Raw genomic sequence first — 49,619 nt, 5'->3', positions numbered from 1 at the left:
TTTGATTCCAGTCAAAATTCGCTTGGCTAATTTTAACCGTTATTACTGTTGTTTTGGTTTTGTTCTGAATGTTCTCTTGAACTTCAAGGCTTAACCAAAAGCCTTTGTTCTTAGAATTTTCAGGGTTTTACATACTGTTCAGTTTTCAAGGTTCTTTGTTGTTGTCTCATTGACAGCTCATTTATATTACCACAAGCAGTTATCTTTGTCAACAACTTTTTTTATTTTATTTTTCGCAACTGAGCTTTCGCTCAACAGCTTGGATATCATATCATAGGCAGTTGTCGTTGTCAACTATTTTTTCTTAATTTTCAAAACATTTTCGCAAATAAGAAAACCTGTGATATTCGATTTTCCCTGCATATGCAGACCAACGTCAAAACACGTTAGAGTTAGAGTTTACCATTTCAGCATTAACTTGTCAAGCGATTTTCACTTGTTTTTTCGCTGACATATTCCATACAGAATCATTGCGCATCCTCGCGGAGCGTTTATCTCAGCCGAAGACCCAACTCCCACTGAGACAAATTTGCTATTACTCGCCACCTAAAGAGGTGGGAGTCTTCTCGACTGAAATAAAAAATTTGGCACACCTAACTCATCACTAAGCAGCGAGAATGCGGTGTGCCGTTTTTCAATATCACAGTTTTTCTCTATACGCTTTTAAATAATCCGTTTCACAACACCCATCAGGATGCTTCCAAGCATATTGTGGTCATACAGCCAGGTCAGCCAGATATTGCTTTCTATCTGGTTCAGGAAAAGTTCACCAATCGCCGTTGCCGAGAACAGTGTAATAAGCAGTGCTGCAATCCAGACGAAAAAGATCCCTTCCGCGCCCCCCAACACGGCACCTGCCAGACGGTTCAGCCCCGATATGATCGGCAGCCGGGAGACCACATTGAGCGATACGGACAGAACACGCAGTCCGCCGAACACGGCTGCAAACAGCAGAAAAAAACTTATAATATTGATCAGGCTGTTTGCCAGATAACGGCTGACGTAGTGGGTAAAGCTGCTTACACCCAGCGCCTCGTAAACTTCGCTGTTATTATTCTCCAGAAGCGCATCCTTTAACTGTTCCGGAAGCTCCATTTCTTCAATAATACTGCGCTGTACGGATGGCGGCGCCGCGTCAGCTGCCTCATTTTCCGCCTCATCGTCCTTTTGGATAAATTTCGTCACGCTGTCCTCCACCGCCTGATAGACCACCTCATTGCTGCGAAGCAGATTCGCGACAGACGGCGCACCAAAATGAACCACCCCCAGCGACAGCACCAGGGAAACGGCCGAGACTGCCAGGCGGACAAATCCGCGGTAATGCCCGTACAGTACCATGGAAACCAGATAGACTGCCACCACCACAAACAGCCAGTTTTCTTTTATATAAGCACCCATTGTCTGATCGCCTCCGCTACGCCCTCTTCCCGGTTCGAAGCGGCAATCCGGTCTGCGCGTTCCTTTAAAAATGGGGCGCCATTTTCCATCGCTACGCCGATTCCTGCTGCCTCCAGCATGGGCCAGTCGTTTTCGCCGTCTCCAAATGCCATCGTCTCCTCCGCTTCAATTCCCAGATACTGACAGAGATTCCGCAGCCCGCTCCCCTTTGTGATGCCCGCCGCGTTGAGTTCCAGATTCCACGGAAGCGAGGAGGTCACCAGAACCTCCGGCATCGCTTCCAGCTTTGCCCGGACTGCCTGCTTGCTCTCCCGGTCCTTAAAATTTAAATTCATCTTCTGCACCGGGCATTTTTTCTCCCGCAGATACTCCACCATGTCAGTAACTGCCCGGCGCGTCGCCCGGATATAGGCGCATTCACGTTCCGATATCCCGTATTCTTCCAGCTGTGCCAGCAATCGCGTCTCGCTGACGCCGCCCTCCGATACATACATATCGTAAATAACCGGATGCCGGCGCAGCACCTCAATCACCCGGATCGTCTTTTCCCAGCTCAGGCAGCTTTCCGACACCCAGGTATTTTTTCCGAAATCCCGGACGACCGCCCCATTTGTAAATATGCCATAGTGGACGCCCGGCAGGCTCAAAACCTCCTCTGGCACTGCCGGGAGCGCGCGCCCGGTCGCCGGAACAATCTCAATCCCCCGCTGCGCGCACAGTTCCATCACCTGTCTTGTTTTTTCCGACACGTGCATTTTTTCATTTAACAGTGTCCCATCTAAATCGAGGGCTATTAACCGTGTTCCCATCTTTCTCTCCCGTATCTCTTTTTACTGTCCACTACCAGAAAACGCTGCCGGGAAGCATTCCCCCGCAGCGCTCTCTTTTATTAATTGGTTTTAATTTTAAAATTTCTCGAATTGTTTTAATTAATCAAAGAAATGCTTCTCTTTCAGAATCAGAAGTCCATCCTTATCATATTTCGATGAGAACAGTCCGCTGAAGGATTTCTTCTCCGCCTTATCTGCAGCTTCCTCGATCAAATCTTCGGCACTTGTCTTGGTAAGCGGTTCTCCGTCCTCCTCCATCATCTCAGCGCGCTCGTACAGAGCCAGCATGCTCTTTCCTGAAATACTGCAGTCGATCTCCGATGCATATTTGCAGGCATACTGAACAAACTCCTCAACATCCATATCGCCGGACTTTTTGGACGGTTTCTCTTCCGGCTCATCCTCTGGATAATTGGAATACTCGTCGTCCTCGCGTTCGTCTTTATAGCTGTCTTTGTAATCGTCCTTATAATCATCACGATAGCCGCCACGCGCATAATCATCCTCCGGCTCATACTCGTCCTTCTCGTAGTGATCTTCTTCGTCTTCATACTCTGGCTCGCCATCGCGTCTTGCCTCTTCCTGACGGCGCAGTTCTTCTCTCTGCTGCTCTGCCAGACGGCGATCTTCCTCCGCTTTACGCGCTTCTTCTGCCTCTTTGGCTGCCAGTGCCTGTGCTTCTGCCTTGGCGCGCTCTTCTTCCTCACGGCGGGCTGCTGCTTCCTGCTGTCTGCGTTTTTCCTCTGCCTCTTTTTCTGCCTGACGGCGGATCTCCGCTTCACGCTCTGCCTGGCGTTTTCTGGCTGCTTCTGCTTCCTGCTGCGCCTGCTGGCGTTTCAGCTCTTCCTCGCGCGCCTGTGCCAGCTTCGCTGCATCGTCTTTCTGGTTTTCACAGCCGATATACTGGAAACGCTCTGCTAATGCCGGATATGCGCGGTGCATCTGCTCTAAACGTGCCTGCGTATCAATCAGAACAACGACCATGCCGGTTTCATCCTGTGTCATCAGTTCTTCCAGCTCTTCCACCGTCAAATCGTCCAGATCAGCTGCATGCTCGACCACCAGATCCTTGCCTGCCAGGCGCTCCGTCACCGATGCGATGCCGCGATGGGAAAGGTTTGCACCGCTGATCTTGGCAACCGGATGCTTGGTTCCCAGCTCGCGGTGAATCTTTTTCAGAGAATCAAGTGCCATCGCAAGACCGGCTGCCGGATCTTCCGCCTCGATCATCAGATGATTTGATTCCTTGATCTCCTCTTCTTCCTCTTCCGGTTCGAAATCCCAGTCTTCCACTATGGTTTCCTCTTCCTCTTCAAATTCATGAATCGGAGCTTCCTCGCTCTTTTCCTCTGCCTCTGCCGGCTCTAGGTCGCGGAGATTCCTGAAAACACGTGTCTCCCCTTCGGATGCGCCCTCTTCCTCATCGTAAGGCTTGATCTTGGACACTTCTTTTGCCAGCGCTTCTTCCGCCTGTGCTTCATGAAGGCTTGCTACTACATCCTCGTCCAGCGCAGCCTTTTCTACTTTCTCGTCCGCCGGTTTTGTCTCAGCTTTCGGTTTTCCAGCCTTCTCTTCTGGCTCTGCCTGCTCCGGCTGTCCCTCCGGCTCGTTCTCCGGTTCGTCGTCCAGCTCTGCCTCCGGCTCATCCGTATCCAGATACTCTCCTTCCGGCTCTGGCTTGCGGTATGTACCGTTCTTGTACTCTTCTTCCACCGCACGCAGCTTCTCTTCGTACTTCTCGCGGTTTTCCACCAGATCCATCTGATATTTCGTCAGCGGCGCATACTGAAGTTTCAGTTCCATTGCCTTGTCCACATATTTGCCAAGACCGAACATCAGCATGATCTTGTCGCAGATCCGCACACAGTCGTCCGCCTGGTTCGCCTGATGATAAAGCTCTGCCAGGTGGTACAGCCATTTCTCATCCAGCTCTTCCTGACAATATCTCTCCAGAGAATTGATCTGCTGCTCTAACGGCGCATCCTTCGCCTCCAGAATCAGGAAACGAAGCAGGTACTGGCGCGGGTCATCGCCGGACAGCTCACAGAACTCCCGGTAATATGCCTCTGCCTCCTGAATATTATTTTCACGCAGTGCAAGGTCGGTCAGCTTATATAAAAGCCCCTTTCCAAGCGGCGCTCTCTCATATGCCAGCAATAAAATATCCTTGGCATCCTGATACTCTGCATTTTTCTCATAAATCTGGGAAATCATCGTAAGCAGGCTGGTGCTGCGTACACGACGCCAGTCGATGGTATCGGCGATCTTCATCGCCGTCTCGAAATCTCCCTTGTTAACCAGTTTCTTAATCTGCTCTACCTTGATGTTAAACTCGTATTTATCCATCTTATGCATCTCCTAACTTCCTGCCGCGGCAGAAGTTTTATTGTTACTGTTCACGCATACGTGCCCAGTAACGTTTTATTTGCTCACCGGCTACAGCTCTGTACGCCCATCCAGCGCGCGCAGAAGCGTTACCTCATCAATATATTCCAAGTCGCCCCCGACCGGAACGCCGCTGGCGATTCGCGTCACCCGGATCCCTGTCGGCTTAATCAGCTTGCTCAAATACATCGCGGTCGTCTCGCCCTCCAGGCTTGAGTTGGTTGCGATAATGACCTCACGAACCTCCTCTTTCTGCAGGCGAGTCATCAGCTCCTTGAGCCGGATGTCGCCCGGTCCGATCCCCAGCATCGGGGAGATCGCCCCATGCAGCACATGATAGACCCCGTTGTATTTTCCTGTCTTCTCATATGCCGCCAGATCGCGCGTATTTTCCACCACCATGATCGTCTCATGATCACGCCGGTCGCTGCTGCAGATCGGGCACAGTTCCTTATCAGTCAATGTGCAGCACTCCTTGCAGTAACGCACATTCTGCTTGGCTTCCAGAATCGCGCCGGACAAGTGCCTGACCTGTTCTTCCGGCATATTGATGATATGAAATGCAAGACGCTGCGCCGATTTACTTCCGATTCCGGGAAGTTTTGACAATTCTTCGATTAGCTTGCTAATCTGGCTACTGTAATAATCCATCGCTTAAAACGGGAATCCGCCTCCCAGACCGCCAAGACCACCGGTCAACTGGGACATCATCTGGCTGCTGTCCTCTTCCGCCTGACGGAATGCCTCGTTGGTCGCCGCCACGATCAGATCCTCTAACATCTCGATATCATCCGGATCCACTACTTCCTCAGACAGTTTCACGGAAAGAACCTCTTTTTTACCAGATACGGTCACGGTTACAGCGCCGCCGCCTGCGGATGCGCTGTACTGCTTCTCCTCCAGCTCTTTCTGCTTCTCTTCCATCTGGCGCTGCATTCTCTGCGCCTGCTTCATTAAATTGTTCATATTGCCCGGCATACCGCCTGGGAAACCGCCACGTTTTGCCATGGTGTCATTCCTCTCTTTCACTTCTTTTTATTTATATTCAGACTGGCTGCCGATTGCAGCCGGTTCTATATATCATATAAACCCACTAATATCATTTATCTGCATTTAATCACAGCTTCTTGCATTACAAAACAAGGCTCATCTTTGGCAAGCTCCACTACACGGAATCATCCTCTTCGACAATCACATCGGTATGGATTGCGTTCTTTAAATCCTCATCACTGACATAAACCGTTCTTTGCGGCACAGCAGATGATTCTAAACGGACTTTAAATTGCAGAGTCTTTTTGTATTTTTCTTGCACTACTTCCTGCAAATTCTTAATCTCAGGCTCCCGATTGATAATTCCAAACGTATTTTCATCTGTACACACAATGCAAAGGCAGCCTTCGCCCGCCGGTTCTACACTTGTCTTGGGAAGACTGAGTCTAATCGAACCCACAAGCTGGCTCAGGGACGCAATCCGTCCCCATTCTTTCCGCATCAGCATCAGATCTTCGTACTGTGCCGGCGGAAGGGATACCGTCTTCGGCTCAGGCGGCGTTTCCACCACAGCCGTTTTGGAGGATGCCGCCTGCCCCGCTGCCGGTGCAAGGGACGCCAGTTTCTGTAGATTGTCCGGCATTTCCTGCATTTTCTGCTCTAATAGCGTAATCCGCTGTAAAATGGAATCAAGATTCTGTTCCATCGACGGCGTCGTCAGCTTGATAAAGGCAATCTCCACCAGAATCCGCTTCTGTGACGCGTAGCGCAGCTGCCCGGAAAGTTCCGAGAAAATACGGATGTAACGCATAAGCGTTTCCGTATCAACGCCTGCCGCCTCTTCCTTTAAAACTGCCAGATTTTCCTCCGACATATCGAGCATATCGCCCGGTTCGTCGGTCGTCTTGGCAATCAGGAGATTTCGCATATACCAGACGAAATCGTTGACGAGCTGCGAAAGATCGCGCCCCTGGATGATCATTTCCTCAATCTCACGGATGCACGCCTTCGTATCACTTGCAAGCACCGCCTGAAACAGCTTGCTGAACACGCGGTTATCGACCGCGCCCAACACCTCGAGCACATTGTCATACGTCAGCTTTTCCCCGAAATGGAACGCCACGCACTGATCGAGAAGGCTTAACGCATCTCGCATCGAGCCATCCGCCGCACGTGCCACATACCTAAGTGCCCGGTCGTCTACATCGATCTGCTCCGCCTGCGTCAGCTCCGCCAGCCGTCCCGCGATGGTATCGATCGAGATCCGCTTGAAATCATATCTCTGGCACCGGGACAGGATCGTGATCGGGATCTTGTGGACCTCCGTCGTCGCCAAGATAAATATAACGTAGGACGGCGGTTCTTCCAGCGTCTTTAAGAGCGCATTGAACGCGCCGATCGAAAGCATATGAACCTCGTCAATGATGTAGACGCGGTAGCGCCCATCCGTCGGCGGGTACTGCACCTGCTCCCGGATATCGCGGATATTTTCCACACCATTGTTGGATGCCGCATCGATCTCCACCACATTGAGGGAAGCTCCTTCCGCAATCTGGCGGCACATACTGCACTCGCCGCAGGGGCTGCCGTCCACCGGATGTTCACAGTTGACTGCCCGTGCAAAGATCTTGGCAATACTCGTCTTACCGGTTCCGCGCGTCCCGCAGAAGAGGTACGCGTGCCCGATCCGCCCGGAGTTGATCTGATTTTTCAGGGTCTTTACGATATGGTCCTGACCCCGGACCTCTTCAAAGGACGTCGGACGCCATTTTCTGTACAGTGCTGTATATGACATAAACTACTACTTCCTTACTATTCGTCGCCGAAGCTGATGCCTACATCCTTAGCTTCCCGGATAATATCGCTCTTCGGATCGACCATCTTTAATTTACCGGCAATGTCCGCGAGCGGAATTTTTTCAATCTTATTGTTGTTTAAAGCGACCATATAGCCGTATTCTTTGCGGCGGATCATCTCTGCTGCCTCCGCGCCGAGGCGCGTCGCAATCACGCGATCATACGGGCATGGCTCGCCTCCGCGCTGCATATGCCCCGGAACCGTCACACGGATCTCCTGCCCCGTCCGCTCGGAAATCTGGGCGCCCAGCTCGTAAGCGACCGACGGATAAACCGGTCCATTTTTCTTCTTTTCTTTTAATTCTTTCTTGGTCAGGGCTGCATTTTCCTTGGAAATCGCGCCCTCTGCGACCGCCAGAATCGTGAAATTCTTGCCATTTTTAGTACGGCTGCGGATCGCATTTACCACCACATCAATATCATACGGGATCTCCGGCAGGAGAATGATGTCAGCTCCGCCCGCGATGCCTGCATAGAGCGCCAGCCATCCCACCTTGTGGCCCATGATCTCCACGATGAAGACTCTGCCATGAGACGCCGCCGTCGTATGAATACAGTCGATGGCATTGGTCGCTACATCAACCGCACTATGGAATCCAAACGTAAGATCGCTGCCCCAGAGATCGTTGTCTATGGTCTTCGGAAGAGAAACGATATTGAGTCCTTCCTCCCGCAGCAGATTTGCCGTCTTCTGGCTGCCGTTGCCACCTAAAATGACGAGGCATTCCAGTTTCAGCTTGTAATAGGTGTGTTTCATCGCTTCCACTTTATCCAGACCGTTCTCGTCCGGCATCCGCATCAGCTTGAAAGGCTGTCTGGAAGTTCCCAGAATCGTACCTCCGCGTGTCAGAATCCCGGAAAAATCCGACTGTTTCATAATCCGGTAGTCTGCATACATAAGACCTTTATAGCCGTCTTCAAATCCAACTATCTCTATGTCATCAAACATTTTGTACAGCGATTTTGCCACGCCTCGCATCGTCGCATTTAAGCTCTGGCAGTCGCCGCCGCTGGTTAACATACCGATTCTTCTCATGAGCGCTTTCCCTTTCTTCATAACCGTCCAGTACCTTCACAGTTACCCTTATTCTAAGTTTCCAACAACCCCCATATCAGGATAAACTACACCCATTTTGTAATTATAATACAATCATATCCCGCGGGCAAGAAAAAATTCCTTACAAATATCATAGACATAAAAATACCGGGATACGCGCTTTTAATCTGCCCCGGCACGGTATTCCTACCCCCTGGCAAATCAAATTCCACATATCCCGGCTATATTCACACACCTGCAAAAATGCTTGTTTCTGTATCTATTATTTTCTATTTTTTATTTCATAGGAAGCAATTTCCTATGAAATAAAAAAATCCGCACGCCCGGCTTCGAACGTATGCCATGGACGTTACCCTGACAGTTAACTCGGTCCAGGCTGCCTTGCGGCACACAGAAGGTTCTGCTTAGTGCTGCTGCATTCCTGCCCTGACACGGTTCACAGATTTCTGTTGCGCAAGACCCAGACTTCAACGCCACTTTTCAGGGGCAGCCCCACAGTAAAAACGCCCTCGGTCGGACAACACCCCTGCTATAGCGGATTGCAGGTACAGGGCACCGCTAACTCCCCGGCTGTGCGGAAACTTTATGACTTGATCTTATATGACGGAATGACCTGCAGACCGTCAGCCTGTTTAGTATACATGGCAGCCGCCGTTTTGTCAAGCCGGAGCTTGACTAACAAGCATTGTATAAAAATACACAAGAATACATTTTATTGTTTTTTTATCATTTTTTATCCCAGAATCTTGCAACAGAAGAAAGAAATTATTATAATAGGTATAAATCTAGCGACTGCAAAAAGTCAAACAGTTACTAAATCATAAAATTCTGTAAGATTGGAGCAACGATTATGGAGAAGAAAAATATCGACTGGAGCAACATCGGTTTCGGCTATATGCCAACGGATTACCGCTATGTTTCCATGTACCAGAATGGTTCCTGGGACGAAGGCGTCCTTACCTCCGACCCGAATATTACCTTGAATGAATGTGCCTGTGTTCTGCAGTATGCACAGACTTGCTTCGAGGGTCTGAAAGCGTATACGACCGAAGACGGCCATATCGTTACGTTCCGTCCTGACTTAAACGGCGAGCGTATGGAGAATTCCGCAAAAGGTCTTGAAATGCCGCCATTCCCGAAGGAGCGCTTCGTAGACGCCATCACAAAAGTAGTAGAAGCCAACGCAGCATTCGTACCGCCGTATGGTTCCGGTGCAACCCTGTACATCCGCCCGTATATGTTCGGTTATGATTCCATCATCGGCGTTAAACCGGCAAACATCTATCAGTTCCGCGTATTCTGTACACCGGTTGGCCCGTACTTCAAGGGCGGCGCTAAACCGATCACCATCCGCGTCAGCGATTTCGACCGTGCAGCACCTCACGGAACCGGTCACATCAAAGCCGGATTAAACTACGCGATGAGCCTGCATGCGATCGTCGATGCTCATAAGAACGGTTTCGATGAGAACATCTACCTGGATCCGCAGACACGTACCAAGATCGAGGAGACCGGCGGCGCAAACGTTATCTTTATCACCAAAGACGGCAAGCTGGTAACTCCGAAGTCCAACAGCATCCTTCCGTCTATCACACGCCGTTCTATCCTGCAGGTTGCAAGAGATTACCTTGGCATGGAGACCGAAGAGCGTGAAGTATACTTAGACGAAGTAAAAGATTTCGCAGAGTGCGGTCTGTGCGGTACCGCAGCTGTTATCTCCCCGGTTGGCAAGATCGTTGACCACGGCAAGGAAATCTGTTTCCCGGCAGGTATGGAGAAGATGGGTCCGGTTACCCAGAAACTCTACGAGACACTGACCGGCATCCAGATGGGTCACATCAAAGCTCCGGAGGGCTGGATCCACGTAATCAAATAAGGACTGTATTTTTCGGTTTGAATGGGAAATATGGAATGCAAAAAGCTGGTGGAAATCATTCACCAGCTTTTTCTTCTTTCTTCTTTTTTCTCTTTTCACGCAATTCTTTGAAAAATTCTTTCAACATCATCGAACATTCCTCGCCCAAAAGTCCTTCTTCTGTCTCCACCTGATGATTGAATCTTTTTTCATCCAGAAGATTCAGTACCGAACCGGCGCAGCCGGCTTTCGGGTTCATGGAACCGATGTAAACTTTTGGAATCCGCGCCTGCACGATCGCCCCTGCGCACATCGGGCATGGTTCCAACGTCACGTACAGCTCACATTCTTCCAGGCGCCAGTCGCCCATGCGCTTGCACGCTTTTTTGATTGCCGCGATCTCCGCATGTGCCAGCGCGCTATGATCGACCATCCGACGGTTGTAACCCCTGCCGATGATTTTGTCCTCATACACGATCACGCAGCCGATCGGCACTTCTCCGAGCGCCCAGGCTTTCTTCGCCTCGCGGATCGCCGCTTTCATATATTTCTCTTCCTGTGTCAATTTTGCTGCCACTGTTTTTTCCTCTTTCTTGTTTTATATATTTCTATCTTTTCCTCCATTCAAATTTATCCGCTTCCAACAACAGACATCCTTATCTCAGTTTCCCGGCAAGTTTGCTCCGCTGCCAACCAAACACCTGAAAGCATTTGACCTATATCCATCCTACCCAGAAAAGCTATCCTTTGTCAAGAGTTCTGTAAAAGGAGCGACCGGCTTTTATGTAAAATTCAAATCCGTATACCAATACCCGAACCGGCTGTCGCGCGGCGGCTGGCGGGTGGAACGGACAAAGCGGTCAAAGCCGAACATCGCCGCCATATATTTTTCATTGTTTCCATAATGTCCCGGCACGCCCAGAATGTAGCGCCCCCGTTCGCCGGGTTTCCCCAGTCTCGCCAGAATCAGATATCGGTAGTTGTAGTAACCGTGCAGAAGAAAGCTGTTATTTCCATACACCCAGTTTTCCCGCGGCAGAAGCCCGATATCCTGCGGTTTGATTACCAGAATCTCGCAGCCGTCGGCGCATTCGAAGGCGGTTACTTTGGGATAGGCAGCACGCAGACGGTTCCAGAGGGACTCGGCGGGATCTTCTTTCGGAAATTCCTTGGATGAATCTGGTTGCGGTTGTTTTTGATTTTGAGAGCCTGGCTGAAATGCTTCTTGATGGTCTGGTGGAGAATCTGGAAGCGCCTCTTTCCGGACTTCCCGGGTGGATTCTTGAGAATCTTTCCGCCGTGCTTCTGTCTGTGCTTCCTGATAGGATTCCTGAAAACTTTCCTTCGGTGTCTCCGTTTGCACTTCTTGAGTGGATTCCTGAAAACTTTCTTGCGGTGTTTCCGTTTGCGTTTCCTGAACAACTTCTGCCTCTTGATGATCGGATGTTTCTGAGATATCTGGAACCGCTTCCATGGTTTCCGTGTCCTCGAAAATCTCCAGGTTTGAATCCTCCAGCTTTTCTGGCTGGGGCTGGCTGATTCCGAAGTCCGTTTCGTTTATATTCACAGCTTCTTTCTTCTCTGTCTCCGTGGATGTGTCCTGATTCTCCATTTCTCCCGACCGGGTAAGTTCTGACGCCTCATCCAATTTTTCTTTCCCTACAGACGCGCTGTTCACTTCCCCAGATACATTCTCTGCCAGTTTCCGCGTTGCCTCTTCCTTCTCCGCTTCCTGCTCCCGCACTTTCTCAGCAGTCACATCCGCCAGCTCAACCTCTGCCGCATGCGCGACGGCATCTTCCCAGATCGTCGTATAGGCACGCCATGCGCTGTCCGTCTCATGAAGAGTCAGACCACAGCACTCTTCCATATTGCAGCCGCTTCCTTCAATATTTTCACAATTGACGACGGCACGGAACTCCCCATTTCCGCCACGGACAAACAGGGTGCCGATACGGATCTCCTCCTGCCCTGCCAGAAGGTATACGCCGATCGGGCTGCCGCCCGCAAAGACACGGCGGACGCTGACCTGAATCCGGCAGGAAGTTCCCCGCGTCTCCAATTTCGCAAATCCCGTATTTTTCCCTTTGATTCCGCCTTCGTATGCATAGATATATGATATTAACCGATGATATGCAGACATGTTTTCACTCCTTTGCTTTGTATTATATGCAAAAGAAGCGCCGGTTTATGACAGGATTTCTATATCCTGATATAAACCAACGCTGCAAATACGTCCGTATAACGCAAAATCGGGAACAGTTAAAAACTGTTCCCGATACTGCCGGCGACCGGAATCGAACCGGTACGAAGTTTAACCCTCGCAGGATTTTAAGTCCTGTGCGTCTGCCAGTTCCGCCACGCCGGCATCATGATTACTCATGACTGGCACAAAGCCAAATGGATGGAGGTGGATTCGAACCACCGAAGCGAGACGCAACAGATTTACAGTCTGCCCCCTTTGGCCACTCGGGAACCCATCCAAAATTGCTCTGACAGTTGAAGATTATAACATGGCTGTCTCAAAAAAGCAAGTGTTTTTATATATTTTATTTAATATTTTTATTTCCATTTTTTCCTGCTTTTGATTCTTCTCGCTCAACTGCCAGAAATCATATATCTTGTCGAAGCCACATTTCCTACAATGCCGTATCATTTCCCGTCAAAACGATACTTCCGACCGGTGGGATTTTCACCTCGATATAGCCGTCCTTTACCTCATGTTCAACCTGTCCGGCGTTGTAACCGTCCTCATAGGTCATCATTTCCCGGCGCAGGAGCGCCCCGTCGCGCGCCCCGATCTGCCAGACCGGAATCTTGAGCGTCAGCCAGTCATCACCTGTATTGACCGCCGTCACGCCGCAGCACGCGCCGCCAGCTCTCTGAGCACTCTGAAAACGTCCATAGGCAATATAGCCATCTCCCGCCGCCAGCGCTTTCAGGGAACCATTTCTAAATGCCGGACAGCGTTTCCGGATGCCGCTCATGTAGCGGTGGAACTCGATCAGCTCCAGATTTTCCCCGCCCCACGGGTACGTCCGGCGGCTGTCCGGATCGGTCCATCCACAGACGCCCGCTTCGTCGCCGTAATAGATCGTCGGTGCGCCCGGCCAGGTCATCTGCATGACAACACCCTGGCGGAAAATGCCATAGCTGATGCCTTCCTCCGCTGCTTTTGCACCTGCCGACGCAAGACGACCCACCCGGCGGTTTGTCCGCGTCATAAAGCGGGAGTGATCGTGGTTGGACAGCTCGTTCATCGCACACTGCACGGAAGCCGTCGGCATTTCACTCATATGGTAGCGCATCGCCTCAAAAAAGGCGCATCCATCCCCAAACAGAGCCGGATTTTCTTCGTCACTGTGCTTCTCCATCCCGGTCAGAAACCATGACAGCGGCTCCATAAACGCATCATAATTCATGACCGTATCCCACTGATCGCCCTTCAGCCAGTCATACGGGCTGCCGTAATGTTCCGCGATCATGACCGCCTCCGGATTTGCCTCCTTGACTGCCGCGCGGAAATCACGCCAGAACTGATGGTTCATCCCGGCGCTCCGCCCCAGATCTGCCGCCACATCCAGCCGCCAGCCATCTGCTCCAAACGGCGCCGATACCCATTTTTTCGCAATCCCCAGAATGTACTGGTACAATTCCGGCGATTCCTCGTAATTGAGCTTCGGAAGCGTCGCGTGTCCCCACCAGCCATCGTAGCTGTCATTAAACGGCCAGGCATTTTCATTGTGAAACTGGAAGAAATAGCGATACGGGCTGTCCTCCGAGACATATGCCCCCTGCGGATAGCCGCCCGCGTGCTGGTACAGAAGTTCCGCATCCAGCCATTTATTGAAAGAACCACAATGGTTGAACACACCGTCCACCAGCACCCGGATTCCCCGCTTGTGCGCTTCCTCAATCAGGCGGGCAAAAAAGGCATCGCTCGCCTCCAGGTTCTGCTCATCCGCCGTCCGCGTCATATATTTATGTGCGCGGTCATTGTCCGTATCTTCCGGGCACACCAGCCCGTCTGCGTCCTCCAGAATCACTCCATAATGCGGATCGATATGGTCGTAGTCCTGACAGTCATACTTATGGTTCGACGGTGATACAAATACCGGATTTAAGTAAATTGCCTCTATCTTGAGACTCTTTAAATAATCAAGTTTATCTAAAACACCCTGAAGATCGCCGCCGTAAAACCGTCCCACATCGAGTGTACCGATCGGTTCCTTCCAGTCCGTCACCCGGGTGACCGGCTTTTTCAGATAAATATATTCATTGGTTTCCGTATCGTTTGTAGGATCGCCGTTGCAGAACCGATCCACATAGATCTGATACATCAGCGCGCCCTTGCTCCACTCCGGCACATGAAACCCCGGAATCAGGCGGAACGGGTGCGCCGCCGCATCCTCTGTCAGCCCGATCCGGTTGTAAAGACAGACGTTCTCGCCCCAGGTTACCTGAAATACATACGAAAATGTTTTCGTTCCCAGAGTCAGCGCACAGCTGTAGTAATCAAAACGGCTGTCTGACTTGTCAGCCATACCGCTACCATCTATGCCTCGATTTGTATCTGCACCGTTCCCAACGCTGCCAGCACAGCACTCCCACGAAAGCCGTTTCATCTGCCACTCCTGCAAAAGCGCCCCGGTCTCCGGGTCACATTCCAGCAGTACAACCGCATCTGCTCCATTTTTCTCTGTTCTGAAATAAAATGTAACGACTTCACCCGCATCTGCCTCCGAAGGACAACGGTAATCCTCTGTCTCGTCGCAAAATAGCGCGTCGCGATTGATCTGCTCCATCTGTTTCCCTTTCCAGCGGTTTCGCCGCTTTCACAATCATGTTATTTTCTGCCCATATTTTACAGGATTTCCCCAAATTACACAAGTTATTTTCACGCCCCTAATTTTAGGTAATAAAAAAGAATGTGCCTTGGCACATTCGGGCGTCTCGCGCGGTCGCTTGCGACATGTTTCTGCTTCGCGCGAGTGTGCATCCTCGCGGAGCGTTTTTTGTTTCATAGGACGTAATTTCCTATGAAATAAAAAAGGTCAGCGGGGTAGCTGACCTTTTTAGGAGAAGGTATTTCGTTTTATGGGGTGTAGCAAAAACTATATAATGTATTGGGGGGGTTACGTCTATTATAATAGCATAGGAGCGGAAATAAGTGTGCACAAACATCGTTTTATTTCGATTTCTTTTTTGTGCAAATCAACACTCTCTCCCGAAATGTCCAGCAAAATCCGCCTGAAATTTGCATAAAAGAAGGTGCCACCACTGCCATTTCCATCTATCCGATGGCTGTCCGGGATGTCTCCCGCACATTCTGGCAGCTGACTGGCACCTTTTTTCAGGCTTATTTGCAGACCTGTTTCATGCTTTGAACTTTTTATGCTTCTATCACCGGAGTTTCAACTTCCCCTGACGGCTTTTCTCCATCCTGGAACAGCGCTTCAAACTCAGCCTGACCGATCTTCTCTTTCTCCATCAGCAGGGCACAGCAGGAATGAAGGACATCCTCGTGATCGAGAATGATCCGTTTTGCCTTGGCGTAGCACTCATCGATGATGCGCTTTACCTCGCTGTCGATCTCGCTCGCCACTTCCTCGCTGTAGGTTCTCGTATGCGCCAGGTCGCGGCCAATAAAGACCTCGTTGTTGTCGCCGCCGTAGTTGATCATGCCCAGCTTCTCTGACATACCGTACTCGGTTACCATCGCGCGCGCCATCGAGGTCGCCTGCTTGATATCCTGGGAAGCGCCGGTCGTGATGTCGTCAAAGATAATCTCCTCGGCGATTCGTCCGCCCAGCGAAACCATGATATTTTGAAGCATTCTGCCCTTCGTCATATGAAGCTCATCCTGCTCCGGAAGCGGCATCGTATAGCCTGCCGCACCAACGCCGGTCGGAATGATCGAAACGGTATGAACCGGTCCCACATCCGGGAGGACATGGAACAGAATCGCATGACCCGCCTCATGGTATGCGGTAATCTTCTTATCTTTCTCGGAAATCACCTTGCTGCGCTTCTCAGCGCCGATTCCCACTTTAATAAAGGCTTTCTCAATATCCGTCTGGGTCAGGAACTTACGTCCCTCTTTTGCGGTATTGATCGCCGCCTCATTCATCAGGTTTTCCAGATCGGCTCCGGTAAATCCAGCGGTTGTCTGCGCGATGCGGTGTAAATCCACATCCTCGCCCAGCGGTTTTTCCTTCGTATGGACGCCGAGAATCTCCTCGCGACCCTTGACGTCTGGTCGTCCGACTGCCACCTTTCGGTCAAATCTGCCCGGCCGCAGAATCGCCGGATCGAGAATATCCACACGGTTCGTCGCCGCCATGACAATGATGCCCTCATTGACGCCGAAACCATCCATCTCAACTAAAAGCTGATTGAGCGTCTGCTCGCGCTCGTCGTGACCGCCACCCATGCCGGTACCACGCTGTCTGGCAACCGCATCGATCTCATCGATAAAGACGATACACGGGGCATTTTTTTTGGCTTCCTCAAACAGGTCGCGGACACGGGATGCGCCAACACCGACGAACATTTCAACAAAATCCGAACCGGAAATCGAGAAGAACGGGACACCCGCCTCGCCCGCTACGGCCTTAGCAAGCAAGGTTTTACCAGTTCCCGGAGGTCCGACTAGGATCACGCCCTTCGGGATGCGCGCTCCGACACCGGTGTATTTCTGCGGGTTTTTCAGGAAATCTACGATCTCCTCCAGTTCCTCTTTCTCCTCTTCCAGACCGGCAACTTTGGTAAAGTTGACCTTGCTGGTCGATACCATCCGGGCACGGCTGCGTCCAAAATTCATCATCTTGGCATTTGCCCCGCCGCCGGAACGGGAATTGATAAACATAAACAGGAAGATCAGGACGCCTGCGGACAAAGCGATCGGCAAGATCACCGTCATAAAATAGCTGTCCTGGCGGACGCTGGTGGTCGTGTACGGAACCCCCGCCTTGCGCAGCGCCATCTCTACTTCCTTCACATCCAGCACATTGAACTCCTCCCGGTCACCGGAGGTTGTCTCAAAAACAACCTCACCGGTCGGCACCTCGCGGTTCGGGCGGATCTGTGCGCTCTCTACGGTCTTATTTTCCAGATATACCATGAACTCCGGATAGCTTAATTCCCGCTCCGTCGCCATTCCAGGAACCTTCAACGAGAAAAACATGATAACAAGCAGCATGAGGATCAGAAGCCCCACGCCTCCCATCGACTGACGTTGTTTCAACTGGCTTCCTCCTTATACTTCCACAACACCGATGTACGGCAGGTTGCGGTATTTCTGATCGTAATCCAGGCCGTAACCTACGACAAACTCATCCGGGATTGTAAAGCAGGTATATTTAACCTGAACCTGTTTTTTTACACGGCGCTCCGGCTTGTCAAGCAGGGTGCACAGCTCGATATTTTTCGGATTTCTCTGTTTTAATACCTCGATCAGATATGCCAGGGTGCGTCCGGAATCGATGATATCCTCCACGATGATGACATTCTTGCCCTCCAGCGGCTCGTCCAGATCCTTGATAATCTTTACCACACCGCTTGACTTGGTGTCAGAACCATAGCTGGATACAGACATGAAATCCAGGGAAACCGGAATAGTCAGGCGTTTTGCCAGTTCGCAGGTAAAGAATACGCCGCCCTTTAAGATACAGATCAGGTGGACTTCCTTTCCCTCATAATCTTTGTTGATCTGTGCTGCCACTTCACTGATCTTCTTGTTTACTTCTTCTTCCGTTAATAATACACGAATCTTATCAGCCACTGCTTTTTCCTCCGTTAAATTCCACCTCAAGGATGGTTTTTGTCTGTTCTGTTATCTTATAATATGCGCTGATCCGGTGCCCCACTATCCACAGGATATGTTTTTCTTCCGCCAGAAGCCAGATTTCCTCCCGCTCCTGTCTCGGAATTTTCTCATCGATCATCCAGGATTTCAGCGTCTTCCGACCGCCGGACGGCAGTGTCAGGTAGTCCCCCGGCTGCCGGTGTCTCAGCGATAAGGTACCTTTTATTTTATCATAGTCAAACCATTTCGTATACTGGTTTTTCGGAAATTCATCCCCATTTTCACAGGGGAAAGTATGCATCTGCAAAAGATTCTCATTCTGGATGCCCGGAAGCAAACCCCCTTTTCTTTCCCCTGGATGACTAAGCGGGCGCACTTCAAGAAATCCATATATATTTACCGCCCGGAACCCATGCGGCAGCGAAATACTCTTTCCGGTTCCCTGGTACAGAAGTTCCCGAACCGCCTGCACATGCGTCTCCGTCACGTCCCGGAGCGGCATTTTGCTCTTTAAAAACAGCCGCCGCACGATATAACCCTGCACAATCTCCGCCTGCTCTGCCAGCGCTCCTGCATCCGCTTTTCCGTCCGGTGCATGCTTTTGAAGCCATTCCTCTGCCACCTCTTCCAGATAGGCATCTGCCTGCCGGATGCGTCTGCCCGCCTGGTCGATATGACGGACTGCCTGTGCATTCAGGCGCTCTTCTACCGCCGGAAGCAGTTCATTCCGAAGCCAATTGCGGCTGTATTCACTCTCCTGGTTCGTCGAGTCCTCGACCCAGTCCTGTCCCTGCTGCCGCAGCCAGGTCTGAATCTCGCTTCGCTGCGCCCAGAGAAGAGGACGGATGATGCGCCCCCGCACCGGAGCAATGCCGGAAAGCCCGGTCAGACCGCTTCCGCGGAACAGGTTAAAAAGAACCGTTTCCGCGTTATCATCCGCATGGTGGGCGGTGGCGATATGAACCCGGGCGGCTACCGCCTCTTTCCCCCCCGCATTCTCCGATGTCAAATCCGGACACATCTCTTTCTCCCACGCAAGCGCCGTCTCCTCATACAGGCGGTACCGCGCCTGCCGTCCCGCCTCCTCGACGGAACATTTCCGGTCAAGCGCCTCTTTCGCCGCATCGATACGGAACTCATAAAAAGGAACTTCCAGCCGTTCACACAGCATCCGTGAAAATGCCGCATCTCTATCCGCCTCCGCGCCGCGCAGCCCGTGATGGACATGGAGCGCCCGCAGGGAAATCTGAAACGTCTCCCGCAGCTTCCAGAGCACCAGCAAAAGACCGACGGAATCCGCTCCCCCGGATAAACCGACCAGAACGCCATCCCCCGGCCTGGCCATATGATTTTGTCTCATATAAATTTCTGTTTGTTTCTGCATTCTTTTATATTTCTTTTTATCCCTCTTAACATCCACTCGTAACTACTGTTCCGTACCTTCACAGTATAACGGATCTCCTCTTATTTCTCAACCTGCCAGATTCTACGTTACTGTTCACGCATACGTGCCCAGTAACGGAATTTGCCGTGGCTTCGCATTTAAATACGGCAAATTCCTGCTGCCACCACGTTTTCTTACGGCACTTTCGGTTCCAAAAGTGCCTACCCGTAAACAGTAACTACCCACGTTCCAGCACCGTCCCGACCAACACGGTGCAGTCATCCACCACACCCCCGTCCGAAAGCCCGGACGCAAACGCCAGGATCTGTTCTGCCAATTCCTGCGGGTTGCCGCCGGAAAGGTTTGATATAAATTCCATGAACGTCTCTTCCTTGTGTTCCCCCGGCATCGCTTCGAGAATACCGTCGCTTATCATAATGATTTTTTCGCCGTCCCACATTTTCCGCGACATCAGAACCGGCTCCGCGTTCTGTACAATTCCCATCGGCAGCCCGCCTGCTTCCAGAAACTCAACACCCTCACGCCCCAGAATAAAGGTCGGCACCGCGCCCAGCTTCATCGCTTCCAGCACACCTGTCCCCAGATCGATACAACATAGATCGATTGTTGCCGGATTCTGCTCCGTACCCGCCAGCAGAAGCACCGTATTTACCAATTTGAGCGCCGATCGCGCCGAAAATCCCGTCTCCAGCAGGCGCTGGGTCAGCTCAATGACCTTCTCGCTGTCCTCGCTGGCGCTTCTGCCGCTTCCCATGCCGTCCGACAGGCTCATAATCACCTGCCCCGGAAGCCCGGTCTGCACCGTGCATGTGTCGCCTGAAATCGGTTCTCCCTCCCTGGGGCTGCACGCCATGCCGTACACCATCCGGTATTTACCTTCTTCCACAAAACGGAAGGTCGCCGCATTGCGGGTGATAAGGCTTTTGCTGTCCTTCGCCACACTCCAGTGGCTTCCGGCGATCGCGCGTCCCAGAAGTTCCGCCACATCCCGCGCCGTCATACATCGCCCATTGACGCTGCGGAGTGTGAGAAACGCCTCCTTCTGCTGATTTTCATATTGAAGCACCAGCATGTTGTCCACGCGCAGATGGCTTCTGCGAAGTATCCCCGAAAGCATCTCCTCCCAGGATGCCGTCACATCCGACGCCTGCTCCATCTGGTTGGAAAATTCCTCCAAAATCGCCGCCAGCTCCCGGAACTGGACGATCACCGCATCCCGGCTTTCCAGAAAACGGTTTTTCCACCCCAGATTCATCGTCGCCCGGCCGAGGCTCCGGTTCAATTCCCGCAAATATGCCTCTCTCTGGGAACAGATCTCATGAAACAGGCGAGGCATGTCCTCCAGGTCGATTTTCCCTTTCTGCTCGAACGTCCGAAGCAGATAATAGAGATAATAACTGTCGTCCCGGCGGCTGCCATAATACAGGTTGCACCGTGTACAATCGCCGCATACCGCCGACGCCGCCGTCTGCATTGCCGCCAGTCCGTCCTCCTTCGTCAGATGCCCCTGCCCGCCGATCTCATCCGCAAACGCCTGCGCCAGACCACCCAGTGACAGTGCCATGCTCTTTAAACGTCTTGCCGTGTAGACGTTGACATCCGCCATATCTCTATGTAAAGTTCTCCGTTTAAGCACAAAAATCCCTCCTAACCTGTATAACGCCATTATATACAGGCTGGAGGGAAATATTTGTCAAACGGACGGAGCAAAATCAGGGAAAACTTCGACATTTTCCGACACATCCAGGAATGCTGCTCCCCTGTGTGGCATGCCCCGGACATTCTATGATGCACCGCAAGCCTAATTCGAATTGGACGGTTTGAGCAGGATCTCATTGCGGTTTACAAGTCCCAGCTTCTCCTTCGCTACCTTCTCGATATACTGCTTGGTCTGCACGTATACCCGGTATTCCTCAAGCTGTTTGGCACGTTCTTCTTCTTTCGCAACCTGCGCCTCCAGATTTTCCTCTCGAATTGAATAGCTCTTATCCTTTTCCTTGAGATCGATGCCCTTGATGTGCACGGCAGCCGCCAGACTCAGCACTACCATCGTAACGCCCACAAGCGCCATCCGGTTGTTTAAATTGTCCTTTTTCTTTTTCCGTGCATTTCCACCCGGTCTGCCTTCTGACATCTGTCTACGCACCTTCATCTCACTTCCTTTCCAGATTCTCTGCCTGTCCCCTTGTTGTATGTTCCTTTCCGGTCTTCTGGCTTTTTTTGCCTCTTCCTTTTATTCTAATCCATCTGCTGCATTTTTTCAATACCGCAAACAAAAGACGGCTGCCCGTCCGGTCATAAAACACCATGCCGCCCAGCACGCCCGCCACCGCATAGCCGCGCAGAACTCCGTCATTCTGCCCGAACAAAAGCCGGAACGTCGCAAAGCTGGCAAAGAGCCAATACGCCGCATCCTCCATGCCTGTCCAAAATGAGCTGTGCCGTACCAGCCACCGGAAGATCCTAAGCCCGTCATACATCATCATCAGCGCGATTCCCGTACACACACTGCCGCCAAGCAGCCATATTTCCCCTCTTACCGTCCCGCTCATCCGCCACCGCCTAACGGAACAGCCGTCCAAAGAACGACTCCTGCGATTTCCGGCGGGACTCGTTGGAAGAATACGAAAAGCTCTCAAACTCGCCCTCAATATCCACTTCGCCCTTTTCCAGTGTCAGACGACTCACATGCAGCGCCTTCCCACGCACCGTCAGAAGCCCCATGTCTGTATCGAGAATCATCTGGTTCTCATCAAATGACACCACATCCTGGATCCCCGTCACACTCCCCTTTTCCCGGTTCAGAAGCTCCAGCTTGTGAGGTCTGGCATTCAATTTTTCTTCCATGCAAAAAACCTCCCAATATTTCCAACCTATAGCTGCCTACTGTTAAATATATTGGGAGGTTTTCAGGTTTATGAATGATTATCTGGCCGGTTCCCAGACACCGTCTGCATTTACATAATAGCCGTCCGGTGTCCACTCAGCCATATAAAGGGAGCCGTATGGACGTCCTGCGTCCTCCATGTAAACCCAGGTTTTTAATTCTTCACTATACGCCCAGGTCGGCTGCGGTGCATACGGATTTAAGTATACATAGCCTAAATCCGGAATCAGCTGCCACTCCGTCAGCATCTCTCCCGTTGTCGGATCCAGATAATACCATCTGCCGTCCTGCGGATCCAGATACCAGCCCGTCCGCATGCCTGTGTTTTCGTCCACATAGTACCATTTGCCTGCGCTGTAATCATAGACCCAGCCCGTCCGGATATATCCATCGGCTCCAAACGCCCACCATGCGCCCCGGAGCTGTTTCCACACAACCTGTTCAACCTGTCTGCCGGTCACCGGATCCAGAACCAGACTTCCGGACAGATACGTGCCGTTTGACAGGCGGTAGCGCCATCCGGCACTCTCTTTTACCCATGTGCTGGTACTTCTGTCGCGGCTGGAAGTGGCCGTTCCCTGCGGATTGCCTGGAGTAGACGGGGTCGGATTCGATGGATCCGGTTTCGTCGGATTGGACGGGGCAGACGATGCTTTCTTTGTCTGGACCGCGACCGCCTCGCTGGCTGCGGATGCCGTCGTATTGACACCCTCTTTGAGTCTCACATAGAACTTGTAAGTTGTTTCCGGTGTCAGCCCGGTAAATACCGGTGAATCCTGCCATTCTCCCTGATCCGCGCAGTATTCCAGTTCATATCCCGCCGGAATCGCAGTTCCATCCACAAATGCAGACGGTGCTTTCAGGGTCACGCTGGTGTCTGTCCACGCTGCTGCCTGGGGTGCTTTCGGGGTCTTTGTTCCTATTTTTTTGATCGTCAGGCGCACTGTAATCGGATCACTCATATAATTTACGTTACTGTCCGGAATCTTAATCCTACAGGAATACGTTCCCGCATTGGTCGGCGGTGTCATGCTGGAATAAACGGTTCCGTTCACACCTTCATAGTGAACCTCATACTGACCCTGAAACTGTTCCGAAAGATCATATTCACCTATCGTTGCCTGAATTCCATCCCCCACAGACTTCGGCGTTCCATCGTAATCAACCTCTTTATCCGTACCATTCAGTGTAACCTTATCTTTGTCCCCAAAATACACATGTGTCTCAACATCCTGCGCCGGCATCTTAAAGGAAGCGGTCCATTTGCCGCCGGATTCGGTAAATTTCGGCGGGTAAACAACTATAAGTAAACCACCGCTGTATGTTAAGCATGCATTCTTGTTCTGCATCCCCTTCATCCGCTCAACACCTGCATCTGTCAGGGTCGCCGTTACCAGCTCCCCGGCTTTTGCCTGAGTCTTGTCCAGCGTATAATAAGAACTGCTTTCCGGCTTCTGCGTAATTGAAAATACTGCATTCGGATCATCCTGAACCTCGATATCCACAACTACCATACCCGGTCCCTCTAAGTATACATAGAGAGTCGGGAGACCGGTTGCATCATCGCATTCAACACAATAATCACCGTTTTCCTTAAGGTCTGATCGGCTAGCTACTTGGTTCGGTGTAAATGAACCTTTCTTATAGATCGACATCGACTTTATATTAAATTCTTTAAACAGCTTGCCACTGATAATATTTGTTACTTTCAGAGAGCCAATATGTTCCCCTCCGCTCCACTCTCTGGTTTCAAAGGCTGCCGTTGTTCCCCATGTACCCCACTCCTGTCCTACGAACCAGGTATACTGGTATGCGTTCATATTTTCCGCATAGGAAACCTGTACAGAGGCATCTGAACACGGCATCGTAAAGCAATACACCGTCGGATTCTCCAGATTGCAAATTGTCGCATTCACCTTTGAACCATTTGCATCGGTAATTGTTACTTCGCTTACGACATCTCCTGAATCCAGACCCGTAAATGCAAGGTAAACTTTTTCTCCGGCTTTCCGTGGAAATGTAAATGTACCAGTTTCACTACCTGTCGTAGAAATCGGATTTATTCCATTTGTTGCATCTTCCAGAGATGCATAGGCTTTCACGACTGCATTCGGAGAGTTTATCGTATTCTCCCGTTCTACTGTAACTGTGTGTTCCGCCGTATCAACTGTCAGCTGGCATTCTGCCTGCTTGGAAGGATCCGCCGCGCTGGTGGCTGTGATCGTATAGGTTCCCGCTTCTGCCACATCCGCAGCAGTTACCAGTCCATCCTCTACCTTGACTGCCGGATTACTGCTTTTCCACACCACATCTCTGGACGCTCCGTTTACCACATCGACGGTCGCAGTGAGCCGGACGCTTCCTCTCGGGTAAATCGTCTCATTGGTCTTATCCAGCGTAATTCCGGTAACCGAAGGTGTCAGATCCAGCGTCAGATCCGGACGTAAAGTCTGGTTTTTCAGAATCGGGAAAGCATACTCGCCGGTTGAATCCATCGTCCAGGTAGAATCAAAATTCCAGCCCAGCTTTTTATAAAATTCCGGATCTTTCAGGTCTTCCGCCGTTGCGTCCGCTCCATATAGCTTGTCTGCCCCCATCGTATCTGGATCCGGGGTCAAAATCGTTCCATCTGATTTTCTCGCAACTGTGCCGGCAAAGCCGTAGTTATCCCGGCAGCTTCCCGTTGTTCCGCCAATCCGGTTGAGCGATCGCATCTCCGGGAAAATGCTGACACAAGAGGAAATCGAACCGTTGGCGGAAATGCCTGCCACGGATGCGCCAATGGGATTTTTGGGCAGAGCTTCGCCTGCCGCGTAGCTGTGGGAGATCTTTACTTTACTGTCATTTCCGCATCCTACCAGTCCGCCAATAGAATTTCCCGCTTCAACGTCCATATCCACAACTGCATAGCTGTTGTCAATTGTTGTACTTCCACCGGTCCAACCAACCAAACCACCTGCAAAGCCACTGCTGGCGGTTCCCTTGATTTCAGCATCTGCATAGCAGGACTTAATATTTACCGAATAATTATACTTCCCCCTTACATTTCCAATCAAACCACCTGCCGATTCAATCTTATTCGTTCCATCTGCAGTTTCGATTGTTCCACTGACGTAACAATTTTCTACCGTCAGAGAACCATATACATCACCAACCAGGATGCCGACTCTCGCCCCATCGCGGGAAGCTTTAACCACCGCATTTTCTATGGTCAGATTCTTAATTTCACAATTCGAAGAAATTGCTCGAAACAATCCCACATAAACTTCGCCGACCGCATTCAAGCCTCGAATCATATGTCCGCATCCATCAAATTCAGCTCCGGCATTAGGAATCGAAGTAAACTCGTGACCGCCCATATCAATATCGCACATCAGTTTCGCTTTCCAGTTTGAAATCTTCGTATTTCTAAAATACGCAAGCTCTGCCCCTGTACTAATTTGATAATAACCATGTTCGTCTTTGGTCGGTTCCACAGCCGTTATTCCATCCCACTGATCCTGCACCCATACCGCCTTAAATGCTACATTTCTATTTGGCATTGTATAATCTGCACCGCTGGCATATGTAGTACTTCCGTCACTCCAGCCTTTAAAATTCATGCCATATACCTTAAAGGTATTCTCCGGAAGCGTAATCACAGTTCCGGCTGCGGCATTTCCCAGGGTCGGCGCATCTCCCTGTGAATCCTGGCGTCCGGATGCAAAGGTAATTGCATACTTCGCCGCGATTGGAAGATTTATTTCGATTGTTTCTGTTGACGCGCCCTCAGAGGTATCGCTCAAAACAATCATTCCCGTGATACTTCCGTTTTGTCCCGGTTCTTTGCCATCCGTTGCTGGTGTTAGATGGAACCCTTCTTCAGCGGACCAGTCCGCATGAATTTTTTGATTTGTGATAACGTTCTGTACAACCTGCAAAATTTCATTCGCTGTTGTCTCATTTGTCACTGTCATCGCCTGCAGCGCTGCCCGTGCCGCTGTTTTGACATCCTCTAAGGTCTGCTCTGAAAATTCATAATTTCCACTCTTCGTCTCCTCGCTGTCACCATAGGTTGAACCATCTCCCGTTGCTTGAACTCCAAACGTATAGATTCCGCCCTCTGCAATCTGGGCGGTAAAATCGTAACCAGCTGTATCCGCCCCAAGTGTTACCGGACCCCCCAGTGCTGAACCATCCTTATAGAGCTGTACTTTATAACCCAATGCATTCGTAACCGGACGCCAGACGGCCTTTCCTTTTACTATCTCATCCCATTTGACATTCTCAGGTGCCGCAAGCCGAACAAGGTTTACCTCTTTTTTCAGCACAATCGAACCAATCGAACTTCCCTTGTAATGGACATATAAGGTTATTTCATTCGTATTGCCAAGATTCAGCGATTTAGCAAATTGAATCTTAATACTGCTAGTTCCATTTTCAGTATTCACTGCAAGAAGTGTAACTCCGTCATATGCCGTTCCATCTTCCTCGGATGAAAGTTTAAAATCCTCCAACCGTAAATCTTCATTTCCGGTATACGTAAGCGCAATCTCTCCATCTGCCATGGCGGTGTCCGCATCTGTTGTCTGGAAAGTTCCTGTCACCGTTTGTCCCGAAATCATGGAAACCGGGTTTGTTTCCATGGTGAAATCAAGAGCTTCTGGATCGGCATCCGAAATCGTAACTTTTTTCTTAACCGTAAGATATCCAGTCTTTTTGATCGTTACGTCATAGTCTCCATTGGCAAGATCAATGCAAAAGGTTCCTTCTGAATCCGTTTTCACCTTTTTCTCGCTGCTGCCCTTCTTAAAAGTAATCTCCGCGTCTGCGATTCCGGTTTCTCCAGACTTTACTGAGCCTGTTTTTATCTCGGTTGCCTCAAGATACTCTGGTATGTCTGTGCCGGAGAATATAATTACTTCTTTATTATCTCTTTGCATCTTTAGCGTCGGAAGCTGATTAGCGGCAAATTCCCAGTTTTCCGCATCACTTCCCCAGCCAATCGTGTTTTTCCAGAAATTGGTTGTTAAAAGGTCTGGTTTGAAAACACTCTCGCCACGATGCAACTCTGGCCATTTTCTATCTTTATCATTCTCTTTATCAAGAAGGGTTTCACCACATTTAACCCTCATACCCTGATAGGCGAAATTTCGTCCACCAACTACATGAACTTGATAATCACCGAAATAGCCAAAAATTCTATCTACATAGTATTGCGAACTGTTTGTGGAAATCTCTTCTTGCAATGCTGCGCTCTTATTAATTGTAACTGTTTTTCCTTGTCCACCAACTAATCCACCTGCACCGCGACCTGAATTTGTCGAAACACTTCCCATTGCAATACAGTTCATAATATTCAACTGCGTGCCATTTTTCACTTTAACCGAACCAACCAAGCCTCCAGCTAAAGACTCCCTATTATTATTATCTTTGTTTTCAATCTCTGCATTAACAATACAATTTTGAATTTCCAGCGTCCCCGACTGAACCTGTCCAATTAATCCACCTGCGGCACAATTTCCTGTAGTAGCAAGACTGCCACTGATATAACAATTTTCAATCTGCGAATCAGCACCTACAGTTCTCGCAATCGCTCCTACATGCTTTCCATCTCCCGTAATGGTCACATTGGACAAAATCAAATTTTTAACAGTTCCCGCCAAAACATTAAACAACGGCTGCGAAATTCCACTCAGCTCATATCCATTACCATCTAAACCAGCCGTTAGTGTTCTTGACTCCCACGACTCACCGCTTAGATCGATATCAGCCCCCAATCTAATATATTTACTTACACCAGAGGATTGATTTCCATTATATTGATTCTTTTGGTTTTCACCCATAACAGTAAACCACTGTTTTACATTACAAATCACATAGGGATACTCTTTCGTACCTTTTCCCGTGATTCCTTCATCTGCATACAACGCAATCCCCGCGTCTCCCACCTGCACATGGATCTCCGGCAAAGCAGTGTCTTCCGGTATCTCTTCGCTTTCCGGAATCACCGGAATATAGGTATAGATCGCCCCATTGTATTCTTCATTGGCTTTATCGTAGCCCTCCCAGGTCTTTTCTTCAGTTTCTTCTGGTTCACCGTCCTCATCGAAGCGGTCAAAATAGTCCTCCGGTGCCAGTCCGCCCCGAAATTCAGAATAGTCGCTGTTTTCTGCATCCAGTTTCCACGTGATACCCGACAAAGTCCGCTCGGTGGTTTCTTCTCCCATCGTCTCACGCACGGTAAGAGTCTCCGGGAACTGGATATCGGATTCTTTGCTTCCAAGCGGGAGAATCTGATCGGTGATCGATTCTTCCAACGGTACAAATTCCAGCGTTGTTTTCACCTGCTCTTCTTCCAGGACCGTGATCTGGATCACCGGAAGTTCGTCCTCATCTACCTCATAATTGCTGCTTTTCAGCTCTGCACGGAACAGGTAGATGCCCGGATTTTCCCCATCATAACGGGATGCCTGGCTCTCTTCTTCATCCAGAACCCAGCGCACCCTTACTTTTCGCCAGAAACCTTCCTTTTCGTCAATCTCTTCCTCGGTTTTCTCATCCGTCTTGACATCTTCCTTCGATTCATCCGTTTTTCCATTCGAAGAATCGGCATCTTCATTCAAATCTGCATTTCCACCCGAAGAACCGGAATCTGTCTTACCGGAATCGTCTTTCTCATCGGATTCACCGTTCCCCGGATTTGCATTTTCATCCTGAGAGTCCCCATTTTCCGCCGAATTTCCATCTTTCCCAGAATCTCCCTGTTCACCTGAACCGGATTCCGCTTTCTCTAAGCCCTCTCCACCTTCGCTTTTGTCTTTGCTATTCTCTCCGGCATCTTTTCCTTCGGTATCTTTTCCTTCGGTATCTTCTTTTTCTCCATTCTCTTCACTGTCCGTCTTTTCCAGCACGGCATCATCATTTGTGCGGTTGGCAAACGCTGCTACATTCTCATCGCTCCCTGCGTCAGGCACATCTTCGGTTTGCCCCCCCCCCCGCTGACAAAAACGTCTATGCTGTCCGGCATCTCCAGATCCTGATACCGGGTGCCATAGGGAACTTTCTGATACAGAACCTGTTCCGATAAACTCTCGATCTCCCTGATCTGATAAAAATTCGTGTTCGCATAAACTCTAGGCACAGAGCCATATGAACTGCACGTTATCACTACCACCATTCCTGCTGCCAGGATTCTTCTTTTTCTCCTTCTCATACGCTTTTTCCTCTCATTCTCGAAATGTTGATTATCCGTCATAAAGTGTGTATACACAAATGAGTCGTCACTATATTTATATTATAATAATCAACTCTCACAAATTCAAGACAGAATCTGTTCTTTTAAGCGCATAAAGAAAAACGAGACGACCGAAGTCGTCTCGTAAAAGTCTAACTTTGAGGGGGCACCTCATTCTCTTGACTTCTTTTTTTATTTCCCTTCTTTATATCATTGTTTTCCCAGGTTCTCCGGGGTTCTGCACCATGTCAGGAGCATTCCTTTTAAAAATTCCAGTTCCTGCGTGTGGTCTTCCTTGTGATCGTCCGCCCACACAATTCCCTGTGCATAGCGCTCAGCCACCGCCAGCATCGCAATCGCAACGCTTGTAAATAACTGCTGCTCCGGGATATCGGTCCGGATGCTTTTATCGCTCCTCGCCTGCTCATAGAACTTATGATACAGCGCTCCTGCCGGCTTCAAAACATCCAGATGTTCAGCCAGCGCTTCCCCCTTGACTTTCTCCCGGGAGATAAAGTTTTTATAGTTATTACTGAACCGGAGTATTTCCGGGCGTTCCCGGTAAATCCGGATGATCTGGTCCGTATAAAACTCAATGTACTGATACGCCGTGAATGATTCAAATATCTCCGGTCCCTTTTCTTCCAGAATCTTCTTCCAGAGATCGCCCCAGATTTTTCCGCTGATCGCTATCACAAGCTTGACCTTCGTCTGATAATAGTTATATAGGGTCGCAACGCCCACTTCCGCAGCGTCCGCCACTCTTTGTAAGCTGACATTCTCGATCCCATATTGCGAAAACAGCCTGAATCCAGCTTCCATCAGCTGTTCTTTCCGGCGCATCGCCTCTTTTTCATCCCGCTCTATATTTCTTGGCATTTCGTCCTCCGCGCCTTTTACTGACGTCTCTTGGATTTTTACAGGTATTCAAACATTTCTTTGGCATCTTCCTTGCGGATGGTCTCCTGTACGCTTGTAATGCGGACCTTCACCGATTTATTGCCGAAGGCAATTTCAATCACATCCCCAACCTTGACCTCCGCGCTGGCTCTTGCCACTTTATCATTCAGCATCACTCGTCCGCTGTCACACGCTTCATTGGCTACGGTTCTTCTCTTGATGATGCGGGACACTTTCAAATACTTATCTAGCCTCATATTTTTCCTTTCCATAGCCCCTTGCAGGGCACTTTCATCCTGGCGGAATCCCTTCGCTCCTATAATACTAAAGCCCTCCATGATATTTTATCACGAAGGGCTGTCTGTCACACATATATGTCTGAGATAATTATGCGTTTACCATATCCTTTAATGCTTTACCAGCTTTGAACTTCGGAGTCTTGGAAGCTGCGATCGGCATGGTCTCGCCGGTCTTCGGGTTTCTTCCCTCTCTAGCTGCTCTCTCAGCTACCTCAAAAGTACCAAAGCCAACCAGCTGAATCTTTCCGCCCTTAACCAGTTCCTCGGATACTGCATCTGTGAAAGCCTTGATTGCCTTCTCTGCGTCTTTCTTGGAAAGCTCTGCTTTCTCAGCTACAACTGCGATTAATTCTGTCTTGTTCATCGTATATTCCTCCTAGCTTATATCTTTGCACATGAATCCTCTTAGTTTTCTTCGTACATGCCCGCAAATCTTACTTTACATTTATATACATTTCTCCTTGCTTTGTCAAGGTTTTTTGCACTTTTCCTCACATTCCGAACCGACAATCGTTACGACTCGCAAATAGGAATTTTCTAAACTGAAAATTCCGTACGATGCCGTTTAGGCAGCAGATTTTTCCGATTTTAAATGCGAAGCATCGCCAAAATCATAGTTTGAAGCACACGCAAGCACTTCACACTGTGATTTTTTGGTGAAAACCCGTGTAGTATCTGTGAAATCCCTTGTGCTTTTATATCATTTCCGATATACCTCCATCTTATTCAGCATACTTCTCTTTTCCGATCATGTTTTCTATCGTTTTTGCATGCTTTTCTCCGTCTTTCAGAATATTGTTTTTACAGGCTTTCGTCAACCTTTTCGTTACAGTTACACTGTCTTCTTTACTTGCCTGAATCCCATTCTTATGGTAAGATCAAATAATGTATATCCGGCCTATTACGGCAAACATATAGAAAGGCTGAAAATTATTATGAAAAAGCAAAAACTATCTTCCCTTCTGCCTATCGCTGTATTTCTGATCTTTTATCTGGGGCTAGGAATCTGGTCAGAATATATCATGAAGATCCCGATGGGCTTTTACAACATTCCGATTGTTGTCGCATTTATGCTTGCGATCCTGACGGCCTGTTTCCAGAACCGTTCTCTTTCCTTTGACCGGAAACTGGAGCTGATGGGGCAAGGCATCGGAGATAAGAACATCATCACCATGCTTCTCATCTTCCTGACAGCCGGAACCTTTGTCGGTGTCGTAGGACGAAGCAGTGCTGAAAGCGTTGCTTATCTGATGCTGTCTCTTATCCCGGCCCGTTTTTCCGTTGCTGTTCTCTTTGTGGTAGCGTGCTTTGTCTCTACCTCCATGGGAACCTCCGTTGGAACCATCACCCTGATCGTTCCGATTGCCGCTGCCGTATCTGAGACCTCTGGTTTCTCTCTGGCCCTTTGCGTCGCATCTGTCATCGGCGGTGCCATGTTTGGAGATAATCTCTCTTTCATCTCCGATACAACCATCGCAGCCTGCAACGGTCAGGGATGTGCTATGAAGGATAAATTCCGTGAGAACTTCGGCATCGCACTTCCGGCTGCCATCGCTTCCCTGGCACTTATCCTGGTCGTTTCCTTCCATCAGGATCCGGGAGCTGCCATCATAAAACCATACAACCTGATTCAGCTGATCCCCTATCTTCTGGTATTAGCAGGCGGCATTGCCGGTATTCAGGTATTTGTCGTTCTGTTAGTCGGAATCGTATCCGGTGCCATCATTATGCTGGGCTCCGGCCAGACTACTCCCTGGGAAATGCTTACCAACATGGGTTCCGGCACTTCCGGCATGTTTGAGACCAGTATGGTTGCCATCTTAGTTGCAGCTATGTGCGCACTGATCCGTGAAAACGGTGGCTTCGATGTTCTTCTTAACGTTATTCATCGCATCTTCCGCGGAAAACGCGGCGGTCAGTTTGGTGTCGGCCTTTTAGTTACCCTGCTGGATATCGCAACTGCCAATAACACAGTAGCTATCGTTATGGCCAACCCTATTGCAAAGGAAATTTCTGAAGATTATGGCATCAGTGCCAGAAAGACAGCCTCCCTTCTGGATACCTTTTCCTGTATCTCCCAGGGAATCCTGCCTTACGGTGCTCAGATGCTGGTAGCATTATCGGCGGTTCATGAGCTGGGCTATGAACTGTCTGCCTTTGAGGTCATGCCGCTTCTGTTCTATCCAAGCATGCTGTTTATCAGTTCTTTAATCTGTATCTTTCTGCTTCCAGAGCGCGGAGACCGTGTCAAAGCAAAAAAATAACAGCGGAACCCTTTCCACTGCACACATAAAAAGCTAAACATAAGAAGAGCTGTCCGACTTTCTCGTCATCAGACAGCTCTTTTATGAAATATCTCGAAGTTTCACTATATAACCTCTCTTTCTTAATTTTAACAAAAAAGGGGCGTGTTCACAATTTATTTACTCATGCGTTTGTCGTGCGCCTTGCTGTGTTTTTTCTGTGAAAAATCATGGAGTATCTGTGAACTTCCTTGCGCTTTCGTCTGTTTTTCGATATATCTGTTATATCGAATACCAGTTTTTATCAAATACAGGACTATCAAAAACAGGATCGATGGACAACCGCCCAGGAGTTTTATCTCTCTTTACGTTTTCCATCGATCCCGTCTTCTTTTTTCTCTCACCGCCTGTTTCCAGGCAGATTTATCTCATTTATCTTTTTTATCCTTCCATCTGACGTCCCAGAAATCCGGCTGCCGTCGCCGCCAGCTTCATCTCCGCCCCTCCAAGCGCCTGCTTTGCCTCCCGGCTGAGGAGAATCACCGCCCCGATCGCATCGCCCTCGCTCAAAATCGGCACAATCACCTCGGCGCTGCTCTCCTCCATCTCATCCGAGGTAATCGGGATAAATGCTTTTTCTCCCCGCGCCGCACAGATATTCTGACGTTCGGAGACTGCCAGCTCCAGCGCCCGGCTGATCGTCTTCTGGTAATATTCCTTCTTTGGTCCCCCGGATACCGCGATGATCTGATCCCGGTCCGCGATGCAGACCATCAGCCCCGTGGACTGCGCCATCGCCTCCGCGTACTGCACGGCAAATGCCGCCAGCTCCACCATCGGTGAATATTTTTTCAATATGATTTCGCCCTCGCGGTCCGTGAATATCTCAAGCGGCGTCCCTTCCCGAAGGCGCAGCGTCCGGCGTATCTCTTTCGGGATGACAACGCGACCCAGATCATCGATTCTTCTCACAATTCCTGTAGCTTTCATGATTCTTCCTCCTGCATACCACGTTTGCCATATCGTGTGTCTTATGGGTAGTATGTGGAAATGCAGGCGGATTATACATCTGAAATGGTTCGTCCCAATTTTAGGACTGAAAATTTTTATATTTTTTATTCCTGCCGTTTCTTCGGATTCGGATTGATCGCCACACCGCGGTTGATGTCGCCCTGTAAATTCTTGCCGAACTGGTAATCATTACCCGGAAGAATCACGTTGAGCAGAACGCCCGCAATCGCTGCGATCGCAAGACCTGTCAGAGTAACCGAAGTTCCTGCCGCCTCAAAGGTCAGACCGTCGGAGAATCCCAGCCCGCAGACCAGAATTACCGCAGCGATTACCAGATTCCGGGATTTGGTTAAATCCACCTGGTTTTCGACCACGTTGCGGACACCGATCGCGGAGATCATACCGTATAGCATGAAACTAACGCCGCCGATGATAGCAGACGGCATCGAACCGATGACCTCTGCCATCTTCGGAATAAAGCTCAGAATCACAGCAAAGACAGCTGCAATCCGGATGACACGCGGGTCATGAACACGGCTTAATTCCAGAACGCCCGTATTTTCACCGTAAGTCGTATTGGCAGGACCGCCAACGAGTGCCGACAGAGATGTTGCGATACCATCGCCGACCAGCGTCCGGTGCAGTCCCGGATCCGCAAGGAAATTTTCTCCGACCGTCGCGGAGATCGCCGACATATCGCCGATATGTTCCATCATCGTCGCAAGCGCGATCGGCGCCATTACCATGACCGCCGTCGGGTCAAATTTGCACAGCTGGAACGGAGGAAGTCCGACCCAGGAAGCCGTCGCTACCTCTGAGAAATTCAGGATCGCACTTCCGTCCGGGTTTGTCATTCCCATCATCTGGAAAACTGCCGCCGCTGCATAGGAGATCACAACGCCCATCAGAATCGGAATGATCTTGAACATTCCCTTGCCCCAGATATTAAAAATGATGATGGTTCCCAGCGCAATCAACGCAATCAGCCAGTTTGTCGATGCGTTGGCAATTGCGGACGGCGCCAGCGAAAGACCGATACATATGATGATCGGACCTGTCACAACCGGCGGCAGATAGTGCATGACACGCTCCACGCCTGCCAGCTTGATGATCAGCGCCAGAATCAGGTACAGCGCACCAGCTACCACGATACCGCCGCAGGCATATGGCAATTTCTCACCCATCGTCATATCTGCAAAAATACCGCTGTCCAAGTTTGCCACCGTCGCAAATCCACCGAGGAATGCGAACGAGGAACCGAGGAACGCCGGGACCTTTAACTTAGAGCAGGCATGGAAAAACAGTGTTCCCAGACCCGCACACATCAGCGTTACCTGAATCGAAAGTCCCTCTCCCTCAAAATAGGTATTGACCAGAATCGGCACCAGGATCGTTGCGCCGAACATCGCGAACATATGCTGCAAACCTAAAAGCAGCATCTTCGGCAGACCCAGTGTTCTGGCGTCTTTAATGACCATGTTGTTTTCATTCATTTTAAATAGATACCTCCAACAATTCCCTTCATTTTGTAATGTATATAATTTTCATTCTCCAGAATATCCTTTTTGACTTCATTCGTCAACCTTTCTGCTGCGCTTGCTTCGATTTTCTATGAAACAAAAAAAGAGCTGTCCGACTTTCTCGTCATCAGACAGCTCTTTTATGAAATATCCCGAAGTTTCACTATATAACCTCTCTTTCTTTTATATTTTGTTTTAAATGTGCTATGGACCTCTTCCTTTCATATGAATCTCCTCCTTTGATTACATGTATCTATGTAAACTCTTTTAGAGATTGTATGATGATGGATTCCATCGATACCGATTTTTATCTTTTTATTTATTGGATAAATTCGGTTTTTAAAACCATGATCATGTTTTTTAGTAACTAACTATCCCATTGGACCGTCCTCCTTGTTCCTTATTTCGTCCTAGAAACTATGGTAACCGTTTGTTGGGGTTATCTCTGTTTCTTTTGATGGTTTTATTTTACTAGATAATTTCTGTTTTGTCAAGTATTATTTCTAATTATTTTCCATATTATTCTTTATTTATCTGATTATATTTTTGTAATTGTTGTGTAATTCAGTTTTATTCATTCTGTTTCTAATCATTATTTCACTTTATTGTCATGCTTTCTTATAAAGAAAGTCCCATAAGCAAAAAATGTGCCTTGGCGCATCCCACGGAGCATTTTTTGTCATAGGTCGAAGCCTCCTATGACAAAAAAAGAACCACCCCAAAAGAGTATACAGATACTGCACTACCCCTTCTGGAAATGGTTCTATTTTCTTCTATCTTCCCTAGTGGAACTGGAACACGATTCCAATCACAGCCGCCGCCACGATGTAGAAGATCGGGTGCTTTTTCCATTTGACTAAGCCGTACCAGATCGCAAGCGCCAGTACGATCGCCTTCCAGTTGATGATGGAAAACAGCTTGGAAAGCACCAGGCTGCCATCCTCGCCGACATGGAGGAACGCTATCTTTGCCACGCCGATACCGGCTGCCGCAATCAGGGCGGTAGATGCCGCGCGAAGTCCATAGAGCGCATTCTGTACGATCGCGGATGATTTAAATTTATCGAGAATCTTCGAGATAATCACAATGATGATGACCGACGGAAGCACCAGTGAGAGTGGCGCTGCCAGTCCGCCGAGAATCCCCTTAATATGGAAGCCGACGTAGGTCGCCATATTGACTCCCATCGGTCCCGGTGTGGACTCGGAGACAGCGATCATGTTGGAAATATCATTAAAGGTATACCATCCCGTCTCCTTGGAAATATTGTAAAGGAACGGGAGGGTCGCCAGTCCGCCTCCAATCGCAAACAGTCCGCAGCAGAAGAAGCGGAAGCATAATTCAAGTATCAGCATCATTTCTTCTCCCCCTTTCCGCCCTTCAGTACAATCCCGATCGCACCCGCCACGACAACAAGAAGCGCCGGGGAAACCGATGTAAACAGTGACAGTACAAACACAACCGCCGCAATCGCGATCGCGCCTTTATCAACCAGCGATTTCTTTGCCAGTTTGACAACCGCACTGCCGATCAGCACACAGACGCAGGCGCGGATGCCTGCAAAGGCGCTGCTCACAAAGCTAAGTTCAATAAAGTTCGAGATAAACGCCGCGATAATCATAATGATGACAAGCGACGGTGCAATGACTCCCAGTGTCGCCGCAATTGCCCCCGGAATCCCCCGATTTTTATAACCGACAAACGTCGCCGTGTTGACCGCGATGATACCCGGTGTACACTGACCAATCGCGTAGTAATCCATCAATTCTTCATCCGTCGCCCAATGGCGTCCATTGACTACCTCTTTCTGCAGCATCGGCAGCATCGCATATCCGCCGCCGAAGGTAAACCCTCCAATTCTGGCAAACGTCAGAAACATATCCAGCAGTTCTTTCATTTCTGCCCACTCCCTTCCGTATTATTGCTACACTTTTATTTCTCTGGAATTTCCAGTATATACCTGCTTATGTATCATACCAGAATTCAAGGAGCCTGAAAAATACCATTCGAATATAGAATATATATCGAAAAAATATAGTTCGCCTGTTATTCTATCGGATTTTGTTATATAATATATCTGCCGTATACACAGTTTTACAACGAATCCGAACAGGAAGGAGCATTTATGGAACTTCGCCAGTTATCCTACTTCACCACCATCGTCAACGAGGGAAATATTTCCCAGGCAGCCAAAAAACTGAATATCTCACAACCGCCGCTCAGCCACCAGATGAAGCTTCTGGAGGCAGAACTGGGTGTGACGCTGTTTGAGCGCGGTTCCCGCCGCATCCGACTGACACCTGCTGGAAAGACGTTCTATGACCGGGCGCTTGCGATCCTCGATCTGAGCCAGGCTGCCCGCACGGAGCTGACTGCACAGAAACAGGAGATTCAGGGCGTTGTGCGCCTTGGCATCATCTCCTCCGCCGTCGAATTTGTGACCCGGCATTATCTTGCCCCATTCCGGCGATCCTATCCCAAAGCCCTGTTTGAACTCCATGAGTCCAATTCCTACCACCTGCTCGATCTGCTTCACTCCAACCAGATCGACCTCGCCGTGATCCGGACGCCATTTGCCAAAGCCGGGCTGGAGATGCAGACACTGCCGCCGGAGGCGTTTCTGGCGATCGGGCGCGAAATGATCTGGAGCCATTACCAGGAATGCCCGAATGCCCTCCTGACTGATATTCCTGCATCCGAACCACAAAAAAGCCATACACCCGCGTCTCTCCCTCTCTCCGCCCTCACCCGCGCGCCGCTCATCCTTTACCGCCGCTGGCAGCCGCTGATTCTGGGATATTTTGAAGAACAGGCGCTGGAACCGAACATCGTCTGCATTGCCGACGATGCCAGAACCGCCCTTTTATGGGCGTCCGAAGGGCTGGGCATCGCGCTCGCGCCTGAATCTGCCCTCTGTTTAAATTCCGATCCCGCCCTGATCCGCCGGATCATCACCCAGCCGCAGATCCATTCAAGTATCTGTCTGGTCAAACGGAAAGAACGGAGTTTATCGCTGGTGGGGGATGCGTTTTTCCAAAGTTTCCATGCCACCGCTATTTCATAAATATGAATTTTATCCTATAAATTCAATTGACTTTACACTTTTTTCATTGGCATATTTACACAAAATCCGATATAATAAAATCAGGATACTTATTTACCATGAATTTCAGGAAGGGGGCAGAAGACGGTGCGCTTCTGCATGGACATATATGAGCGAAAATTTAACCAAACGAAAACAGCAGGCGCTGGAAACGCGGAAACGCATCCTGACCTGTGCGCTTGATCTCTTTGAAACAAAGGGATTTGAGGATGTCACCATCCAGGATATTGCGGATGCGGCTCAGACCTCGGTCGGCTCCATCTACCGCTATTTTAAAAATAAAGAAGAGATGGCGGCGCAGAATGCGGAACCGTTGGACGATCTCTACGTCAACTTCTATGAGCAGCTGAGTACCCATGCAAAATACAGGGATCTGTCCGCCATGGACAAGCTTGCCCGCTTTTATTTCTTCGTCCAGAAAGCCGTTTCCAGCTACAGCAACCTGCGGAGCCTCTATATCTACAACCTCCGGAATCAGCAGGAGGAATCCACCCTGACGGATGGAAGCCGCGCTCTCTACCAGATTTATCATTCCCTGTTTGAAGCCTGCCAGAAGGAAGATTCCATCCGGGCAGATTTAGACGAATATGATTTCTATGATCTGATGCTCCAGTCGAGCCGCGGAATGCTTCTGGACTGGCTGCTGCGGCGCAGACAGTTTGATATCGACACCCAGGCATTAAAATGGTGGGAAATCATCTTTTCATATATTAGAAAACCGATTTAATTTCGTGAAATTTCTTTTTAGATACCGGAATGGAACTGCTGGGCATTCATCACAATTCCATTCCGGTGTTTTGTCTATAAACTATCGTTCAGACTTCTGTACATCCTGTATTCTGTCTATATTGATTCATATATTACATTTTCTTTCAACTATTTCTGTTATAATAAATGAAATTAGCAAATTATCAGATTAATTATTGACTTTTGCTCTGAACCTGTGGTATTTTTTTAGTGAACATATTCAGTGAGTGCATTCATCTAAAAATTGTTTTACAAAATTGAACACACAGGAGGTAGGTACATGTCGGATAAATGGATTAAAATTCTATGCGGAAAATTATATACCGGACTGGAAGCTCGTTTTCTTGAACACGCAGAAATTCTGGTCCACGGCCAATACATTGAAGAAGTCGGCAGCAACCTCCCATGTCCGGAGGGAACTGAAATCTTGGATTTAAGCCACCTGACCGTGACTCCCGGCATGATCGACGCTCATATGCACCCGGAATTTTTCAACTGGCGCGATGTCTACAGCGATACCATCTACAACTCCGACGGTTACCGCACACTCGCCACCTATTGCACCGCCGAACGTGCCCTGCACGGCGGTTTCACAACTATCCGCTCAATGGGATGGTTCCGGGAATCCTATGAACTCGACGTCAAACGGGCAATCAACGAGGGATATCTCCCTGGCGCCCGCCTGGTTGTTGCCCCGCATCTTCTCGGTACAACCGGAAGCCATGCGGACATGACGCAGACCGTCCGGAGCAACCCGGTTCTCTGCGATTTCATGGAACACCAGTATTCCGGGCTTGGAAATGGACCGGATTTCTTCACGGCAGCGGTCCGGCGGGAGAAAAAGCTCGGCGCCGATTTTATCAAAATCATGGCAACCGGCGGATTTGCCACTCCGTATGATGATCCGGACGACATCCAGTTAAATGATGCGGAATTTAAAGCGATTTTCGATACCGCCAGAGAACTCCGAATTCCGGTCACGGCTCACGCCTACGGACCGCGCCTCATGAAAAAACTGATGGGCTTCGGTATCACGGGAATCGAGCACGGCTCCCTCATGGATGAAGAATCCGCCGAAATGTTTGAACAGACCGGAACCTATCTGGTTCCTACCTTCAGCCCGTTCCATGAAGCGATTTATCCGGATCCGAAAAAAATGGCACAGAAGTCCCCGGAATTTCAGCGCAAGCTGGGAATTTATCAGGAACGGATGCAGAAAGGTCGGAAAATCATCGTGGACAGCCACATCAAGCTGGGCTACGGCACCGATTTCGTCGCTGCCTACCAGAATTATGAAAGCGGCATGGAATTCCGCTGCATGATGGAGAGCGGCATGGATGCTTTCCGTATCTTACAGGCTGCCACGAAAAATAACGCAGAAATCTGTGAAATTGACTCCATCACCGGCACTATCGAAAAAGGCAAATACGCCGATATCGCCGGATGGAAGCGGGATCTTCTCACCGACAAGGATGCCTTGCGCGACTGCTCCTTTGTCATGAAAGAGGGCACCGTCTATGAAGCGAAAAGTTATCTGAATGTAGAATAAATAAAACGCATTCTGAACCATTACAGCAAGGAGGAAATGACTATGACATTTATGGAACTTAAAACTGCCCCTCACCTGTTGATTTTCGTTATTGTTTATTTTGGTGTTATGATTGGAATCGGCGCCTGGGCATCAAAAAAAATAAAAAGCAGTGAAGACTATGCACTCGCCGGTCGAAGCTTAGGTCCGTTCGTCTTAATGGGAACACTGCTCGCGACTTCCGTCGGAAGCGGAACCATCACCGGCGGCGGCAACTCGCTCGCTTACAACTACGGCTACTGGGCTGGTATCCAGTGGGTTATCCCGTTCATCGTTTTCTGTATCATCTATATGTGTGTATACAAGCAGATTCGAAAGAGCAATTGTTTTACCGTACCGCAGATTCTCCAGCAGAAATACGGCGCTGAGACCCGGATCCTAGGTTCTGTCATCAACCTCTTCGGTATGGCTGGTATCATTGCTTCACAGTACAAAGGATTTGGATACGTTTTAAATATTACAACCGGTATTGATCCGAAAACCTCTACCGTGATCGCAACTATTATCATTATTATCCTCTCTGTTACCGGCGGTCTTTTCTCCGTTGCATGGACAGATGCAGTCAGCGCATTCCTAATCGTTGCCTGTTGTATCGTCGGTGTTCCGTTTGTCCTCAAAGCCGGAGGCGGCTGGGAGTCCATCACCGCCACCGCAGCTGCAATCGACCCGAATAAGCTTTCCTTCTTCGGCGGACGCAACATCATCATCTGGATCGGTTCTTTCCTGCCGCTTATCCTTCTTGAGACCGGCGACCAGAACTTCTATACCCGTCTGACCGCTGCCAAGACTGATAAGACAGCCAGAAACGCCATCATCGGATGGGGCGTTATGGCGCTCATCGTTATGCCGTGCGTCGGCATCATCGCCTTCACCGGAAGCGTTTTATTTGGTACCAACATTGACGCAGGTATGTCCTTCCTGTCTACCACGACGATTATTCCGGCATTCATCGGCGGCATGCTGTTAGCAGCTTCCACCGCATTCATCATCACAACCGGTACTTCTTACCTGCTGACCTGTGGAACCAGTGTTACGTATGACTTCTACAAACAGTATATCAATAAAACTCCGGACGACTCCCAGACACTCTGGGTAAACCGGATCGGTACTGCTTTAATCGGTATCATCGCCCTGATTATTTTAAACTTCTTCCCGACAATTCTGGCGCTTCAGAACTGGTCCTACACCATGATCGGCGCCAGCATCACACCAGCAGTCCTCGGCTCCATGTTCTCTAAGAAAGTAACCCGTCCGGCTGGCTTCCTGTCCATGCTTTGCGGCGCGATTGCAACACTTACCTGGGAACTCCTCGGATGCCCGGGCGGATATCAGAGTGCTCTGATTGCAGCTCCTATCTCTATCCTGGTACTCGTTATCGTATCTGCCTGCACACAGAAAACACTGGCAGGCGAAGCTGCATAAATAATACTCATTGTGTTTAACCGGCAGTCCCGGCGCGACTGCAATTTTCCACCGCGTTTGGAACTGCCGTTTCCATTAAGAAAGAAGGGATTTCATGGCTTTTTATCTGAAAAATGCACACGTGCTGGATGTAGAAAAAGGAACCTTTTTCTCAGCTGATGTTAAAATTGAAAACAAAAAAATCGTTTCACTGGACGAAAAAGCCCCGGACGGAGCGGACGCGGTCGACTGTACCGGCAAATATCTGACTCCTGGCGTCATGGACGCCCATGTCCACCTTGTCTGGGATGGTACTTCCCCGGATCCGATGGGGGATACCATCAAAGACGGCAACTATGTCTGCTTTGCAAAGGGTGTCCGCGGCGCAATGGATTCCCTGAAAGCGGGTGTTACCACCGTCCGAGATGTCGGCTCCCACGATGACGCCTCCATTCCGCTGGCAAGCGCGATCAACCGTGGAATTATCCAGGGCGCCAATATTCTCCCTGCCGGAAGCGCCATCCAGGGTTCCTACGGACACTGCCCGATGATTGGTTTTATCGCAAATACGGAGGCACAGCTGATCGATCGCATCAAGCGCTTAAAGGGCTATGATATCGAAATGTCAATCCCGCCGATCCACTGGGCAAAAATCATGGCGAGCGGCGGAGCTGCCGGTCTGGAAGATGTCGGTCCGTGTATGTATTCGCCGAAAGAACTGGAAACACTGGTGTATGAGGCGCACCGCCTGAATATGAAGGTAGCCGCCCATGCGCTCTCCTATGACGCCATCTCCAAATGCGTGGACGCTGGCATCGATACGATCGAGCACGGCGCTGAAATGACCGAAGAAATCCTTCTAAAAATGAAGGAACAGGGACAGTGCTGGGTACCGACGGTAGCCGTTTACAAGAGTCTTGTAGAGAGCGAGGGCATCATCGCTGATGTGATTGTAGAAAAAGCAAAGGTAGTCGCTGAAAACCAGCGGAAATCCTTTAAAAAGGCAATGGAAATCGGTGTGAAAATCATTCTCGGAAGTGACGCCGGCTCTGCCAACTTTGGTCCGCACCCGTCCGCCTACCTGGAAATGTTTACCATGCACGAATACGGCATGCCAAACGCAGATGTCATCCGGTGTGCGACCATCGCAGCTGCCAACGAACTCGGCATCGGCACACAGCGCGGCTCGATCGAGGCTGGCAAACTGGCGGATATCCTGATTCTGGATGCTAACCCGCTCGATGACCTGCACGCGTTTACCGACCATCTGTGCAGTGTCTACAAAGAGGGTGTTCTTATTTGACATTTATCCAATTCCTATAGCGGATAACTGCGTGCGTATTTCGTTCCCCCTAATACGCGCGCAGTTTTTTTCATTTTAGCGAAAAATCGCCTCGTTTATTTATCGTATATTGAATATTTTTTTATACATTACCGCATTCCGTTTAATTTTTCCAGTAAATTACTTTCAATATCGTTTTTTAATATAAATTACACAAAATTTTTAATATATAACACAAATGGCAGATTTTTCAGTTGACATATCGAAAAACCGCACGTATAATTGGCATCAATTCAGGAAAAGCAGAATAAACATAACAGAAAATAATTGCAAGGGCGCATCTCTTTTACGATGAATGCGTCCTTGTTTTTATTTATATGGCAACTGATCACGTGCCGGCTTACCGCGGGCACAGCTGAAAAAGAGGAGGAACCATTATGAAAAAAAGGTGATAACAGCAACGGCAATGATGGCTTTAGCAGCTATGGCAATGGCAGGATGCGGACAGTCTTCTGCTCCGGCAGAAACAACCGCAGCTGCTACCGATGCCCCAGCGGAAGATACGACCGCTTCCTCCGATGAAACGAAAGAAACCAGCGCTGGCGCCAAGGACGCGCTGAAAGGCGTAAAGCTTAAATTCGGTACCACCGCACTGTTCGCGCCGTTTACTTACTACGACACAGACGGAACCACATTGATTGGGTTTGATATCGATATGATGAACGCCCTGAAAGATTATCTGGGATTTGAGCTGGACGGTGATATCCAGGTTATGGATTATTCCGCACTGACTGCCTCCCTGGCAGAGGGAAAGCTGGATATAGGCATGGCTGCCCTGTGTGCAACCGACCAGAGAAAAGAGGTCATGAACTTCTCCAAGACATATTATGACGCAGGTCAGGTTGTCATGGTCAATACCGAAAGCAGTCCGAAAGAGATTACCGGCGAAGAAGCACTCCGAAGCGGTGACTACAAGGTAGCAGTTGAAAAAGGAACTGCCTCCCACATGTACGCACAGGCAAATTTCCCAGAATCCTGCATCGGGGTACACGATACCATCACTCCTGTTATGAATCCCTGGAACAGGGTAAGGTAGATGCCTGCTTACAGGATCTCGCCGGAGCTGCCTACTACGTTAAGACAACCGACGGCACCAAGCTTGCAATTGCCGGTGATGATTTCAATCAGGGACAGTCTCCATACGCGATTGCACTTTCCTTTGATTTCTGCAAAGAAAACCCGACCGTCAAAGATGCTTTTGATGCGGCTATCGATGCACTGGAAGAGGACGGAACCATCGCAGAACTGGAAGCGAAATGGTGTGAATAACACAAAGACAGGAGAGATTTGATGGATTTTAGTTTTTTAACAGTACTTTTACCGATGCTGTTCCGTGGTCTGAAGGTTACCCTGATGATTGCGGGTGTCGGTATTACACTTGGCTTCATCATCGGATGCCTTTCTGGATATGCGCTTCAGTCCCACAACAAGATTGCAAAAATTATCGCCAATGTATATATCTGGATCATCCGCGGTACGCCGCTGATTGTGCAGGCCTTATATATCTACTTTGTCATTCCTAAGATAACCGGCATCGAACTTTCAAGCAATACCGCCGGTATTGTCACAATCATGATGAACTCGGGCGCATTTATTTCAGAAATCGTCCGTGGCGCATTGGAAAGCATCGACGTCGGACAGAAGGAAGCTGGTTTTTCACTGGGACTTACATACAGACAGACGCTGGTCCATATCATCATACCGCAGGCGTTCCGGATTGTCCTGCCTCCGCTGTTTAACCAGTTTATCACATCCGTGAAAGATACCGCTCTTTTATCCGTCATTGTAGTCAACGAGATTACAAAACAGATTAATAACTACACCGCGCTCAACTTTAAGGTAATCGAGGGTTATACAACCGGAGCAATTTTCTATCTGGTGCTGATCTCTATTTTGATCCTGCTCCAGAAATATATCGAGAAAAAGCTTCGCGGAAAGCCAAGCAACCGGATTTTAAAGGCTTCATAGCTCGTAAAAACGCCTATCAATCTAGCCGGGAAAAGGGGGAGAATTGCATGATTCATATAGAACATCTTTCAAAAAAATTTGGAGATCTGGAAGTATTAAAGGACATTAACCTGGATGTAAACGAAGGTGAGGTTGTCTGTATCATCGGACCATCCGGTTCCGGGAAAAGTACATTTCTCCGATGCATCAATCAGCTGTAGGTAGCCACCAGCGGTGTTATTGAATACGAAGGCAAAAATATGCTGGAACCAAAGGCAGATATCCGGAGATTCCGGGAAGAAGTCGGCATGATATTTCAGAGCTTTAATTTATTTCCCATGATGAGTGTGCTGGATAATATTACGCTCGCACCGATTCTGACCGGTCATATGAAGAAACCGGAGGCTGAAAAGCTGGGAATGGAGCTGCTTGACAAGGTAGGTCTGGCAGATAAAGCCGATGTAAAGCCCGTCACTCTCTCCGGCGGACAGAAGCAGCGGGTTGCCATCGCCAGAGCACTGGCGATGCAGCCAAAAGCGCTCCTCTTTGACGAACCAACCTCCGCACTCGATCCAGAGCTGGTCGGAGAGGTTTTAAACGTCATGAAGGAGCTGGCAAAATCGGGAATGACGATGGTCATTGTCACCCATGAGATGGGCTTTGCCCGTGATGTTTCTGACCGGGTGCTCTTTATGGCAGACGGCTATGTGGTTGAGGAAGGAAAGCCAGAGCAGATCTTTACCGCCCCGCAGCATAAACGGACCAAGGCATTCTTATCAAGACTGCTGGCATCTGCGTAGACCCACTATCAAAAACATAAGTGTCGACAGCCGCTTCGCGATCAATAAGATTGCGGAGCGGCTGTTTTCTGCCATAGGAAACCTCGTTCTATGTGCCATGGCACATTCCTTCTTATAAATTCAGATCTCCCAGACTGGAAAGATAATGTTTGCATATATCCAGGAATTCCCTGTTTTTTTCAGCGAAAAAGCTGTTCTTCATCCATACATAATTAATGAAGGTTTTGTTTTTAAAATCGTTAATAAAAATCTGGCTCATAACACCGCGATCCAGTTTTTTCTGTACGACAAACTTGTATACAAATGAGAGACCAACATTTTCAATGACAAGATTGTGAATGGTATTGATGGTTCCGACTTCTACAAAAGAGGCGAAATTATGTATGTCCTGATTGTAACCGTGAAGAATAGAACGCAGATTGAGATAGGATTTTGAACCTTCTTCTCTGAAAATCAACCGATAGGGATGTAATTCTTTAAAATCTACGGTTTTTCCGGCCAGCGGATGAGTGGGAGCGCAGATGGTTTCAGACTCGAATAATTCGTGACATTCATATTCTTCCGGTGGACAGTAGGTATCCACAATACAAGCCTGGATTCTTCCGTTTGCTAATTGAACTAACAAGTCATCAGATTCTCCCATATAGATGCTGACCTTTTTTTCAGGGTATTTGTCCAAATATTTTCCCATTACTTTTGCAGCAAATGTTTCTCCGAATCCGGTCAGGGAACCCAGTTTGAAAACGTCAGGTTCGTTGATGGGGACAGAAAGCCGGTTTTTTATGATTTCTGAATCAGCCTGTACAGATTGGGCATATGAGCGGAGGAGACGTCCTTGATCGGTTAGGTGAAGTCTTTTTTTCTCATCATAATAAAATAGTTTTGTTCCGTAATACTGTTCCAGATATTTGATGTGCTGAGTTACGGCTGGTTGAGTCATATGAAGCTTTTCAGCGGTTTTGGTATAATTTTTCGTTTCACAGAGCTCTAAAAAGGTACTGAGCTTATAATTTAACACAGATATACTCTCTCCTTTCTGCGTGAATATCTGTATAAGGCGTTTAGTGGGGGGGGTGGCTATATCAAATGTGAAATAACGCACATTTAGTAGCAAGAATGCCTTGGTATTCTTGAATTTGTAGACCAAAATTCAGACTAAAGTCTGTATAATACAGATTTATCACTTTATAAAATAACATAATTTCATTTTATTTGATTTATATGCTAAGATCAAGACAAAGAAAAATATTTTTCGCGAATTTCAAAATAGTATACTTAAAATTATGAATGTTAGGGAAAGGAGGAACTATGGAATACCCGATTGGAATTGAGATGTCGAAGGACTATTTATCGTATGAGGTCAGTAAGGCTGCGTACAAGTTGGTGCACGATGTTATGCTGGTGCAGCCGGGAGAGAACGTAGTAATTACCGGAGATACCTCTACGGATAAACGTGTACTGGAAGCTCTCATGAGCGCAGCTTATACTGTTGGAGCCAATCCGCTGCTTGTTTTCGCACCGACCAATTTAAGTACCTATTCAGAACCGGCGGCTCCGCTTGGAAATGCAGTTGCTGTTTCCGATGTCTGGATTGAGTTATCATACGGTTCCATCTTCCTGAGTGATGCATGGAAGAGAGCAATTGATTTTGGCTGCCGTTACATTAATCTTACCGGTATGGATGCAACCATGATCGTGAATTGTATCGGAAGAGTCGATGTTAACAAGGTAGTAGAGCTGGGAGAGGCTTTAAAGGCTAAATTAGAGGCAGGAAACGATATTATCATTAAAGATAATAATGGAACTTATTTAACAGCCCAAAATGAGGGAAGAAAAGTTCGTCACTCCGGTCAGCTGGCAACCTTTAAGGGGTATCCGTTCATGATGGCTGGCCAGATTAGCTGGTGTCCAATAGAGGAAACGATTAATGGAACCCTTGTATTCGATGTTGCGATTTTCCCGCCGACCGACATGGGTGCAATTTCTGAAAATGTGAAACTCACCTTGGAAAATGGACGTGTAACTAAGATTGAAGGCGGAAAAGAGGCCGAACGTTTCAGCGCATGGCTGCATTCGTTCAACGATCCGAATATGTTCCGTTTGGCACACTATTCACTCGGATTCAATCCGGGCGTTATGAAACCAACCGGACGTATCGTAGAAGATGAACGAATTTTTGGATGCATGGAATTTGGTATTGGAAGTCAGGGTAAAATGATTCGCGGAAGCTACTGGACAGCAGCTTCTCACACAGACGGTGTAGTATCGAAACCTACAATTATCGTAGATGGCGTGACAATTGAGGAAAACGGAAAATATGTGGATCCGCAACTTGCTGAAATCTGCAAGCAGATGGGAGTTGAAGGATATTAATCCATAGTCATTAACCTTATAACAGAGGAAAGGAGCTTCCTGTATAATAAAAAGCGTAGACGTTGAAAATTGAAAATACCTCAGAGTACAATAAGACTACTGACTGGCAGGTTAGTAAAAATCTTATTATACAGAGAGGTATCTACAATGAAGTCTAACACACAGAACGCAAAAATTGAAGCTATTACAGAAAAAACTTTGGTACTCGGAATTGATGTCGGAAGTGAAATGCACTATGCCAGAGCTTTTGATTACAGAGGAATCGAGTATTCGAAGAAGCCATTTAAGTTTAGCAACACAGAGGCCGGATTTGTGACATTTAAGGAATGGATCCTGGACCTCAAAGAAAGACATGAGAAGGATAAGGTGATTCCAGGTATGGAACCGACCGGGCATTACTGGTTCAATCTTGGAAAGTTTCTACAGGATAATGAAATGAAACCGGTGCTTGTAAATCCTCACCATGTGAAAAAATCAAAAGAACTCGACGACAATAATCCGACTAAAAATGACCGTAAGGATCCGAAAGTTATAGCAGGATTAGTTAGAGAGGGACGTTACATGATCCCATATCTGCCGGATGGTGTTTATGCTGATCTTAGAACAGCATCAAACATAAGATTCCAGTTACAGGCGGAACTTACAAGAATTCAAAACAG

39 protein-coding genes, 2 tRNA genes, 1 other RNA gene and 1 pseudogene are annotated in these 49,619 nt (G+C 48.9%); 13 read left to right on the top strand and 30 right to left on the bottom strand.

Going from position 1 to position 49,619, the window contains the following annotated elements:
- Positions 1–663: 663 nt before the first annotated feature.
- From DWY89_RS13610 to ffs, 8 genes are all read right to left on the bottom strand, one after another.
- Positions 664–1,398 carry a CvpA family protein gene (locus tag DWY89_RS13610; RefSeq protein WP_107001682.1) on the bottom strand — a complete coding sequence of 245 codons (735 nt, stop codon included), beginning with the start codon at positions 1,396–1,398 and terminating at the stop codon, positions 664–666.
- Positions 1,383–2,207, bottom strand: a complete 825-nt coding sequence (locus DWY89_RS13605; RefSeq protein WP_118524046.1) for a Cof-type HAD-IIB family hydrolase — start codon at positions 2,205–2,207, stop codon at positions 1,383–1,385. Before DWY89_RS13605 ends, DWY89_RS13610 begins: the two co-directional genes overlap by 16 nt.
- A 120-nt stretch (positions 2,208–2,327) precedes the next feature.
- Positions 2,328–4,574, bottom strand: a complete 2,247-nt coding sequence (locus tag DWY89_RS13600; RefSeq protein ID WP_118524763.1) for a hypothetical protein — start codon at positions 4,572–4,574, stop codon at positions 2,328–2,330.
- Positions 4,575–4,664: 90 nt separating this feature from the next.
- A complete protein-coding gene (gene recR, locus DWY89_RS13595; RefSeq protein ID WP_022359051.1) occupies positions 4,665–5,264 on the bottom strand; it encodes a recombination mediator RecR in 600 nt (199 codons plus the stop codon).
- A 3-nt stretch (positions 5,265–5,267) separates the two neighbouring features.
- Entirely contained in the window at positions 5,268–5,621 is a 354-nt protein-coding gene (locus tag DWY89_RS13590) for a YbaB/EbfC family nucleoid-associated protein (RefSeq protein WP_022359050.1), read from the bottom strand.
- A 157-nt stretch (positions 5,622–5,778) separates the two neighbouring features.
- On the bottom strand, positions 5,779–7,398 hold the full coding sequence (dnaX, locus tag DWY89_RS13585) for a DNA polymerase III subunit gamma/tau (RefSeq protein ID WP_118524047.1): 1,620 nt from the start codon (positions 7,396–7,398) through the stop codon (positions 5,779–5,781).
- Positions 7,399–7,415: 17 nt separating this feature from the next.
- Positions 7,416–8,495 carry an ATP-dependent 6-phosphofructokinase gene (locus DWY89_RS13580; RefSeq protein WP_118473071.1) on the bottom strand — a complete coding sequence of 360 codons (1,080 nt, stop codon included), beginning with the start codon at positions 8,493–8,495 and terminating at the stop codon, positions 7,416–7,418.
- A 336-nt stretch (positions 8,496–8,831) separates the two neighbouring features.
- Positions 8,832–9,094, bottom strand: an RNA gene (gene ffs / locus DWY89_RS13575) — signal recognition particle sRNA large type.
- A 272-nt stretch (positions 9,095–9,366) separates the two neighbouring features.
- Between ffs and DWY89_RS13570 the strand changes: the two genes are divergently transcribed.
- Positions 9,367–10,392: a branched-chain amino acid aminotransferase gene (locus DWY89_RS13570; protein ID WP_118293773.1), complete on the top strand. Its 1,026-nt coding sequence runs from the start codon at positions 9,367–9,369 to the stop codon at positions 10,390–10,392.
- A 55-nt stretch (positions 10,393–10,447) separates the two neighbouring features.
- Here the strand turns inward: DWY89_RS13570 and tadA are convergent, their stop codons facing one another.
- The 17 genes from tadA to DWY89_RS13485 form a co-directional block, all read right to left on the bottom strand.
- The gene (tadA, locus tag DWY89_RS13565; RefSeq protein ID WP_107001776.1) at positions 10,448–10,936 is read right to left on the bottom strand and encodes a tRNA adenosine(34) deaminase TadA; all 489 of its coding nucleotides are present in this window, start codon (positions 10,934–10,936) and stop codon (positions 10,448–10,450) included.
- Positions 10,937–11,152: 216 nt separating this feature from the next.
- Positions 11,153–12,514, bottom strand: a complete 1,362-nt coding sequence (locus tag DWY89_RS13560; protein ID WP_118524762.1) for a DUF6128 domain-containing protein — start codon at positions 12,512–12,514, stop codon at positions 11,153–11,155.
- Positions 12,515–12,653: 139 nt separating this feature from the next.
- Positions 12,654–12,739 (bottom strand) — tRNA-Leu (locus DWY89_RS13555).
- Between the two features lie 33 nt (positions 12,740–12,772).
- Positions 12,773–12,854: transfer RNA gene (locus DWY89_RS13550), tRNA-Tyr, on the bottom strand.
- A 156-nt stretch (positions 12,855–13,010) separates the two neighbouring features.
- A complete protein-coding gene (locus DWY89_RS13545; protein ID WP_118469445.1) occupies positions 13,011–15,176 on the bottom strand; it encodes a glycoside hydrolase family 13 protein in 2,166 nt (721 codons plus the stop codon).
- Between the two features lie 587 nt (positions 15,177–15,763).
- On the bottom strand, positions 15,764–17,572 hold the full coding sequence (ftsH, locus tag DWY89_RS13540) for an ATP-dependent zinc metalloprotease FtsH (protein ID WP_333491459.1): 1,809 nt from the start codon (positions 17,570–17,572) through the stop codon (positions 15,764–15,766).
- 57 nt (positions 17,573–17,629) lie between these two features.
- Positions 17,630–18,154, bottom strand: a complete 525-nt coding sequence (gene hpt / locus DWY89_RS13535) for a hypoxanthine phosphoribosyltransferase (RefSeq protein ID WP_022360393.1) — start codon at positions 18,152–18,154, stop codon at positions 17,630–17,632.
- On the bottom strand, positions 18,147–19,523 hold the full coding sequence (gene tilS, locus DWY89_RS13530) for a tRNA lysidine(34) synthetase TilS (protein WP_243015317.1): 1,377 nt from the start codon (positions 19,521–19,523) through the stop codon (positions 18,147–18,149). The genes hpt and tilS overlap by 8 nt, the downstream gene beginning before the upstream one ends.
- 277 nt (positions 19,524–19,800) lie before the next feature.
- Complete coding sequence (locus tag DWY89_RS13525) at positions 19,801–21,219, bottom strand: SpoIIE family protein phosphatase (protein WP_118482247.1); 1,419 nt, start codon at positions 21,217–21,219, stop codon at positions 19,801–19,803.
- A 165-nt stretch (positions 21,220–21,384) separates the two neighbouring features.
- Positions 21,385–21,735: a septum formation initiator gene (locus DWY89_RS13520; protein ID WP_243015316.1), complete on the bottom strand. Its 351-nt coding sequence runs from the start codon at positions 21,733–21,735 to the stop codon at positions 21,385–21,387.
- Position 21,736: 1 nt separating this feature from the next.
- The gene (gene yabQ / locus DWY89_RS13515; protein WP_118469442.1) at positions 21,737–22,135 is read right to left on the bottom strand and encodes a spore cortex biosynthesis protein YabQ; all 399 of its coding nucleotides are present in this window, start codon (positions 22,133–22,135) and stop codon (positions 21,737–21,739) included.
- Between the two features lie 10 nt (positions 22,136–22,145).
- Positions 22,146–22,430, bottom strand: a complete 285-nt coding sequence (yabP, locus tag DWY89_RS13510) for a sporulation protein YabP (protein WP_118469441.1) — start codon at positions 22,428–22,430, stop codon at positions 22,146–22,148.
- Positions 22,431–22,508: 78 nt separating this feature from the next.
- Complete coding sequence (locus DWY89_RS13505) at positions 22,509–29,426, bottom strand: carboxypeptidase regulatory-like domain-containing protein (protein WP_118524761.1); 6,918 nt, start codon at positions 29,424–29,426, stop codon at positions 22,509–22,511.
- Positions 29,396–29,665, bottom strand: coding sequence for a hypothetical protein (locus DWY89_RS13500; RefSeq protein WP_022360639.1), 270 nt, complete (start codon positions 29,663–29,665; stop codon positions 29,396–29,398). The genes DWY89_RS13505 and DWY89_RS13500 overlap by 31 nt, the downstream gene beginning before the upstream one ends.
- A 231-nt stretch (positions 29,666–29,896) precedes the next feature.
- The gene (locus DWY89_RS13495; protein ID WP_118469439.1) at positions 29,897–30,565 is read right to left on the bottom strand and encodes a TetR/AcrR family transcriptional regulator; all 669 of its coding nucleotides are present in this window, start codon (positions 30,563–30,565) and stop codon (positions 29,897–29,899) included.
- A gap of 38 nt (positions 30,566–30,603) precedes the next feature.
- Positions 30,604–30,843: an RNA-binding S4 domain-containing protein gene (locus DWY89_RS13490; protein WP_022346712.1), complete on the bottom strand. Its 240-nt coding sequence runs from the start codon at positions 30,841–30,843 to the stop codon at positions 30,604–30,606.
- A 130-nt stretch (positions 30,844–30,973) separates the two neighbouring features.
- Positions 30,974–31,249 carry an HU family DNA-binding protein gene (locus tag DWY89_RS13485; RefSeq protein WP_022360642.1) on the bottom strand — a complete coding sequence of 92 codons (276 nt, stop codon included), beginning with the start codon at positions 31,247–31,249 and terminating at the stop codon, positions 30,974–30,976.
- 571 nt (positions 31,250–31,820) lie between these two features.
- Here DWY89_RS13485 and DWY89_RS13480 point away from each other — a divergent pair.
- The gene (locus DWY89_RS13480; RefSeq protein WP_118469438.1) at positions 31,821–33,149 is read left to right on the top strand and encodes a Na+/H+ antiporter NhaC family protein; all 1,329 of its coding nucleotides are present in this window, start codon (positions 31,821–31,823) and stop codon (positions 33,147–33,149) included.
- 420 nt (positions 33,150–33,569) lie between these two features.
- Here DWY89_RS13480 and spoVT read toward each other — a convergent pair whose 3' ends face one another.
- From spoVT to DWY89_RS13460, 4 genes are all read right to left on the bottom strand, one after another.
- Positions 33,570–34,118, bottom strand: a complete 549-nt coding sequence (spoVT, locus tag DWY89_RS13475; RefSeq protein WP_118469437.1) for a stage V sporulation protein T — start codon at positions 34,116–34,118, stop codon at positions 33,570–33,572.
- Between the two features lie 125 nt (positions 34,119–34,243).
- Positions 34,244–35,632 carry a uracil-xanthine permease family protein gene (locus DWY89_RS13470; protein WP_118469436.1) on the bottom strand — a complete coding sequence of 463 codons (1,389 nt, stop codon included), beginning with the start codon at positions 35,630–35,632 and terminating at the stop codon, positions 34,244–34,246.
- A gap of 809 nt (positions 35,633–36,441) precedes the next feature.
- Positions 36,442–37,017: a chromate transporter gene (locus DWY89_RS13465; protein ID WP_227589736.1), complete on the bottom strand. Its 576-nt coding sequence runs from the start codon at positions 37,015–37,017 to the stop codon at positions 36,442–36,444.
- Positions 37,014–37,556, bottom strand: a complete 543-nt coding sequence (locus DWY89_RS13460) for a chromate transporter (RefSeq protein ID WP_118469435.1) — start codon at positions 37,554–37,556, stop codon at positions 37,014–37,016. The genes DWY89_RS13465 and DWY89_RS13460 overlap by 4 nt, the downstream gene beginning before the upstream one ends.
- Positions 37,557–37,784: 228 nt before the next feature.
- Here DWY89_RS13460 and DWY89_RS13455 point away from each other — a divergent pair, with 228 nt between their 5' ends.
- The 9 genes and pseudogenes from DWY89_RS13455 (at position 37,785) to DWY89_RS13420 (ending at position 46,587) form a co-directional block, all read left to right on the top strand.
- The gene (locus DWY89_RS13455) at positions 37,785–38,723 is read left to right on the top strand and encodes a LysR family transcriptional regulator (protein ID WP_118469434.1); all 939 of its coding nucleotides are present in this window, start codon (positions 37,785–37,787) and stop codon (positions 38,721–38,723) included.
- Positions 38,724–38,871: 148 nt separating this feature from the next.
- Positions 38,872–39,489: a TetR/AcrR family transcriptional regulator gene (locus DWY89_RS13450; protein ID WP_182426683.1), complete on the top strand. Its 618-nt coding sequence runs from the start codon at positions 38,872–38,874 to the stop codon at positions 39,487–39,489.
- Positions 39,490–39,789: 300 nt separating this feature from the next.
- The gene (locus tag DWY89_RS13445) at positions 39,790–41,058 is read left to right on the top strand and encodes an amidohydrolase family protein (RefSeq protein ID WP_118469432.1); all 1,269 of its coding nucleotides are present in this window, start codon (positions 39,790–39,792) and stop codon (positions 41,056–41,058) included.
- A 42-nt stretch (positions 41,059–41,100) separates the two neighbouring features.
- The gene (locus DWY89_RS13440) at positions 41,101–42,519 is read left to right on the top strand and encodes a sodium:solute symporter family protein (protein ID WP_182429154.1); all 1,419 of its coding nucleotides are present in this window, start codon (positions 41,101–41,103) and stop codon (positions 42,517–42,519) included.
- A 94-nt stretch (positions 42,520–42,613) separates the two neighbouring features.
- Complete coding sequence (locus DWY89_RS13435) at positions 42,614–43,801, top strand: amidohydrolase family protein (RefSeq protein WP_118469430.1); 1,188 nt, start codon at positions 42,614–42,616, stop codon at positions 43,799–43,801.
- Between the two features lie 445 nt (positions 43,802–44,246).
- Complete coding sequence (locus DWY89_RS13430; RefSeq protein ID WP_243022839.1) at positions 44,247–44,876, top strand: transporter substrate-binding domain-containing protein; 630 nt, start codon at positions 44,247–44,249, stop codon at positions 44,874–44,876.
- A complete protein-coding gene (locus DWY89_RS14755) occupies positions 44,813–45,109 on the top strand; it encodes a transporter substrate-binding domain-containing protein (protein WP_333491458.1) in 297 nt (98 codons plus the stop codon). The genes DWY89_RS13430 and DWY89_RS14755 overlap by 64 nt, the downstream gene beginning before the upstream one ends.
- A 21-nt stretch (positions 45,110–45,130) precedes the next feature.
- Entirely contained in the window at positions 45,131–45,808 is a 678-nt protein-coding gene (locus DWY89_RS13425) for an amino acid ABC transporter permease (RefSeq protein ID WP_118469429.1), read from the top strand.
- A 47-nt stretch (positions 45,809–45,855) separates the two neighbouring features.
- A pseudogene (locus DWY89_RS13420) lies at positions 45,856–46,587 on the top strand (amino acid ABC transporter ATP-binding protein).
- A gap of 112 nt (positions 46,588–46,699) precedes the next feature.
- On the opposite strand, the gene DWY89_RS13415 reads toward DWY89_RS13420, so the two are convergent.
- Positions 46,700–47,605, bottom strand: coding sequence for a LysR family transcriptional regulator (locus tag DWY89_RS13415; RefSeq protein WP_118524760.1), 906 nt, complete (start codon positions 47,603–47,605; stop codon positions 46,700–46,702).
- A 290-nt stretch (positions 47,606–47,895) separates the two neighbouring features.
- Here DWY89_RS13415 and DWY89_RS13410 point away from each other — a divergent pair, with 290 nt between their 5' ends.
- Positions 47,896–48,960 carry a hypothetical protein gene (locus tag DWY89_RS13410; RefSeq protein WP_118466978.1) on the top strand — a complete coding sequence of 355 codons (1,065 nt, stop codon included), beginning with the start codon at positions 47,896–47,898 and terminating at the stop codon, positions 48,958–48,960.
- Positions 48,961–49,107: 147 nt separating this feature from the next.
- The coding region (locus DWY89_RS13405) for a transposase (protein WP_147353340.1) at positions 49,108–49,619 on the top strand (512 nt) is incomplete at its 3' end.

Origin of the sequence: Clostridium sp. AF27-5AA, assembly GCF_003478415.1 — a bacterium.
Lineage (GTDB): Bacteria > Bacillota > Clostridia > Lachnospirales > Lachnospiraceae > Otoolea > Otoolea fessa.
The sequence above is the reverse complement of the archived record's forward strand: the minus strand, read 5'-3'. Positions and strand labels throughout refer to the sequence as shown.

Excerpts from the sequence above, each read along its gene's own strand:
- DWY89_RS13500 (WP_022360639.1), bottom strand. The coding sequence starts at position 29,665 with ATGAGAAGGAGAAAAAGAAGAATCCTGGCAGCAGGAATGGTGGTAGTG.
- yabQ (WP_118469442.1), bottom strand. The coding sequence starts at position 22,135 with ATGAGCGGGACGGTAAGAGGGGAAATATGGCTGCTTGGCGGCAGTGTG.
- DWY89_RS13495 (WP_118469439.1), bottom strand. The coding sequence starts at position 30,565 with ATGCCAAGAAATATAGAGCGGGATGAAAAAGAGGCGATGCGCCGGAAA.
- DWY89_RS13435 (WP_118469430.1), top strand. The coding sequence starts at position 42,614 with ATGGCTTTTTATCTGAAAAATGCACACGTGCTGGATGTAGAAAAAGGA.
- DWY89_RS13440 (WP_182429154.1), top strand. The coding sequence starts at position 41,101 with ATGACATTTATGGAACTTAAAACTGCCCCTCACCTGTTGATTTTCGTT.
- DWY89_RS13425 (WP_118469429.1), top strand. The coding sequence starts at position 45,131 with ATGGATTTTAGTTTTTTAACAGTACTTTTACCGATGCTGTTCCGTGGT.
- DWY89_RS13610 (WP_107001682.1), bottom strand. The coding sequence starts at position 1,398 with ATGGGTGCTTATATAAAAGAAAACTGGCTGTTTGTGGTGGTGGCAGTC.
- ftsH (WP_333491459.1), bottom strand. The coding sequence starts at position 17,572 with ATGCTGCTTGTTATCATGTTTTTCTCGTTGAAGGTTCCTGGAATGGCG.
- DWY89_RS13605 (WP_118524046.1), bottom strand. The coding sequence starts at position 2,207 with ATGGGAACACGGTTAATAGCCCTCGATTTAGATGGGACACTGTTAAAT.
- DWY89_RS13590 (WP_022359050.1), bottom strand. The coding sequence starts at position 5,621 with ATGGCAAAACGTGGCGGTTTCCCAGGCGGTATGCCGGGCAATATGAAC.
- DWY89_RS13485 (WP_022360642.1), bottom strand. The coding sequence starts at position 31,249 with ATGAACAAGACAGAATTAATCGCAGTTGTAGCTGAGAAAGCAGAGCTT.
- DWY89_RS13465 (WP_227589736.1), bottom strand. The coding sequence starts at position 37,017 with ATGATGCTGATACTTGAATTATGCTTCCGCTTCTTCTGCTGCGGACTG.
- DWY89_RS13470 (WP_118469436.1), bottom strand. The coding sequence starts at position 35,632 with ATGAATGAAAACAACATGGTCATTAAAGACGCCAGAACACTGGGTCTG.
- DWY89_RS13480 (WP_118469438.1), top strand. The coding sequence starts at position 31,821 with ATGAAAAAGCAAAAACTATCTTCCCTTCTGCCTATCGCTGTATTTCTG.
- DWY89_RS13600 (WP_118524763.1), bottom strand. The coding sequence starts at position 4,574 with ATGGATAAATACGAGTTTAACATCAAGGTAGAGCAGATTAAGAAACTG.
- DWY89_RS13450 (WP_182426683.1), top strand. The coding sequence starts at position 38,872 with ATGAGCGAAAATTTAACCAAACGAAAACAGCAGGCGCTGGAAACGCGG.
- DWY89_RS13430 (WP_243022839.1), top strand. The coding sequence starts at position 44,247 with ATGATGGCTTTAGCAGCTATGGCAATGGCAGGATGCGGACAGTCTTCT.
- DWY89_RS13570 (WP_118293773.1), top strand. The coding sequence starts at position 9,367 with ATGGAGAAGAAAAATATCGACTGGAGCAACATCGGTTTCGGCTATATG.
- DWY89_RS13455 (WP_118469434.1), top strand. The coding sequence starts at position 37,785 with ATGGAACTTCGCCAGTTATCCTACTTCACCACCATCGTCAACGAGGGA.
- DWY89_RS13520 (WP_243015316.1), bottom strand. The coding sequence starts at position 21,735 with ATGAAGGTGCGTAGACAGATGTCAGAAGGCAGACCGGGTGGAAATGCA.
- yabP (WP_118469441.1), bottom strand. The coding sequence starts at position 22,430 with ATGGAAGAAAAATTGAATGCCAGACCTCACAAGCTGGAGCTTCTGAAC.
- DWY89_RS13460 (WP_118469435.1), bottom strand. The coding sequence starts at position 37,556 with ATGAAAGAACTGCTGGATATGTTTCTGACGTTTGCCAGAATTGGAGGG.
- DWY89_RS13490 (WP_022346712.1), bottom strand. The coding sequence starts at position 30,843 with ATGAGGCTAGATAAGTATTTGAAAGTGTCCCGCATCATCAAGAGAAGA.
- tilS (WP_243015317.1), bottom strand. The coding sequence starts at position 19,523 with ATGGCCAGGCCGGGGGATGGCGTTCTGGTCGGTTTATCCGGGGGAGCG.
- DWY89_RS13445 (WP_118469432.1), top strand. The coding sequence starts at position 39,790 with ATGTCGGATAAATGGATTAAAATTCTATGCGGAAAATTATATACCGGA.
- DWY89_RS13545 (WP_118469445.1), bottom strand. The coding sequence starts at position 15,176 with ATGGAGCAGATCAATCGCGACGCGCTATTTTGCGACGAGACAGAGGAT.
- DWY89_RS13410 (WP_118466978.1), top strand. The coding sequence starts at position 47,896 with ATGGAATACCCGATTGGAATTGAGATGTCGAAGGACTATTTATCGTAT.
- DWY89_RS13580 (WP_118473071.1), bottom strand. The coding sequence starts at position 8,495 with ATGAGAAGAATCGGTATGTTAACCAGCGGCGGCGACTGCCAGAGCTTA.
- recR (WP_022359051.1), bottom strand. The coding sequence starts at position 5,264 with ATGGATTATTACAGTAGCCAGATTAGCAAGCTAATCGAAGAATTGTCA.
- DWY89_RS13560 (WP_118524762.1), bottom strand. The coding sequence starts at position 12,514 with ATGTCTGCATATCATCGGTTAATATCATATATCTATGCATACGAAGGC.
- spoVT (WP_118469437.1), bottom strand. The coding sequence starts at position 34,118 with ATGAAAGCTACAGGAATTGTGAGAAGAATCGATGATCTGGGTCGCGTT.
- dnaX (WP_118524047.1), bottom strand. The coding sequence starts at position 7,398 with ATGTCATATACAGCACTGTACAGAAAATGGCGTCCGACGTCCTTTGAA.